Origin of the sequence: Nocardioides fonticola (assembly GCF_039536805.1) — a bacterium.
Classification (GTDB): domain Bacteria; phylum Actinomycetota; class Actinomycetes; order Propionibacteriales; family Nocardioidaceae; genus Nocardioides; species Nocardioides fonticola.
Map to the genome: position 1 here is coordinate 189397 of NZ_BAAAZH010000024.1, position 57405 is coordinate 246801.

A 57405-nucleotide genomic window follows, 5' to 3' on the forward strand; every position below is an offset into this window, starting at 1 on the left:
CACAGCATCCGGCGACCGGGCTCCCGATCAGACCTCCGAGACCTTGACGTCGAATCCATCGAGCAGGAGCTCCAGGTCGGACGTGTCCGCCGTGATCACCACGGACGGGGCGAGCTCGATCGCGGTCGCGGCGACAATGGCGTCCACGGTGAGGTCGCGCTTCTTGCGGCGCACACTCTCGGCACGGGTACGGAGAGCGCCGGCGCGCATGGCCACGCCCTCCGGAACGTCGATCGTCGGGATCTTGGACAGCACGTGCCAGATCGCGGCGTCGGTCGGTGCACCGGTCGCGACCTCGGCGAGTACGACCGCGGGAATCAGCACTCGGTGGTCGGCCTGCTGAGCCGCCGCCAGCCGCTCGGCCATCCCCTTGCGCTTCTCCGCGAGGGCCGAGACCGCCTCGGAGTCCAGGATCAGAACCCGCGCCACCGGCTCAGCGCCACTCCTCGACGTGCCGCGCGACGGCGTCGGGGTCAAGCGGCCCGTTGACCTCGACCAGTTCGGCGATCAGGTCGTCGAGTCCGTCGCGCTCGAGCTGGCGTCGCAGTGCCAGCGTCGTGTACGCCGAGAGCCTCCCTGGCTCCACCCGATCGCGGACCCGATGGAGGACATCGGCCTCGATGGTGAGACTGACCTTCTCGAACGTCTGCTGGCTCGCCACAGGCTGATCCTACCAGCAAGGCGATCGGCCGTCGGGCCTCGCGCGATGACTCCGCGCACAGCATCCACCGCCTCCCAGCCTCACGCCCCGGCCAGCAGATGGCATCTGGCCAGAACGACATCAGCCCCAGGTCCGAAGACCTGGGGCTGATGTGGTGGTGCGCGAGGGGGGAGTTGAACCAGCGGATTCCCGCTCTCCACAGGCCTGAAGACGGCGATCTGAGCGTGGATCCGGGGTTCAGTTGCCTCCCGTTCGGCACCGTTCCAGGCCTTGGCTGCTACACGGAGTAGCAGCAGCGTCGGTTGGTTATCCGTGAGTCTAGCGAGGGCGGAGTTGCTCCGCCCTGCTGTGTCGTAGAACGTCCCTGTCCCGGCGAAGCTGGCGGACGGGTCTAACGGCGACAACATCGCGCGGTTCGCCGAACTTCGCTCGCCGACCAGCGGGTTCCCGCTCAGGGTTTGGCGAGTGGTGACGTCGCTGCTACACCAGGCGGCTCGGGCGCTAGACGTGCACGAGGAGCCTCTGTCCTGCGCTTACCGCCGAGCATGGGTTCCACGCCCGGTCCGATCAGAGCGCGGCGTACACCGCCTCCTCAAAGTCTCCGTAAAGCTTCCAGGCCTCGTGACGCGTGATGAAGGGCAGCGAGTTGGTGTAGATCGAGGCGCAGATACCGGTCGTGCGGTCGATGAAGAAGTGGGTGTTGAAGAGCCCCGCCCACGACCCGGTGCCGGCGCGGCGGCGGCCGGGGATGTCGTGGCTGTTGAGCAGGAGTCCGTAGCCCCACTTGTTGCCGGGTCCGGCATACATCGTGTCGGTGATCGGCGGGTCGGCGGTCGGGATCTCGGCGGGGAAGTCGAGGTCGCCGATCTGGTTGGTGAAGGCGGCGTCAACCGTGGCCTCGTCCAGGATACGCACGCCGTTGAGCTCGCCCCCTCGCAGGAGCGCCTGCTCGAAGCGGATGTAGTCGCGGGGGGTGGAGAAGAGGCCGTGGCCGCCCGCCCACCAGTCGGGTTCGGGATTGAGGATGTTGCCAGCCGACGCCCATGTGCCGTCCTCGCCCTTCACGTGGACGGTGACGGCGTTGTCCATCTGCGTCTGGTCCGGGTGGAACGTGGTGCTGCTCATGCCGAGCGGGCCAGCGATGCCCTCGTCGATGACTGCGTCCAGCTTCTTGCTGGCGACGGCCTCCACGACGCGGCCGAGCCAGTCGGTGTTGATGCCGTACACGTACTTCTCCCCGGGGTGCGCCGTCATGGGCGCACCGAAGGCGGCCATCGACCCGGGTACGACGTTCGGGACGCCAGTCGCCGCTTCGTACTTCACGAGCTGGTCGTTCCAGAACCAGTACCCCAGGCCAGAGGTGTGCGTCACGAGGTGGTGAACCGTGGCCTTCGTGCGCGGCTCGACCAGGATGGGCTCGTCCCCGTCGAAGCCCTCGAGCACCTTGACGTCGGCAAAGTCCGGGACGTATTCCTCCACCGGAGCGTCGAAGTCGAGCTCGCCACGTTCCTTCTGCTGCAGCGCAGCGACGGTGCAGACCATCTTGGTCATCGACATGATGCGGAAGTGGGTGGAGGTGCCGACCGGGTCATCAGACTCTCCCGCTATGCGGATCCCGGCCCCGCCCTCGTAGAGGACGCCGTCGCGGTCGGCGACGATCGCGGCAACGTGCGGCACTGCGCCGTCCGACACGGCGTCGGCGAGCACGCGGTCGATCCCGGATCCGTCGATGTGTGTGGCCATGGCTGCTCCTTGGAGTGCGGGGACGGTTGCTCCGTCCGGCTGCGACCACCGTCTTCCAACCGGTGGCGAGTGGGAACCGACAAGACGTCTGGGTCGCAGGAGTGACGACCGCCACATGGCGGTGGCAGGCTGGCGACCCAGCCGATCTACTGAGGCGCCCGAACTGCGATTCCCTGATTGCACAAGATGCGGAGAGACCTGTGACAGCCGAGGTGCAGCCCGTCGCGCGCCCGCCGTTCGACGCCGAGCTGCGGGCCGGCCTGGCGGTGGTCGGCGGCATGTTCCCGCCGACGATCACCCCCGACCTCATCGACTTCATGCGCGTGTCCTATGCCGCCCCGCCCATCGAGGACCTCCTCTTCGCCAAGGGCATCGTCTGCACCGACGACGTTGTCGTCGCTCCGGACGGGCATGAGGTTGCCGTGTCGGTGCTTCGTCCCAAGGATGCGTCTGGTGAGCGCCCGGGGGTGGTCTATGCGCACTCGGGCGGGCTGATGTTCGGCGACCGCTTCAGTGGGATCGACCTGGTTCTCGACTGGGTGTCCGACTTCGGCGCGGTCCTCGTGACGGTGGAGTACCGCCTGGCACCCGAGCACCGGCACCCGTACCCCTTCGACGACATGTACGCCGCGCTCGAGGCCGCTGCCTCGCGTGCAGGGGATTGGGGCCTGCGGCGTGACCGCCTCGTGGTCGCAGGAGCGAGCGCCGGAGGTGGGCTCGCAGCTGGCCTCGCGCTCGCAGCCCGCGATCGGAACGGACCGACGCTACGGGGTCAGGTACTCGACTACCCGATGCTCGACGACCGCGGCACCACGGCCTCGACCCACCAGTTCGACGGCATCGGCGTGTGGGACCGCATCAGCAACGAGACCGGCTGGACCGCTCTGCTCGGCGACGCCCGTGGCACCGAGGCGGTGTCAGAGTACGCCGCCCCCGCCCGCGCAACGGACCTCTCGGGCCTGCCGCCGGCGTTCATCGACGTGGGTGCCGCCGAGATCTTCCGCGACGAGGCGATCGCCTACGCAGACGGGATCTGGCGTGCGGGCGGTGATGCGGAGCTACACGTGTGGTCGGGGGCCTTCCACGCATGCGACATCTTTGCCGCCCATACCTCCGTCGGCCGCGCCATGATCCGGGCCAGGAACGACTGGGTCGAGCGGATCATCGCCGACTGAAACCCGGACTACGCTCGCTCGCAGAAGGAGGTCGTCGTGCAGGAGCTGCTCGGCCGCATTGCCCGGCTCGACCCGAGCGCGAGCCTCGGGCTGCGCGTCATCGCCTGCTTCGACGAGCTCATGGTCGGCAACGTCAACACGCGCGCGCTGCTTGCCGCTGCCGCATCGCTCGCTGGCTGCGTCGCTGGCTTCCACTCCGAGACGCCGGCCCGGACCGTGCGCATCGATCCCCGCGGCCATCACGCGGACGACGTACGACCGGAGGTGGACCCGGCCTTCCAGCAGGATGTGAGCGACGGACTGACAGTGTGGTTGGAGCGGAACGGGGCGCGGCAGCCCAACGACGCCATCGTGCTGGAGCGACTCGCCCTGGCGGTCCGCATGCGGCACGGCCGCGGGCGTGAGAGCGACCACCGGCGCGACCTGAGCCTGCTGCTCGATCCCGACGTGGACGTTCAGGCCCGATGCGTCTCGGCGATCACCCTCGGACTGCGTCCGAGAACGCGCTACAGAGTGGTCTGTGCGCCGCTCTTCGCCGTGTGGCCCGAGCACCCCCAGGGCCCCGAGGACGTCGTTGCAACGCGTTTCGGTGCAATCCACGCACTGGTCCTACCGGCCAGTGCCCACGAGGTAACCGCTGTACCCAGCGGGGTCGGCGTGGCCACCGAGGTGGAGGACCTCCACCACTCCTTCCGCACAGCTCTCGTCGCGCTGCGGCTGTGCGATCCACCGGCGGTCGGGTCGGTCCTGGCCGATGACTTCGGCGGACTGATCGGGCTGCTCGCCGACGCGCCGGACGGCTCCTTCCAGCCCGACGTCGCGCTGGTCGACGCGGTGATGGCCCATGCGTGGGGCGCGGAGACTTTGGCTTCGGTGGTCCGATCGCACTCGTTGCGGCAGGCAGCTCGCGAAGCCGGCGTGCACCACAGCACGATGCAGTCGCGCCTCGAGACCGTGAACGCGACCCTCGGGTTCGACCCGTTCGAGGGCTACGGGCGCACACGCCTTGGAACGGCGTACCTCGTCTGGCGCCTGCGCCACTCGCGCGTCTTGGACCTGCCCGCGCCCGCCGCCACACCTTGAGCGTTCTGACGGTCGGTTCGGCTAGATCCGCGATCACACCGGTGTCTCAAAGGGCCCCGCTGTTGCGTCTTTCCGCCAGCTGTCGGGGACGCGCTGATCTGCGGACGGGCGGAGATTGCGAAAGGATTCGGTGCTGACATCGCGGTAGCGAACCGGAGGGCCTGGTCATGTCGGATGAGGAGTCGCAACTCTGCTGGGCATCCTGACCAACCCCGCGCCGACGGCGATCGATCCGGCCGATCCCTACGGGCGGGCCGACGACGGCATCGATCGCTGTGACGGGTTCGGCCGTGACGTGAAGGTCCTCGGCCTGCGGGTGGTTGATGGGCTCTACGGCGACGAGCTGGAGGTGTCGTTCGTCCTGCGACTCCCAGCCGGGGATCCCCTATCGGAGAAGGCGAACCTGCACAGGCAGATCCAGATCAGCCCAGGCGCGATCCGCGGTCAGCACTACGGCGGGTGTGCTGCGGAGCGCGAGCGCGAGACAGCAGCGATCGCCCAGGGATAGGTGTTTGCCGCCTTCGAGGGCTCGCATCGCACCAGCGAGCTCAGCGTCCTCCTCAGTGACGGGTTCGATGACGACTCCCGCGGACGTGAGGAGATTGCGGACACGGCTGACGTCCACGTCGGCATCGACGAGCTTGCCGATGACCTCGGCGAGGTTCGCCGCCCCGAGCGAAGCCGACGGCAGAGCCTCTGCAACCACGTCAGCTCCGGGCTCGTCGTGCACCAGGGCCAGCACGGCCGAGGCGTCGAGAACCGTCATTCGCCGGCGGCCGCGGCGACGCGGCGTTCGGCGAGGAGCTCCTCGACCAGTGACCGATCCTGGGGGACTCGCGAAGCGAGGCCTCGAAGCTCAGCAGTGGCGTCCTGCGGCCGCTCGAGCACCACACTGCGGCCGACGAGCCGTAGGTGCAGCTGATCCCCCGGCGCCAGGCCTAGAGCGCTCCGCACCTCAGACGGGATCACCAGCCGCCCCTGCTTGCCGAGAACCAACGTGGCATCCATGCCTCTATCGTGCCACGGACAGTCGTTTCATGCCAGGCGATGCCCAGTGGCGAGCAGCCTGCGCCACCTTCCAGACTCACGTGGCCGGCAATCTGAACAGCCACACACCCTGTGCACCCGCGCTGATCGGAAACGTCCGGACGAACGGACTGTCCAATCGTCAGGGCCTGGAGCGCTTGAAGGGGCATGCAGACCTTGTCGGTTGGCGTCCCGGAGTCCTGCGCCGCGTGCGGAGGGCCGCTCCCTCCACCGGCCCAACTCTGTCGCACCAGGATCTGGTGCTCGGACCGGTGCCGGCGCGACGCCTACACAAGGAGGCAGTCGCCGGCGCAGTCCGCGGCAGAGGTGCGGGTGGTCGAGCGCGTGGTCGTGCAGGAGCACGGCCTCGCCGAGTGCGCCCATCGCGTCGCGCTGTCGCCAGTGGCGTGCATGAACGTCCTGCGCGAGCTGCGTCGGCTCGCAGAGGCGGGGACCCTCCAGTCGAGCCCCAAGTGGCAGCGCCCCCGCCTCGCCGTCGAAGCCCTGGTCGACGTACTTCACCCGACGAGCCGAGGCCGCCGATGGTGACGGTGCCGGGAGCAGCGATCCAGCCGCTACTCACCACCGAGGAGGCGGCCGCCTATCTCAGCGTCCCGGCACGCTGGGTCGCAGACGCAGCACGGACAGGCAAGCTCCGCTGCACCCGGATCGGCAAGCACGTCCGCCTCCGGCTCGAGCACCTCGACGAGCTGATCGACGCCGGCGAGCAGGCGGTGACCTCGGACGTCGTGCCCTTCCAGCGCGACCAGCGCCGCTCACGTCTGTAGCGGTCGGATCGTCCGCCCGGACAGCGCGGTGTCGATGATCCCGGAGATCAGCTCGTCGCCGGCCGGCAGCAGGTGACCGTAGGTGTCGATCGTGGTGGTGATCGACTCGTGGCCCAACCTCGCCTGGATGTGCGGCAGCGGCGCCCCTCCCGCGATCAGCCAGGCGACGTGGGTGTGGCGCAGGTCGTGGAATCGGAGCGGCGCGATCCCTTCGGCGGCCAGCGCCTTCATCAGCTTGCGCCACACGTGGGTGTGGGAGTCGCCGTTGTGAAGAGGCAGCCCGGAGCGGCTCGTGAAGACGAAGTCGTCGGCCGAGCGGCCGGTCAGGCGCGGGCCGAGGACCGCCGCCACCGATGGAGAGATGGACACGGTGCGACGCGACTTCGGCGTCTTCGGGTTCCCGAGGTGGTGGTCGCGCATCTGGTGCTTCGGACCGAGCTGGCGGTCCAGCCAGCCGGGTGTCTCGGTCTCGTCGTCCTCACCGTTGCGCTTCCAGGCCTTGTTCACCCGGACGGTTCGCCGCTCGAGGTCGACGTCGCCGACCCACAGCGCACTCACCTCGCCGAATCGCAGCCCGGTGCCGACGGTGAGTGTGAGCAGGTCGGTGTCAGGCCCAGAGAGCCTTACAACAGTCTCCAGCTCGCGTTCTGTGAGGAACCGCAGCTCCGGCCGCGACTGCCTCACACGGGACTGCTTCGGCGCCGTCCCCACAGCAGGGTTCGCGGCGAGGTAGCCCCGCTTCACGGCGTACGCGAACACCCCGTGGATGAGCCCGTGGTAGTTCGCCTTCGTCTTGAGCGAGCGGTCCCACTCGATGAGCCAGGCCTTGAGGTCGGCCTCTGTGAGGCCCGTGACCGGCTTGGTGAACACCAGCTGGCCACCGACGCGCAGCGAGCGCAGCACCCCGAGGTGCCCGAGGTAGCGCTTGCGCTGTCCCGGCGAGATGTCGACGATCTGGCGGACGTACTCCTCGCCCAGGTCCACGAACCGCGGCGGAGCCTTCAGCGGGTCCGCTCCCGACGGCCTTACGAAGCCCTCGCCGCGGACCCAGCCCTCGGGCCACCGCTGCCCTGCCGCCTCGACCATCTTCTTGAAGCCATCGGCCCGGGCGAGGTTCTGCGCATCGCTCCCAGCCCCACAGGTCTCCGATTGGTAGGGCCCGCCACCCCCGCCCAGCCGCCACACCACCCGCGCCGCCGTACCCCCGTCGGCCCGCTTCTTCTTCTCGATCCATGCCATGCCCAGGCCCTCTCAGGTGGGGCCGGTGCTACTCCGTTGCTACACGGCAAGCGCCGCAGCACCCCGGGAATGGACAAAGCCCCAGGTCGGAGACCTGGGGCTGTCGTGCGCGAGGGGGGAGTTGAACCCCCACGCCCTTTCGGGCACACGGACCTGAACCGTGCGCGTCTGCCTATTCCGCCACTCGCGCGTGAAGCGTGTTGAGGCTATCCCAGCGGCGTGGACATTCCCAAACCCGCGACCGACCCGACCCCGGGGTGACCCGGCGGCAGGACGGCGTCCCGTTACGATCGGTCACAACCCGACGGCCGTCGGGTTCGTCTGTCTGCAAGCGACACGGCACGGCGGACGAGGTCGACGACGACGAGGAGAGGCGAGCGTGAGCGGACTCCAACGCTTCGAGCAGCGCCTCGAGTCGATCATCAACGGCGCCTTCGCCCGCGCCTTCCGCTCCAACGTGCAGCCCGTCGAGATCGCCGCGGCGCTGCAGCGCGAGTGCGACAACAACGCGCAGATCCTCTCCCGCGACCGGCGCCTGGTGCCCAACGCCTTCACCGTCGAGCTCTCCCCCAGCGACCTGGAGCGGCTCGCGCCCTACGACACCGCCCTGGCCGATGAGATGACCCGCCAGGTGCAGGCGCACGCCGACCAGCAGGGCTACTCCTTCCCGGGGCCCATCGAGATCGCCTTCGAGCGGGCCGACGACCTGCCCACGGGCCGCTTCCAGCTGCGCAGCCGGGCCCAGGCGAAGGTCACCGGCACCGCCACCGACACCCAGGTGCGCCGCGCCCGCGCCTTCCTCGTCATCAACGGCGGTCAGCACCCGGTGCACCCGCCGGGCGTGGTGCTCGGCCGCGGCACCGAGGCCGATATCCGCATCAACGACCCCGGCGTGAGCCGCCGGCACGTCGAGATCGCCGTGGAGTACCGCCACGCGGCCGGCGGCCACGAGAGGGTGCACATCGAGGCCATCGACCTCGGCAGCACCAACGGCGTCCTCGTCGACGGGCAGAAGCGCTCGCGCTCGGTGCTCGACGACGGCAGCGAGATCCGCATCGGCAACACCGTCATGACCGTCCGCGTCGTCGAGGAGCAGTTCGGTGTCTGAGCTGACCCTGTTCCTCATCCGCGTCGCGTATCTCGCGATCCTGTGGATCTTCGTGCTCTCGGCGATCTCGGTCATCCGCTCCGACATGTTCGGCGCCCGCGTGCCCGAGACCGCCCGCGGCCAGGCCAGCCGCCGCAGCACCAAGCCGGCCAAGCCGCCCACGCGACGTCGCGGCAGCCCGACCCACGTGATCGTCGTCGACGGCGCGAACCGCGGCGAGCGCGCCGAGCTCGGCGCCACCCCGGTGCTGGTCGGCCGCGGCAACGACGCGGCGATCCGGCTCGACGACGACTACGTCTCCACGCGCCACGCCCGCATCCTCGCTTCGGGCGACCAGTGGTTCGTCGAGGACCTCGGCTCCACCAACGGCACCTACATCGGCAGCGTGCGCATCACCCAGCCGACCACGGTCACCGTCGGCACCCAGGTGCGCATCGGCAAGACGATCCTCGAAGTGCGGAAGTAGGGGTCGGGCTGATGTTCCAGCTCCACTACTCCGCCCTCTCCGACGTCGGTCGGGTGCGCAAGAACAACCAGGACTCCGGGTACGCCGGGCCCTGGCTGCTCGCCGTGTGCGACGGCGTCGGCGGCGCCGCCCGCGGCGACATCGCCAGCGCCACCGCCATCAGCCAGCTGCGCCGCCTCGACACCGCCGTCCCCGGTGCCGACGACGCCGGCCACGGGCACGATCCCGAGGCTCTGCTCGGCGAGGTCGCCGGCGCCCTGCACCGCGCGCAGGACCGCATCGCCGAACTCGTCGACGACGATCCCACCCTCATGGGCACGAGCACCTGCGCGACGATCGCCCGCTTCGACGGCGAGCAGATCGCCATCGGGCACGTCGGCGACTCCCGCGCCTACCTGCTGCGCGACGGCGTCCTGCAGCAGCTCACCCGCGACCACACGTTCGTGCAGAGCCTCATCGACGAGGGCCGCATCACCGAGGACGAGGCCCGGGTGCACCCGCACCGCCACGTCATCCTCCGCGCGCTCGACGGCACCACCGACCTCGAGCCCGACCTCTTCGTCGTCCCGTTGCAGGCGGGCGACCGGCTCTTCCTGTGCAGCGACGGCGCGTGCGGCTTCCTCGACGACCTCGAGCTCACCGCGCTGCTCGCCGACGGCACCCCCGACTACGCGGTCGTCGAGCTCGTGCGCGCGAGCCTGGACGCCGGCTCCACCGACAACGTCACCTGCGTCGTGGCCGACGTGCTCGACGACGCCGCGGTCGTCGAGCACGCCGACGAGCTCGCCGACCTCCAGCCGCTCCTCGTCGGCTCGGCCGCCGAACTGCGACGTCGGCTGCCGCGCGGTCGCAACCGCGCGCGCGGCCACGCCCGTCCGGTCGCCACCCCCGAGACGGGCGCCGACACCGCGGTCGGCGTCGACGAGCTGCCCGAGCACGCGATCGCCGCCGACCCCGTCGACCCCGAGACCGCGCGTTACGCCCCGCGTCCGCCCGAGCGGCTGCACTGGCTGCGCATCGCCATGTACGCCACGATCGCCGTCGGTGTCGTGTGGGTGGCCGGCGCGCTGGCCTGGTCGTGGAGTCAGGACCAGTACTACGTCGGCGAGGACGCCGGCGACGTCGTCATCTTCCGCGGGGTCAACACCGACCTGCCGGGTCTGAGCCTCTCCACCGTCTACGAGTCCTCCGACCTCGCGGTCGCCGACCTCTGCTCCTACGAGGCCTCCCAGGTGGCCGACGGTCTCAACGCCGACAGCCTGGACGACGCCCGCTCGATCGTCGACAACCTGGTGCAGCAGGCCTCCCCGACCGGGTGCCAGGACGGCTGACGTGTCCCAGGCCGCCGCCACCGGCATCACCAACCCGCTCCTCGGCTTCGTCCACCGACGTCGCCGCGGTGCCGAGCTGTTCCTGCTCATCCTCGCCCTCATCGTCGGCATCGGCGCCTACGCCGCGGCCGGGATCGGCGTGCAGGGCGAGGTGCCCACCGACATCGTCGCCTACGGCGGGTGGCTGGCGGCGCTGGTACTGGCTGCCCATATCGTCGTCCGGCTCGTGGCGCCCTACGCCGACCCGGTGCTGCTGCCCATCGTGGCCGCCCTCAACGGTCTGGGTCTGGCGGTCATCCACCGCCTCGACCTCGCCTCCAACACGACCTTCGCCCGCCAGCAGCTCACCTGGATGACCCTCGGCGTCGTCCTGTTCATGGGCACGCTGCTGGTGCTGCGCGACCACCGGGTGCTCACACGCTTCACCTACACCAGCGGCCTGGCGGCCATCGTGCTGCTGCTCCTGCCGCAGGTGCCCGGCATCGGCAAGGAGATCAACGGCGCCCGCATCTGGATCGGCCTGGGCCCCTTCAGCCTCCAGCCCGGCGAGGTCGCCAAGGTGCTGCTGGTCGTCGCGTTCGCCGGCTACTTCGTGCTGCACCGCGACGCGCTGGCCCTGGCCGGACGCCGCGTGCTGTTCATCGACCTGCCGCGCGGCCGCGACTTCGGGCCGATCCTGGCGATGTGGGGCATCAGCCTCGGCATCCTGGTGCTGCAGAGCGACCTCGGCTCGAGCCTGCTGTTCTTCGGCCTCTTCCTGATCATGCTCTACGTCTCGACCGAGCGACCGGGCTGGCTGGTGGTCGGGGCGATCATGTTCGTCATCGGCGCCGTCCTGGCCGCGATCGTCGTCCCGCGTGTGGGCCAGCGCGTCGACCTGTGGCTCGACCCGTTCGCCTACTTCGGCGAGGGCACCAACGACACCGGACGCCAGATCGTGCTCAGCCAGTTCGGCATGGCGTGGGGCGGCCTGCTCGGCCGCGGCTTCGGCGAGGGCAGCCCCTGGCTGGTCTCCTACGCCAACTCCGACTTCATCATGGCCTCGATCGGCGAGGAGCTCGGGCTCACCGGCGTCATGGCGGTGCTCGTGCTCTACGGCCTCATCGTCGAGCGCGCTCTGCGCGTGGCGCTCATCGCCCGTGACGGGTTCGGCAAGCTGCTGGCCACCGGACTCGGGGGCATCTTCGCCCTCCAGGTGTTCGTGGTCGTCGGCGGCGTCACCCGGTTGATCCCGCTCACCGGTCTCACCACGCCCTTCCTCTCCTACGGCGGCTCCTCGCTGGTGGCGAACTGGGTGATCATCGCCCTGCTGCTGCGAGTCTCCGACCTCGCCCGGCGTCCGCTGCCCGACCTCTCCGAGGACGACGACGCCGTCGACGACCAGAGCACGCAGGTGATCCGGCTGTGAACAAACCCATCCGCACCCTCTCCGTCTTCTGCCTCGTGCTGTTCCTGGCGCTCATGCTGAACGCCACCTACCTCCAGTACTGGCGCGCCGACTCCCTCGACCACGACTCGCGCAACAAGCGGGCCGTCGATGCCGCCTTCTCCCAGGAGCGCGGCGCGATCCTCGTCGGTCGCACCCCGGTGGCCCAGAGCGTGCCGTCGAAGGACCGCTACGAGTTCCAGCGCACGTACTCCCGGCCCTACCTCTACGCACCGCTGACGGGCTGGTTCAACTACTACAACGCCCAGTCCGGCTCCTGCACGAGCTGCCAGCAGATGGTGGAGCAGACCGAGAACGACGTGCTCGCCGGCACCGACGACCGGCTCTTCGTCAACCGCCTGGTCGACCTGCTCTCCAACAAGCAGAGCAAGGGCGGCAACGTGCAGCTCACCATCAACGCCGCCGCCCAGCGCGCCGCGTACGAGGGTCTGCTGAAGGTCGTGGGCCCCACCGGTCAGGGTTCGGTGGTCGCGCTCCAGCCGCGCACCGGCAAGGTGCTGGCGATGGTCTCGCTGCCCAGCTACGACCCGAACCTGCTGGCCGACCACGACCTGGAGAAGGTCAACGCCACCGCGAAGAAGCTCCAGGACGACCCCGACCAGCCGCTGGTGAACCGAGCCATCCAGACCCGGCTGCCTCCCGGCTCGACGTTCAAGATCGTCACCGCCGCGGCCGCCATCGAGGACGGCCTCTACACCAAGGACGACCTGGTGCCCGGCGGGGCGACGTACCAGCTGCCGCTCACCTCCGGCTCCACCGGCCTCATCGACAACGAGGGCCGCGACTGCGGCACGACGCGCATCCCCTTCGCGCAGGCGCTGGAGAACTCCTGCAACACCACGTTCGCGCGGCTCGGGGTCGAGCTCGGCGCCGACAAGCTGCGCCAGCAGGCCGAGAAGTTCGGCTTCAACCGCACCTACTTCTCCGACCTCCTGCCCCAGGTCGAGTCGAACTTCCCGAAGGACGCCGACAAGGCGCAGGCGGGACAGTCCGGCATCGGCCAGTACGAGGTGGCGGCGACGCCGCTGCAGATGGCGATGGTGGCCGCCGGTATCGCCAATGACGGCAAGGTGATGAAGCCCTACCTCGTCGACTCGGTGCAGTCCCCGGAGTTCGAGCAGATCGAGAGCACCGAGCCCGAGCTGCTCGACCAGGCGATCAGCTCCAGCACCGCCAGCCAGCTGACCGACCTCATGGTCTCCACCGTCGACGACGGCACCGCCAACCCCGCCGCCATCCCGGGCATCCCGGTGGCCGGCAAGACCGGCACCGCGCAGAGCGGCATCCCCGACGTCCCGCCCTACGCGTGGTTCGTCTCCTTCGCCCCGGCCGACGACCCGCAGGTCGCCGTCGCCGTCATGATCCAGAAGGCACCGGGCGTCGAGCGCGGCGAGATCGCCGGCGGTCTCCTCGGCGGTCCGATCGCCAAGGCCGTCATGGAGGCGGTGATCCGATGAGCGCGCATCCGGTGGTCGAGGTGGGAGGCGCCCCAGCGCCGACCCACGAGACCCCCGCACCCACCCACGACGGTGCCCGCCGCCCGCGAGCCCCTCACCAGGTCTCGCGGCTCCTCGCTGGCGCTCGTCGCACCTCGACCACCGCAGCGGGGGTGACCCGATGAGCGAGCGGTTCGCGGACGACGCCCGCCGGTACCGGCTGGACTCCCCCATCGCCACGGGCGGCATGGGCGAGGTGTGGCGCGCCACCGACACCGCGCTCGATCGCGAGGTGGCGGTCAAGCTGCTGCGGCCCGAGTACGCCGGCGACCCCACCTTCGCGGCCCGCTTCGAGAGCGAGGCGCGGCACACCGCCGCGCTGGCGCACCCGGCGGTCGCGGCCGTCTACGACGTCGGCGAGGGGCGCGACGCCCAGGGCGCCGTGCGGCCCTACCTGGTGATGGAGCTGGTCGACGGCATGCCGCTGTCGAACCTTCTGCGTCCCGACGCCCCCATGGACCCCGAGGTGGCTCGCGACCTGCTCGCCCAGGTCGCCGACGGCCTCGGCGCCGCCCACGCGGCCGGCATCGTCCACCGCGACGTGAAGCCCGCCAACCTGCTGGTCACCCCCGACCGGCGCATCAAGATCACCGACTTCGGCATCGCCCGCGCGGCCACCTCCGCCGGGCTCACCCAGACCGGTCAGGTGCTCGGCACCCCGCAGTACCTCTCGCCGGAGCAGGCGCGCGGCAACCCGGGCACCGCCGCCTCCGACGTCTACAGCCTCGGTGTGGTGGCCTTCGAGTGCCTGGCCGGACGCCGCCCGTTCCAGGCCGACACCCCGGTGGCCACGGCGCTGGCGCACCTCAACCAGCCGGTGCCCGACCTGCCGGCGAGCGTGCCGGCCGACCTGGCGGCGGTGGTGCGCCGAGCCCTGGCCAAGAAGCCCGACGACCGCTTCCCCGACGGCGCCGCGCTCGCCGCGGCCCTGCGTGCGCCCGGGCGGGTCGCCCCCGCGTCGGCCGCCGCTCTCGGCGCGATGCCGCCGACGCCGGCTGCGGCCGATCCGGTCACGCAGGTGCTGCCGGCGACCGCCGCCGTCCCGCCGGTGGTCGCTCCGCCCACCTCGACGACGTCGGCACCACCCGCCGATCCGCAGCGATCGCCCTGGGCCGGTGCGGCCCTGGCGCTGCTGGCGATCGCCGCGATCGCGGCGATCGTCGTGATCGTGCTCCTGGTCACCCGCAACGACGACACCCCGGTCACCGACCAGGCCGACCCGACCGCACCCACCTCGAGCTCGGGCGCGCCGACGCCGTCCGAGGAGCCGACCGACGACACGGTGAGCGTCGACAGCGCCGACTTCGAGGGCCGCGACTACCGCGAGGTGCGCGACCGGCTCACCGACCTCGGGCTGAGCGTCCAGCTGAACGAGATCGACAACGACGGCACGCAGGAGGCCGGCGCCGTCATCTCGGTCAATCCCGACGGCGAACTGGCCGCGGGCAGCAGCGTCACGGTGAGCTACTGGGGGCCTGCACCCGAGCCGTCGCCGACGCCCACCCCGACGCCGAGTCCGACGCCGAGTCCGACCCCCAGCCCCACCCCGACGCCGACGCCCACCCCGACGCCCACCCCGTCGCCCACGCCCCAGGAGGGGAGCAGCTGATGAGTTCGCAGCCGATCATCGTCGGGGGCCGTTACGAGCTCGGGGAACTCCTCGGGCGCGGCGGCATGGCCGAGGTCCGCAAGGGCACCGACACCCGCCTCGGCCGCGTCGTCGCGGTCAAGCGCCTGCGCACCGACCTCGCCAGCGACGCCACGTTCCAGGCCCGCTTCCGCCGCGAGGCCCAGTCCTCGGCCTCGCTCAACCACCCGGCGATCGTCGCGGTCTACGACACCGGCGAGGAGCCCGCGGGCGACGGGTCGGGCGTCCAGCAGCCCTACATCGTCATGGAGTACGTCGCCGGCCGCACGCTGCGCGACATCCTGCGCGAGGGCCGCAAGATCCTGCCCGAGCGGGCCCTGGAGATCACCAGCGGCGTGCTCTCGGCGCTCGACTACAGCCACCGCGCCGGGATCATCCACCGCGACATCAAGCCCGGCAACGTGATGCTGACGCCCAGCGGCGATGTGAAGGTGATGGACTTCGGCATCGCCCGGGCCATCAGCGACGCCGCCTCGAGCATGACCCAGACCGCGGCCGTCGTCGGCACCGCCCAGTACCTCTCGCCGGAGCAGGCGCGCGGCGAGGCCGTCGACTCCCGCTCCGACGTCTACTCGGCCGGCTGCCTGCTCTACGAGCTCCTCACCGGCCGGCCGCCGTTCGTCGGCGACAGCCCTGTCGCGGTGGCCTACCAGCACGTGCGCGAGCAGGCGCTCCCGCCGTCCGACCACGACAGCGACCTGCCCCCGGCCATCGACGCCATTGTGATGAAGGCGCTGGCGAAGCGGGTCGAGGACCGCTACCAGTCCGCCGCGGCGATGCGCAGCGACATCGAGCGCTACCTGGCCGGGCGACCGGTGCAGGCCACCCCGCCGCCCGTCCTGCCGCCGACGCCGCCGGTGGTGCCGCGCCCGACGCCCACCGAGGTGCGCGCGACGCCGTACGTCGAGGACGAGCGCCAGGGTGCCGGTCGCGGCTTCTGGATCACCCTCGCGGTGCTCGGGATCGCCGCGGTCGTCGCCGCGATCCTGCTGTGGGGCAAGCTCTTCCCCTCTTCCCCCGACACCGTGCAGGTGCCCGACGTCGTGCGGATGACCGAGGCGAAGGCGAACGCCGCCATCGGGGACGCCGGCTTCGTCGTCGGCACCCCGAGCTTCGAGCCCTCCGACACGATCCCGTCGGGTCGGGTCATCAGCCAGGATCCCGCGGCGAACTCCTTCGAGGCGCCCGGCACGACCATCACCCTGGTGATCTCCAGCGGGAAGCCGCAGACCGCCGTCCCCGACGTGGTCAACCAGCTGCGGGCCCAGGCCAAGACGGCGCTGGAGGCCGCCAACCTGGTCGCGAGCTTCAAGATGATCGAGTCCGACGAACCCAAGGGCACGGTCGTGCGCACCAGCCCCGAGCCCGGTACCGAGCTCGAGGAGGGCTCGACCGTCACGGTCTACTTCTCCGACGGTCCCGAGGAGGTGCCCGACGTCGTCGGCCAGCTGCAGGACGACGCCGAGAAGGCGATCATCGAGGCGGGCTTCAAGCCCGTGGTCCGCGAGGACCCCACCTCCACCGAACCGGCCGGCACCGTGACCGATCAGACCCCCGACGCGGGCACCACCCTGCCCCAGGGCAGCGAGGTGAACATCTTCGTCTCCAGCTACGTCGAGCCCACCGAGCCGACCGACCCGGCCTCCCCGACCGAGTCGCCCTCGGACTCCCCGTCGGCAGGCGGGGGCCTGCCGCCGCTGGGCGGGTTGGCGGGTGCACCGCTCGTGCTCCCGTCCCTGCTCGGGCTGGGGCGGCTGCGCCGGACGCGTCGGGACGCCGTCAGGAAGCCGGCGTCGCGTAGCTGAGGTCGAGCAGGCCGTCGTAGGGCGGGGCGGTGATGTCGGACTCGACCGCCGTCGACCACCCGATCTGGATGTCGGGCGCCTCGGACTGGGCGATGTAGTTGGTGAGGTACCCGTCGGTGATCACCGACTGGGTCAGCGCGTCGGGGTCACCCACCGCGGAGATCACGTACGGCTGCGGGTACGGCACGCCCTGGATCGTGATGGAGTTGCCCTCGCACTTGATGGCGGTGGTGCTGACGACCCGCTGACCCTGGATGGTGACCGCGGAGGCGCCCCCGCGCCACATCGCGTTGACGACGGCCTGCACGTCCTGCTGGTGCACCAGCAGCAGCTTGAGCGGCACGTCGGTGGTCTGTGCCAGGGAGATCGGCGAGTCCGAGAGAGTCACCGTCAGGCCGGGGCCGCGCACCGTGCCCAGGCCGGCCGGACCCTTGAGCTGGTCGGTCTCCTGCTGCAGGCGCGCGACCTCGGGGTCGTCGACGGCACCGGTCAGCCGGGCGACGTCCGCGTTGAGCCGGGTGACCCGCTGCTGGAGCTGCTGGTAGCTGCGCGACTCGGCCTCCACGAGCGAGGCGACGTCGGTGTAGCGCCCCGGGCGCAGGTCGGTGCCGTCGCTGCTGGCCGCGCTGACGGCGAAGAGGGCACCGCTCAACCCGACGACCAGCGGGGTCGCCACCGCCCAGGGTCCGCGACGGCGCACCGCTCCCACGGGGCCGGCGGACCGCAGGACGTCGCGCCATCGCGCTGCGCGCGCGGGAGTCTCTGACGACTCCTCGTCGGCGGGGGTGGGGCTCGCGTGTGATCCGGACGGCACGACGACTAGGCTACGTCTCCGTTCGCGAATCACCGACCGAGGAGCCCTGGTGGCCAGACTCAAGCGCAAGGCCGACCCCGCCTTCGCCGACCCGACCCGCGAGCCGGTGTTCACGCCCCGGTTCCTGCTCGTGCTGCTGCTGATGCTCGGCGGGCTCGCGTGGATCATCTACTACTACGTGGGCGTTCGGGCCGACGACCTCAGCGCGAAGACCTCCGGCCCGGCCTTCATGGGCGACCTGGAGAACTGGAACTACCTCATCGGGTTCGGCGCGTTCTTCCTCGGCCTGGTCATCTCCGCCCACCCGAAGACCCCGCTCGGCCGCGGCCGCGGTGTCGTGGTCGGCATGCTCGGCTGCTTCCTGGTCGGGCTCGCGTGGATCTGCACGTTCTACGTCTTCTCCAACGATCTCTCCCCCGTGCCGGTGATGAACGACCTGGGACAGAAGAACCTCATCGTCGGCATCGCGCTGATGGCCACGGGCTTCGTCTTCGCGACCCGCTGGGAGTAAGACCCCCGAACCGCCTGCGACGGGCCGGTGTTCCACGTGGAACGCCGGCCCGTCGGGCATTTCCGCCCCGGCGGTGTCCACAGCTGTGGAGGGAGCTGGGGATGAATGACAGCCATGTGATTCATCCCCAGATCTCTCCACACCCTGGGGAGAAGGCCGATGGCCCGCCGGGATTCCGGCGGGCCATCGGGGTGGTACGGCGAGGTGCGGACGGCTACATCAGCACGACGGTGCGGGCCAGGATCGCGATCGCGATGACGACCCCGACCGCGAAGAGTCCCCCGGCCTGGACGGCCGTACGACGCTCCCGCGGGGCGTAGGCCAGGATCGCGCTCACGACCAGACCACCCAGGAAGCCGCCGAGGTGGGCCTGCCAGGAGATGTAGCTCGACCCCACCAGCGTGATGAGGAAGTTCAGGCCGATCCACATCAGGATCTGCTGATAGTCCGCCCCCACCCGACGGGCGATGATCAACAGGGCCGCCATGAGTCCGAAGATCGCGCCCGAGGCGCCCAACGTGGGACGCACCTCCGAACCCAGCCAGTAGACCGCGGCGGAGCCCGCGAAACCCGAGAGCAGGTAGAGCGCCAGGAACCGCCCGCGCCCGAGCACGGCCTCGAGCTGCGGCCCGAGGACGTAGAGCGCGAGCATGTTGAAACCGAGGTGCAGCGGCTGCACGTGGGCGAACTGGCTGGTGAGCAGCTGCCAGTAAGCCCCGTCGGAGACCCCCGGCGTCCAGGTGCCGCCGACACCGCGCTCGCACAGCGCCTGCGACCCGACGTTCGGGAAGTACCCGCCGTTGGCGGCGGTGCACAGGCCGCGGGCGTGCTCGGCCAGCACGTTGATGAGCGAGCTGCCGTCGCCCCCGGTGGCGAAGATCAGCACATAGACCGCGAGGTTGAGCCCGATGAGCGTCAAGGTGACGACCGCCCGGTTGCCCGCGATGCGCCCGCCGTACGGCGTCCGCGCCTCACGTTGGGTACGGCGTCCCTCGGCGACGCACGAGGGGCACTGGAAGCCCACGGCCGCCTCGGTCATGCAGTCGGGGCAGATCGGGCGCCCGCACCGCTGGCAGCTGATGTAGGTCTCCCGATCGGGGTGCCGATAGCAGGTGGGCACCCCGATCTCAGGGACCGGTGGGTTGGTCATCGTCGGGCTCCTGGCGCGGCGCTCAGCGGCCGAGGATCTCCACGGACTCGATGACGACCGGCTCGATCGGACGGTCGCCCGGGCCCGTGGCGGTGGCGGCGATCGCGTCGACGACGTCGCGCGAGGCCTGGTCGGCGGCCTCGCCGAAGATCGTGTGCTTGAAGTTGAGCCACGTGGTCGGGCCGACGGTGATGAAGAACTGCGAGCCGTTGGTGCCCGGGCCGGCGTTGGCCATGGCCAGCAGGTAGGGCTTGTCGAAGACCAGCTCGGGGTGGGGCTCGTCCTTGAAGGTGTAGCCCGGACCGCCGGTGCCGGTGCCCAGCGGGCAGCCGCCCTGGATCATGAAGCCCGCGATGACCCGGTGGAAGCCGAGGCCGTCGTAGAAGGGGCCGGTCTTGCCGTTGCCGGCGTCGTAGGCCTTCTCGCCGGTGGCCAGGCCGACGAAGTTCGCGACGGTCTCCGGCGCGTGGTTCGGGAAGAGGTTGACGGTGATGTCGCCGTGGTTGGTCTTCAACACGGCCTGCAGGTCAGCCATGACTGCCTTTCGCGGTTCGGGGTAGATCTTCGAGGTGACGACACGATTGGTGTCGTGCGGCACGATCCTTGCATGGACCTCCGCATCGACACCGTCGGCGGTCCGACGCCCCGAGTACACGCGATGGAAGGAAGTGACGCGTCATGCGTCTGCGGAGGAAGAAGTCCCTGATCGATCAGGCCGGCGAGCGGGCGGCCAGCGTCGTCGACTCGGTGCGGGAGACCGTCGCGGAGTTCGTGGAGGAGGTGGAGGAGACGCTGCGTCCGCAGCTGGAGTCGGCTGCGCACGCCGCCCGCGAGGAGGCGCGCACCCGGTTGGCCGAGGCGCGCACCAAGGCCGCGCCGCTCGTCGCCCAGGGCACCGCCTACGCCCAGGAGCGAGCCGGTGAGCTGCAGCACCGTGCCGCCGAGCGAGCCGGCGACCTCCAGCAGCGTGCCGCCGAGCGAGCCGCCGACCTCCAGAGCCTGGCTGCCGTCCGGGCCGCCGACCTCCAGGTCAAGGCGCAGTCGGCGCTGCACGAGGCGAGCGGCGGCCGCGTGCCGGCCCCGGCGCGCAAGCGTTCGAAGCTGAAGACCGGTGTCGTGATCCTCGGCGTCGCCGCCGTCGTCGGCGTGGTCGCCAAGAAGCTGCAGGCCGGCTCCACCGACACCTGGCACGCCGCCCCCGTGACCACCGCCCCTGCCGCCTCGACCACCACTGCTGCTCGACCGGCTCCCACGGCGGGTGCCCACGCCGCGCGTCCGGTCGAGGACGACGCCGCGGCCGCCGCTCCCGGTGAGGCGCTGGCCGACGAGGCCGCGCAGCCGCGCGTGCCGACCACGCCCGACGCCCCGGCCGAGGTGGTCGAGCTCGAGGAGCCCCTCGTCGACCCGGCCGCCGCGACCGACGCCGAGGAGAGCGCCGCCGAGGAGAGCAGCACCAAGAAGTCCTGATCGCGGAAGTGCCCCCGGGCTCGGCCACGGCCGGCCCGGGGGCACGACGCGTCAGGCGCTCCCGGCGGTCTGGAGGTCGGGGAACTGGGCCCGGATCTGGCGCGCCACTCGCGCCTCGACCCAGAAGATCAGGCCCGGCACGAGGCCGGCGATCATCATCAGCAGGAACTGCGGCAGGGTCCATCGCGCCCGCTGGGTCAGCACGAACGCGACGATCACGTAGACGATGTAGATCCAGCCGTGGAAGAGCCACACGACGTCGAGGTCCTCGCCGAGGCTCTGCGGGCCGCTGCCCTCGCTGAAGCCGTACTTGAGGATGATGTCGAGCGTCCCGACGAGCAGCAGGACGCCGACGACCAGCGCCAGCACCCGGTAGGTCGTGAAGAGCTTGGTCACGGGTTCGACGGTACCGAACCGTCCGTGAGCGGCTCGGCGGCGGGCTCGGCGGCGGGCTCGGGCCCGGCGCCCGCGGCGGCGTCCTCGATGCCGTCGGGTTCGCGGGTCTCGTCGCGCACGTGCCGCCACCACATGTAGGCCGCGAAGCACGCGAAGACCCACCACTCGAGCGCGTAGAGGATGTTGCGCAGACCGGTGAACTGGTCGACCTGCGGCAACTGCGAGAGCGTCACCTGCTCCAGGCCGGACGTCGGCTCCTTCGTCACGAGGTAGGCGCCGTAGAGGTCGCGATCGACGTGCTGGATCAGGTCGGCCATGCGCACCTGGGGGACGATGTCGTCGTCCCTGTCGGTGTCCATGACGCCGGTGCCCTCGGGCGGCTGGAGCCACCCGTCGAGCACCACGTCGCCGGACGGCGGGGCCGGGGCGTCGTCCGGGCGATCGACCCAGCCGCGCACCACCGGGATCGCCGGCGCGTCGGCGGTACCCACCGAGACCGGGGTGACGACCCAGTAGCCCGTGACGCCGTCACGCTCGCGGTCGGAGACGTAGACCGTGCCCGAGCCGATCCAGGTGCCCACCACCTCGACCGGGCGCCCGACGTCGGCGCCCGGGAAGGGGTCGTCGGAGCCCATGACCGAGGTGAGCGGCACCGGCTCCTCGCGGGTGATGTCGACCGCCGCCGCGTCGCGCCGGGCCTGCCACGCGTCGTACTGCCACACGCCGAGTCCGACGGCGGTGGCGACGGCGGCGAGGCCCGCCAGGTGCGCGGGCCACATCCGCAGGGCGAGCGGGTGGGTCACCCCTCCAGCGTACGGAGGCGACGGCGGACGACGCGTCCAGGGTGGAGCGGGGGCTCCGGCACCCGGCGTGCCGGGGGCGTCAGGGCTTGCAGGAGGCGAAGGGCAGCTGCTGGCGCAGGGCGAGCTGGGCCCCGGCCACCGGGTCGGTCAGCTGGTAGCCGATGCGGCCGGTCGTCGGGTCGGCCACGCCGTCGGCGAAGGCCTCGGTGAAGGCGGTCATGTCCTGCCCCAGCCCGGCCCGCTCGAACAGGTCGTCGCGGCCGGTGCCGAGGCGGGCGGTCGCCAGTCCGCCCTCGAAGGTCACCGAGTAGGCGTCGAGCTCCTCCAGGCGCGGAGTGCCCGGTGCGGGCGGGATGCACCCGCGCTGGAGGTAGACGCTGTTGCCGCTCGGCCCGACGAGGGCGGCCAGCGCCGGGTCGCCGGCCCAGCTCTCCTCGACGTCGGGGAGGTCGCCCACCACGACGACGTCGCCGCCGACCAGCTGACCTCCCGCCAGGGCACCCACCCCGGCGTCCACCGCCTTCGCCACGCCCGCCATCGAGGCGCCGCTGCGGAAGCCCAGGGCGTAGCCGGACTCGGTGCCGTCGGCGGCGAAGAAGTGCGCCTCCCAGGAGACGTCCTCGGCCCCGAACCCGTAGTCGCCGAGCAGCGTGGCCTCGTCGGCCCGGAGCACGCCCGGGCTCAGCGTCGCGGTCTCGGTGGTGGCGCGGCGCCAGAAGTCGGCACGTTCGGCAGGCGGCAGCGACGAGGTCAGCGTGACCCCGAGTTGGAGGGCGATGCGCTCGTAGTCGGTGACGGTGACGACCGAGGTGTCGATCGGCACATAGGGCAATACGGCCGAGGCCGGTGGCTGCTCCGTGGACGCCGACGTCGTCACCGGCGCGGGCACCGGGGTCGGCGCCGCATCCGGCGAGGGGATCGCATCACTGCATCCGCTGACCGCCAGGGCGGCGAGGGCGAGCGGGACGATCAGGGCACGACGCACGCGGAGCAGTGTCTCACCGACCGCCGCGCGCGTCGTGATCCTGGCTCACCACCCACGTCGTCACGGCACGACGACCTTCGAGCGCGCGTAGGCCGGCGGGACCCCCTGGGAGCTGAGCAGGTCGAGCACGCCGCTCGGGTCGAGCGTCAGGTACACGATCGCGCCGCTCGCGAGCGGCTCGGTGGGCGTGTAGATCGCCCGGCGCACCGGTCCGTCGATGCAGGAGACGGCGACGCCGTCGGCGTCCTGGCACGCCGTCCAACTGCCCGGGATCTGCGTGCCGTCGGCCTGCTCGAGACGGCCCGAGGCGTCGGTGACATTGAAGACGCCGCGGTTGAGGTCGACCTGGACCGCGCCGCCCGGAAGGCCGGTGACGCCGTAGAGGACCCGGTTCACCTTGTTGCCGGTGAGGACGACGGACAGGTCGTGGTTGGCCGTGCGGTACTCGCGGCGGAGGGAGGCTGCGTTGTCGGCGAACCACACCCCCGCGCCCTCGTCGACCCGCTCCCGCGGGATGCTGCAGCGGCTCATGAAGCGCGCCTCCCACACACCGTCATGGCGATCTCCGGAGATCAACCGCGGCCGGACGGCGACGCCGGGGAAGACGAAGTCGGTGTACTGGTCGAGGCCGACGTAGGAGACCGGAGCCTGCGGGTCGACGACGCGGGCGCGGGTGACGATGAGCTGCGGCCCGCCGTCGAGGTCGATGCTCATCGGCGAGACCCGCACGTCGCTGATGCGGGGTGCGGTCGTGTCGACGAAGGACCGCACCCGCAGGACGTCGGTGCCGAGCTGACGGCGGATCCAGGCGGTGCCACGCTCGGACTCCGGGGAACGGCCGGACAGGCTGGAGTCGTAGGCGGTGATCGAGGCGATGCGGTAGCCGCTGACGTTCGCCGTCCCCCACCGGGGTGCGCGCCAGGTGCCGCGGAACAGGTCGCCGCGCACGTGCTCGAGCGCGACACGGCTGCTGTATGGGCCGTCGGTGGAGTAGATCTGGACGACCGGGTCCTGCACGTCGGACCGGTCGTCGCTGATACGGGCGGTGAGGACGACCCGGTTGTCGCCGCGACGGGCGTCGAGGTTGCGGCGCGAGGCCGCGAGGCCGGAGATCACCGGAGCCGTGCGGTCGGGGTCGCCGGTGACCTGGAGGGTGTCGACCGGCGTGACCGCGGCGAGACGCTCGCCCGTGAGGTCGGTGCGGTTGCCGGCCACGTCCTTGATGAGGACCTGGTCGAGCCGGGTCTGGGTGGGGCCGCTCTTCTTCCCCGGCAACCGGTTGCGCCCGACGACCACGGTGCCGGTCATCGTCTGGTCGTCGACGACGCGCAGGTCGGCGTACAGGCCGCCGTTCGCGAACGTGACCTGGCCGGAGGCCAACCCGGTCGCCGCGCCGGGTCCACCCGGGTCCGACACCTTCACCGTCACCTGCACCCGCGCGGGGCCCTGGCGCACGTCGACCGACGTCGGACTGAAGGAGACCGAGGTGACCTCCGGCAACCCGCGGTCGGTGGGGACGCAGGGGTTCAGCGCGGGCACCGCGGCTGCGTCGGCCGTGTCGACGGCGTCGGCGGCAGCGCCTGACGGCACGACCGCGAGGAGACCACCGGACAGGGCGACGACGCCGAGGGTGCCGACCAGCGCCGCGCGGCGCGACTGGAGAGAACGGAACACGGGATCCTCCCACCGAGTGAGGAACGAGGGACGGTTCGAACGGGAGGTCCGAAGCCGGACGACGCCGGAGCGGTTCTCCGACGTGCATGAGTCGGCGACCGTACCCACGTTCGGGAGTGATGACACCCCCAAAGGAGCAGGTGGCGCGAAACGATGCGACCCGGACGACCCGGATGGCTCAGGGGATGACCGCGACGGCCGGGTAGTCCACCGGCGGCATCCCGTACGGCGTGCGCGCGTCGAGGACGCCGCTCGGGTTGACGGTGAGGGAGACCCGTGCACCGCTCGCCAGCGGGTCGTCGGCGGTGTAGACGGCAGTGCGCACCGGGCCGTCGAGACAGGAGACCGACGCTCCGACGGCGTCCGCGCACGCCGTCCAGCTGCCGGGGATCACCGTTCCATCGGGGCGGGTGAGCTCGCCGGCGGCGTCGGTGAGGTTGAGGACCGCGGCCCCGAACCTGACCCGGATCGAGGAGGTGTCGACCGCGGATGCCCGGTACCGCGGTTGCACGGCCGACTCGCCGCTCAGCACGACCGACACGTCATGGTTGCGCAGCCGGTAGGTGCGGTGCAGCGAGGCGCCGTCGGCGACGAACCAGACACCGGGCTCGGCGGCGTAGGGAGTGCGGTTGATGCTGCACCGGGTCGGCACCCGCACCTCCCACACGCCGTCATGACGGTCACCGGAGACCAGTCGGCTCCGCTGCGGCAGGGGGGACGCCGCCCAGAAGGCGTACTTGTCGAACGACACCGCCCGCACGGGGCTCTGCCGATCGATCACGCGGATGCGGGCCACCACGGTGCGCGGGCCGTCGGTCAGGTCGATCGCGCTCGGGGAGAGCCGGACGTCGCGGACGCGCGGCGGCGTGGTGTCGACCCGCGACCGCACGCGCACGATGTCGGTGCCGAGCTGGCGCTGGATGAACGGTGCCCTTCGCACGCGGAACCGGGTACCGGCGGTGCTGTCGGACACCGAGATGGAGTCGATCCGGTAGCGCTGGAGGGCGTGGGGCGCCCACCGCGGCACGCGCCACACGCCGCGGAAGCGGTCGCCGCCCAAGGAACGCAGCTCGATCTGGGCGTTGTAGGAGCCGCGGCGGCCGAGCGAGTAGATGCTGACCTGGGGCCGCACGACATCGCCGACCGCGTCGTGGATGCGGGCGGTCAGCACGATCCGGCGGTCACCGCGACGGGCGTCGAGCCGGGTGCGGGTGGCCCGCAGCCGCGAGATGACCGGCGGCTCCCGGTCGGGGACGCCGACGACGTCGATGCCGGTCGAGGCGGCGACGGCGGCCAGGTCGTCGTCGACCAGGTCGGTGGTGTTCCCCGCCTGGTCGACCACGGTGACCTCGTCGAGCAGCAGCCGGGTCACGTCGGTGCGGCCGGGGAACTCGTTGCGACCGATGGTCACCGTGCCCGCCATGGTCGAGCGGTCGACCACGTGGAGCCGAGCAGCCACGCCCCGCGTGAAGGAGACCTCGCCGCGGGCGGGACCCGAGGCTCGCCCGGGTCCGCCGGTGTCGGCCACCTTCACGCGCACGTGCACCGTCGCGGGGCGGCGTCGGATGTCGATCGAGGTGGGCCGGAAGGAGACGCGGGTGATCGCGGGGTCGCCGTGGTCGGGATCGATGCACGGATGGAGCGGGGGCACCGCGGCCCGCGACGGGGACGTCGGACCGGCGTCGAGCCACGCCGGATCCGCCCCTGCGGATGCCACCGAGACCAGGGGCACCATCGGTACCAGGGCGGTCACCAGACCGACGGCGATGGAGCGGACGAGACGTGGCATGGCGGACCTCCCGAGACGACGTCCCTCACCTTAGGTCAGACCGGCGACTCCGCCGCGTCTCGGCGGATGGCCGCTGCGCCCCGGCGCACTTCCGCTGCGGCGCCCGCACTGGGACGATCCCGAGCATGACGCCGGAGGAGCGACTGCGGGAGCTCGCGATCCGGCACGCCGCCTTCGCCTGGCTCGACGCCCGTCGCGCCACCGGCCAGGAGATCTTCACCCAGGACGACACCACCGGGCTGTCCCTCGCTGGCGAGGTGCATCGGTTGATGCCGACCCAGCAGGGCATCTGGCGACCGGCGTCCCTGCGCGCCGCGCTCTCCATCCGGACGGCGTACCGCGCCGAGGGCGTCGCGCGGCCCTACGACGACGCCGTCGGGGAGGACGGCCTCTTGCGCTACAAGATGCGCGGGGACGACGTCGGGCACCACGAGAACCGCGCTCTCCTGGTCGCCCTCCAGGAACGGCTGCCCGTCATCTGGTGGCTCGGCGTCGCCCGCGGCGAGTACACCCCGCTCTACCCGATCCACCTGCTCGGCTTCGAGGCCGACCGGCAGCAGTTCGTGCTCGACATCGACGCCGTCCCCCAGCCCGATCTCGCCTGGCCCTCGACCGAGATCGGCATCGGCGTCGCCTACCGCCAGCAGCTCACCCTGGCCCGACTCCACCAGCGGCCCTTCCGGGCCGCGGTCCTCCGGGCGTACCGGACCTCCTGTGCCGTCTGCTCCTTCCGCCACGGCGAGCTGCTCGACGCCGCCCACATCCAAGAGGACAGCCGCGGCGGCCAGCCGGTCGTGAGCAACGGCCTGAGCCTGTGCAAGATGCACCACGCGGCGTACGACCGGCGCATCCTCGGCATCACGCCCGACTACGAGGTGCGCATCAACGCCGAGGTGCTGGCCGAGGTCGACGGCCCGATGCTGCGCCATGGCATCCAGGAGTTCCACGGCCGGCAGTTGATGGTGCTGCCGCAGCGTGCGACGGAGAAGCCGGACCCAGCGCTGCTCGAGGAGCGCTACGAGGAGTTCCTCGCCGCAGGGTGACGGCCGTGCGGATGGGGGTGCGGACGGCGACGGATACGGCTGTGCCGGATGGTGGAGCCTAGGGGACTCGAACCCCTAACCCCCTGCTTGCAAAGCAGGTGCGCTACCAATTGCGCCAAGGCCCCGTGCGGCAGGTGCCGCGAGGGAGGTGGATCAGGATCGGCGGACCGGGTCGGTCGCCTCGGCCCACAGCGCCTGCTCGGCCTGCGACTCGTCGTACTTCTTCTTCGCGACCACCGCGCCGACGGCGGCGAGGACGACCAGCAGGATCTTCTTCATCGTGACTCCCGACGGTGGAAGGGGCGCCTGGCGCAGGACATGCAGGGTGGGCCTAACAGGACTTGAACCTGTGACCTCTTCCTTATCAGGGAAGCGCTCTAACCGTCTGAGCTATAGGCCCGGGTCCGGTGGCATGCGCTGGCATGACCGGGTGGTCGGCGGGGCCGACCGGAGGGGAACACTACCCCACCGGCTCCGAGGCCGACAAAACGGCCCGGGAGTCGGTCGGAGGGCGGCTCAGGCCTCCTCGGCGAGGGTGACCTCGATGCCGCCGAGGAGCGCAGCCGCCATGTTGTAGAGGAACGCGCCGAGGGTCGCCACCGCGGTGATCAGGACGACGTTGACGGCCGCGACGACGAGCGTGAAGCCGACGACCCGCCCGGTGCCGAGGTAGTCGGTGATGTCGAAGGTAGAGCCGTCCTGGCCGCCGACGATGTCGCGCACCGTCTGGTTGATGGAGTCCCAGACGCCGGCGGCGCCGAGCACCGACCAGACCATGATCACAGCCACGACGGTGACGATGGCGAAGGCGATCGAGAGCAGGAACGCCGTCTTCATCACCGACCAGGGGTCGATGCGGCTCAGGCGCAGCCGCGCCCGACGCGGACCCTTGGGCGCCTTCGGACGGGGCGACTCCCCGCCCAGCGACTCCAGCTTGGCCTGGATGCGCTGGCTCATGCCCGGCCGGGTCGCGGTGTCCTCGGCCCGATCACGCTGGACGGAGTTCTCCGTCATCAGCTCTGGTCCTCTCCGTCGGTGGCGTCGTCGGCGTTCAGGTCAGTGGTCTCGTCGACGCCGTCAGACGCCGCCTCGGTGACGATTGTTGCATCCGGGGTCGACTCCGCCGGGGTCGCGAGACCCTCGGCGCCCTCGATCTCCTCGCCGTCCTCGGCGTCGTCGCCCGCGGTCTCGACCGAACGGGTGACCACCGCGACGGCGTCGCCCTTCTTCGGGCCGACGAACTTCACGCCCTGGGTCGAGCGGCCCGTGGGGCGGAACTCGGCGTTGATGGGGCTGCGCACGACCTGGCCGCTGGTCGTGATCGAGAGGATCTCGTCGCCGTCCTCGACGATGAACGCGCCCACCAGACCACCGCGGTCCTCGTTGGTCAGGGCCATCGCCTTGACGCCCTTGGTGCCGCGGTTGGTCAGGCGGTACTCGCTGATGCGGGTGCGCTTGGCGAAGCCGCCGTCGGTGATGGTGAAGACGTACTGGACGTTCTCGTCCGACTCCTCCGCCGCGGCCTGGGCGGCGCGGATCACCGACATCGAGAGCACGGAGTCGCCTTCGGCGAGGTCCATGCCGCGGACGCCGGAGGTGGCCCGGCCCATCGGACGCAGCTGCTCGTCGGCGGCGCTGAACCGCACGGCCTGGCCCTTGCGGGAGACGAGCAGGATCTCGTCCTCGCCGAACACCAGCTCGGCGCCGATGAGCTCGTCGTCGTCGTCGCGGAAGTTGATGGCGATGACGCCGGCCTGGCGGGGGCTGTTGTAGTCGCCCAGCCGGGTCTTCTTGACCAGGCCCGCGCGCGTGGCGAGCACGAGGTAGGGCGCCTGCTCGTAGTCGCGGATCGCCAGCACCTGCGCGATCGACTCGTCGGGCTGGAAGCTCAGCAGGCCGGCGACGTGGCCGCCCTTCGCATCGCGTGCCGCCTCGGGCAGGTTGTAGGCCTTGGTGCGGTAGACCCGACCGGCCGTGGTGAAGAACAGCAGCCAGTGGTGGCTCGTGGTCGAGATGAAGTGCTCGACGACGTCGTCCCCGCGCAGCGTCGCGCCGCGCACGCCCTTGCCGCCGCGCTTCTGCAGGCGGTACTGCGCGCGCTGGGTGCGCTTGGCGTAGCCGCCGCGGGTGATCGAGACGACGACCTCCTCGTCGGGGATGAGGTCCTCCATCGAGAGGTCGCCGTCGGCCGGGATGATCTGGCTGCGCCGGTCGTTGCCGTACTTCTCGACGATCTCGGCGAGCTCCTCGGAGACGATCTGCCGCTGGCGCGAGACGTTGGCCAGGATGTCGCGCAGATCGGCGATCGTCAGCTCGATCTGGGCCAGGTCGTCGATGATCCTCTGGCGCTGGAGCGCGGCCAGCTGGCGCAGCTGCATGTCGAGGATCGCGGTGGCCTGGATCTCGTCGATGTCGAGCAGCTCGATCAGGCCCGCCCGCGCCTCGGCGACGTCGGGGCTGCGCCGGATGAGCGCGATGACCTCGTCGAGCATGTCGAGGGCCTTGACCAGGCCGCGCAGGATGTGGGCCCGCTCCTCGGCCCGCCGCAGCCGGAACTCGGTGCGCCGGCGGATGACCTCGATCTGGTGCTCGACCCAGTTGGAGATGAACTGGTCTATGCTCAGCGTGCGCGGGACGCCGTCGACCAGCGCCAGCATGTTGGCGCTGAAGTTGGTCTGCAGCTCGGTGTGCTTGAGCAGGTTGTTGAGGACGACGCGCGCCACGGCGTCCCGCTTGAGGACGACGACGAGTCGCTGGCCGGTGCGGTCGGAGGTGTCGTCGCGGACGTCGGAGATGCCCTGCACCCGGCCCGACAGCGCGAGGTCGGCGATCTTCTCGGCGAGGTTGTCGGGGTTGACCATGTAGGGCAGCTCGGTGATCACCAGGCAGGTGCGACCGCGGTTGTCCTCGTCGACCTCGATGACCGCGCGCTGGGTGATCGAGCCGCGACCGGTGCGGTAGGCCTGCTCGATGCCAGCGGTGCCGACGATCAGCGCGCCGTTGGGGAAGTCGGGGCCCTTGATGCGCTCGATGAGCGCGTCCTGCAGCTCCTCGCGGGTGGCGTCGGGGTGCTCGAGCGCCCACCGTGCGCCCTCGGCGACCTCGCGCAGGTTGTGCGGCGGGATGTTGGTGGCCATGCCGACCGCGATACCGGCCGATCCGTTGACCAGCAGGTTCGGGAACCGCGAGGGCAGGACGACGGGCTCCTGGGAGCGGCCGTCGTAGTTGGGCTGGAAGTCGACGGTCTCCTCGTCGATGTCGCGCACCATCTCCATGGCGAGCGGCGCCATGCGGCACTCGGTGTACCGCATGGCCGCGGCGGCGTCGTTGCCCGGCGATCCGAAGTTGCCCTGGCCCTGGATGAGCGGCGCGCGCATGACCCACGGCTGCGCCAGGCGCACGAGGGTGTCGTAGATCGCGGAGTCGCCGTGGGGGTGGTACTGACCCATGACGTCGCCGACGACGCGGCTGCACTTGGAGAAGCCGCGGTCGGGGCGGTAGCCGCCGTCGTACATCGCGTAGAGCACGCGGCGGTGCACCGGCTTGAGGCCGTCGCGGACGTCGGGCAGCGCGCGGCCGACGATGACGGCCATCGCGTAGTCGATGTAGGCGCGCTGCATCGAGGTCTGCAGCTCGATGGGCTCGATACGGCCGCCCGGGCCCTGAGGAGGAGTGCCGCCGTCGGTGGGGGTCTCGGTCACGATCTGTCTCTCTGGTCGCTTCTACGGATATCTAGGGATGGAGCTAGAGACCTAGATATCGAGGAATCGGACGTCCTTGGCGTTGCGCTGGATGAAGGAGCGCCGCTGCTCGACGTCCTCGCCCATGAGGATCGAGAAGATCTCGTCGGCGTGGGCGGCGTCGTCCAGGGTCACCTGGAGCATGAGCCGGTTGTCGGGGTCCATCGTGGTCTCCCACAGCTCCTTGGCGTTCATCTCGCCCAGACCCTTGTAGCGCTGCACCGGGTTCTCCTTGGGCAGCTTCTTGCCGGCCTCGATGCCGGCCCGCATGAGGGCGTCGCGCTCGGCGTCGGAGTAGACGAACTCGTGCTCGTGCGGCTTGTTCCACCGCAGCCGGTAGAGCGGCGGCTGGGCCATGTAGACGTAGCCGTTCTCGATGAGCGGCTTCATGAACCGGAACAGCAGCGTGAGCAGGAGCGTGTTGATGTGGTGGCCGTCGACGTCGGCGTCGGCCATCAGCACGACCTTGTGGTAGCGCAGCTTGGCGAGGTCGAACTCCTCGTGGATGCCGGTACCGAGCGCGGAGATGATCGACTGCACCTCGGTGTTGCCGAGCACCTTGTCGATGCGGGCCTTCTCGACGTTGAGGATCTTGCCGCGGATCGGGAGGATCGCCTGGATGCGCGGGTCGCGGCCCTGGCGGGCCGAGCCGCCGGCGGAGTCGCCCTCGACGATGAAGACCTCGCACTCCTCGGGGTTGGTCGACTGGCAGTCCGAGAGCTTGCCGGGCAGACCGCCGCCGGATCCGAAGCCCTTGCGGGAGCGGGCGAGGTCGCGGGCCTTGCGCGCGGCGATGCGGGCCGTGGCCGCGGCCTGGGCCTTGCGGATGATCTCCTTGCCGTCGCTCGGGTTCTTCTCCAGCCAGTCACCGAGGTGGTCGTTGACGACCGACTGCACGAAGCCCTTGGCCTCGGTGTTGCCGAGCTTGGCCTTGGTCTGACCCTCGAACTGCGGGTTGGAGATCTTGAGGCTGATGATCGCGGTGAGGCCCTCGCGGATGTCGTCGCCGGTGAGGCGGTCCTCCTTCTTCTTGATCAGGCCCCACTCCTCGCCCCACTTGTTCATCAGGGAGGTCAGCGCGGCGCGGAAGCCCTCCTCGTGGGTGCCGCCCTCGGGGGTGTTGATCGTGTTGGCGAAGGTGTGGACCGACTCGTTGTAGGAGGAGTTCTGCCACTGCATCGCGAGCTCGAGGCTCATCGGGTTCGGGACGTCGTCGCCGGTGTGGGCCTCGAAGGCGAGGATCGTCGAGACGACGTTCTTGCGGCGGTTGAGGAAGTCGACGTAGTCGGCCAGGCCGTTCTCGTACTGGAAGACCTGCTCGAGGATCTTGCGGCCCTCGACCTCCGCGGCGTGGATCGCGGCGCCCTCGGCGATGCCCTCGACCGTCTCGTCGACGGTGTCGTCGGCGACGGCCTCGGCGATCTCGGCCGCCTTGGTGCGGGCGTCGCGCAGCTCGATGCGCAGGCCCTTGTTGAGGAAGGCCATCTCGCGGAAGCGCGTCGCGATGGTCTCGAGGTTGTACTCGGTGGTCTCGAAGATGTCGGGCGAGGCCCACCAGGTGATGGTCGTGCCGGTGCCCTCGCCGTCCTCGAGAGGGCGCACCTGGCGCAGGTCGTAGTCGGGGGTGCCGAGGGAGAACTCCTGCTCCCACACATGGCCCCGGTTCTTGATGGTCATGTGCAGCCGGTCGGAGAGCGCGTTGACGACCGAGGAGCCGACACCGTGCAGACCGCCGGAGACCTTGTAGCCGCCACCGCCGAACTTGCCGCCCGCGTGCAGGACGGTGAGGGCGAGCGTCGCGGCCGGCAGTTCCTGACCCGGTGCGGTGTCGGTGGGGATGCCGCGGCCGTTGTCGACGACCGTCACCGAGCCGTCGTCGTTGAGGGTGACCTTGATGGTGTCGCAGTGTCCGGCCAGCGCCTCGTCGACGGCGTTGTCGACGATCTCCCAGATGAGGTGGTGCAGGCCGCGCTCGCCGGTCGAGCCGATGTACATGCCGGGGCGCTTGCGCACGGCCTCGAGGCCTTCGAGGACCTGGATCGCGGAGGCGTCGTACTCGACCTCGTCGAGGGGGACGGCGGACGTCGACGGGGCCGCGGGGGGCTCCGGCGTCGCCAGGTCGTCGGTCGGCGTCTGTTCGGACAAGGTCCACCTCTTCTGACCGGCCCGTGGCGGGGCCATGACATGACGATGGCCGCACCCGGCGACCATCACCATCCTATCCGTGGAACGGCCCTAGGACACGTCATGGCGGCCGTGCGCCGTGGATCAGGGGGTCGATCCGGCGTCCAGAAGGGCTCCGAGGGCCGGGAGAAGGCCCTCCAGAGCGCCGAACAGGGGTCCCGCGAGGTCCCCCTACGGCGGGGAGGGTCGGCAGGGGCCCCTGTGCACGGTTCGCGGCGCGGGCCCGCCCGGTGTCGACCCGGCCGACGACCCGGCGGCGGCTCAGCCGTAGGTGTCGCGGGGTCCGCGACCGTCGCGCACCGACCGGGGGCCCTTCTTCCAGCTCGGCAGATGGGGGCCCTGGACGTCGATGAGGGTGACCGATCCGGAGCCGAGCTCGAGGTTGAGCCGCTCGACGATGCGGGGGGCGAGCAGGCGCAACTGCGTGGCCCAGGCGGTGGAGTCGGTGCGCACCACGAGGCGGCCGTCGGCGAACGATTCGGGTGTGCAGTGGGCGGCGACGTCCTCGCCGACCAGCTCGGCCCAGCGCGCGAAGAGGCCGTGCACCCGCAGGTCGAGCGCCCATCCGTGGTCGGCGACGAGCCGACCCAGGGTGGTGTCCAGCAGCTGCGGATCGCGGTCGTCGGGGTGGGCGCCGCTGAACCCGGAGCGACCGGTGCGGTCGAGGCGCGGACCCTCGCCGCCGGCACGACGGGGCCGCCGGGCGGGCCGCGTCGCGGCACCCGCGGTCGATCGGGTGATGGCCCGTGCGAGGTCGAGACCGTCGTCGCGGTGCACGGGGGCACCCGGCTCCGTCGCGGCGGCGTCCTCCGAGGCGGGGGTCCCCTCACCCTCCGACGGCGTCGTCGCCTGGTCAGTCATCGCGACGCACCTCGCCGTCGGCGACGGTGAAGCGGGCGCCGGCCAGGGCCTCGGGCACGTCCTCGGGGACGGCGGCGGTCACCAGCACTTGCTCGGCGTCGGCGACGAGGTCGGCGAGCTGGCGACGGCGTCCGGTGTCGAGCTCGGCGAAGACGTCGTCGAGCACGAGGATCGGGTCGTCGCCGTCGGCCCGCAGCAGGTCGTAGGAGGCCAGCCGGAGCGCGAGGGCGTAGCTCCACGACTCCCCGTGGGAGGCGTACCCCTTGACCGGCAGCCGCTCGCCGCCGTCGTGACCGATGGTGAGCAGGAGGTCGTCGCGGTGCGGACCGACCAGGGAGATGCCCCGGTCGAGCTCGTCGCCACGCCGTCGCTCGACCTCGGCGAGGAGGGCGTCGGCGAGCGTCGCGGCCGAGGGTCGGGTCTCCTCGGTCGGAACGGAGGAGCGGTACTCGACCTCGGCGTCGTCGCGGCGCGCGCCGCGCGCGACCGCCTCGTACGCCTTCCCGATGTAGGGCCGCAGGTCGTCGACGAGAGACCACCGTTCAGCCAGCAGCTCGCCACCGAGACGGGCCAGATGGTCGTCCCACACCGCGAGCGTGGCCAGGGCACCCTCCTGGGAGGAACCGCGACGCGCACCCCCGGCGGTCTTGAGCAGGGAGTTGCGCTGGCGCAGCACCCGGTCGTAGTCGGCGCGGACGCCGGCCAGGCGCGGCGTGCGCAGCACGAGGAGGTCGTCGAGGAAACGCCGTCGCTCCGACGGATCGCCCTTGACCAATGCGAGGTCGTCGGGTGCGAAGACGACCGTGCGTACGAGTCCGACGAGATCCCGGACGCGCGGTAGCGGTGAGCGGTTGATCCGCGCCCGGTTGGCGCGCCCGGGGTTGATCTCGACCTCGAGGACGGCGGTACGGCCGTCCTTGACCACCGCTGCTCGGACGACCGCCTGCTCCGCACCGCTGCGCACGAGCGGTGCGTCGGTCGCGACCCGGTGGCTGCTGAGCCGCGAGAGGTAGTCGACGGCCTCGACGAGGTTCGTCTTGCCCTGCCCGTTGCGCCCGACGAACGCCGTCACCCCCGGCCCGAGCTCGACCTCCGCCGTCGGGTAGGAGCGGAAGTCGTGAAGCGTGAGGTGGGTGACGTGCACGGTGGTCCTGGGTGGGCGGGGGCGGATCGCTGGGTCGCCGCGCGGCGACTCAGCCGGCGTCGCCGCCGGCGGGCGGACCCGCGTGGACGGCGTGACCACCGAACTGGTTGCGCATGGCGGCGATCGCCTTCATCGCCGGGCTGTCCTCCTGGCGGGAGGTGAAGCGGGCGAAGAGCGAGGAGGCGATGACGTGCATCGGGACGGCGTGCTCGATGGCCGCCTCGACGGTCCAGCGACCTTCGCCGGAGTCGTCGGCGTAGCCGCGCAGCTTCTCCAGGTGGGTGTCCTCCTCCAGGGCGTTGACCAGGAGGTCGAGAAGCCAGGAGCGGATCACGGTACCGGTGCGCCAGGAGTCGAAGACCGCCGGTACGTCCTCGACGAGGTCGACCGCCTCGAGGAGCTCCCAGCCCTCGGCGTAGGCCTGCATCATCGCGTACTCGATGCCGTTGTGGACCATCTTCGCGAAGTGGCCCGCGCCCGGCTTGGAGCCGGCGTGCACGAAGCCGCCGTCAGCGGGCTTGAGGGCGTCGAAGGCAGGCTGCACCTTGGCGACGTCGTCCGGTGAACCGCCGCACATGAGGGCGTAGCCGTTCTGCAGTCCCCACACGCCGCCGGAGACACCGCAGTCGACGAAGCCGATGCCGCGCTCGGCCAGCAGCTCGGCATGGGCCTGGTCGTCGGTGTACTTGGAGTTGCCGCCGTCGACGACGAGGTCACCCTCGCCGAGGAGGTCGGCGAGGGCCTCGACCGTCTTCCGGGTCGGGTCGCCGGCCGGCACCATCACCCACACGACGCGCGGCGCGGGGAGCGCCTCGACCAGCGCTTCGAGGGTCGGCACGTCGGTGACGTCGGGGTTGAAGTCGAATCCGACGACGGTATGACCGGCCTCCCGCAAGCGCGTGCGCATGTTGCCGCCCATCTTGCCCAGCCCGACGAGTCCCAACTCCACGTGCGTGTCTCCCTCTGTGCCGTCGGCGCCGGTCGCACCGAACGCGCCGTCGCGCCGTCCGGGCGGACGGCGTGCTTCTCGCCCCGACGCTACTCCCGCGGCCACGGCGACGGGAGTCGGGCAGGTTACGACAGCAGTCGACGCGGCATCAGCAGGTAGCGGAAGCCGGGGTCGCCCTCGCTGCTGCGTCCGCTGAGGACCACCGGCTTGGAGGACTGGGTGAAGGCCAGCTCGACGACGCTCTCGTCGATGGCGCCCAGCCCGTCGAGCAGGAACTGCGGGTTGAAGCCGGTGGTCAGGTCGTCGCCGTCGATGGTCGTCTCGAGGGACTCCGAGGCCTGTGCCTCGTCGCCGGTGCCCGCGTCGAGGGTCAGGACGCCGTCGTGGAACGCGAGCTGGACGGCGGTGTTGCGCTCGGCGACGAGCGAGACGCGCTTGACCGACTCGACGAGGGAGGCCTTGTCGACGGTCGCCACGGTGAGGTGCTCGGAGGGGAAGAGGCTGCGGACCTTCGGGAACTCGCCGTCGAGGAGGCGGGTCGTCGTACGACGGACGCCGCCGGGTGCCGCACCCTCGAATCCGATGATCCCCTCACCGGCGCCTCCGGCGGAGAGGGCGATGGTCACCTCGCCTGCGCCGGCGAGCGCCTTCGCGGTCGCGTCGAGGACCTTCGCGGGGACGAGGGCGGCGATGGAGACGTCGGGGGTGCGCGGGCTCCACGTGAGCTCGCGGTGCGAGAGGCGGAAGCGGTCGGTCGCGAGCAGCGAGATCGTGTCGCCGTCGATCTCGATCCGCACGCCGGTGAGCACCGGCAGCATGTCGTCGCGGCCGGCTGCGGTGACGGCCTGGCTCACCGCGTGGGCGAAGACGTCGCCGTCGACGACGCCGGTGGCGGTCGGCATGTCGGGCAGGGTCGGGTAGTCGGCCACCGGCATGGTCTGGAGGCTGAAGCGCGCGGAACCGCAGGTGAGCGAGACGCGGGCGCCGTCGAGCACCATCTCGACGGGCTTCGCGGGCAGGCTGCGGCAGATGTCGGCCAGGAGGCGTCCGCTCACGAGTGCGGTGCCCTCGCTGGCGACGTCGGCCGCGAGGGTGGCGCGCGCGGAGGTCTCGTAGTCGAAGGTCGAGAGGACCAGTCCCTCGCTGCTCGCGGAGATCAGGAGGCCGGCGAGCACGGGGGCGCTGGGCCGGACGGGGAGGCTGCGGGCGGCCCAGGCGACGGCGTCGGCCAGCACGTCGCGTTCGACGCGGAACTTCACGGTGTGGTCCTCCGACGGGAGAGGTGCGGGTGGGTTGTGAATCCTGCCATGCCGTCACTGCGCTGCGACAGGTGGTCGCCGACGCCGCCCTGTTGGCGAGGAGGTGGAGGACGGCGTCCGTCGTTCATCCCCAGGGAAGAGGCGTGGAGGACGTTCGCGGGTCGGAGGGATGTCTGGAGGTCTGGTGGAGTCATAGCGTCGGTGGAATCTGTGGACGACGCGGATCTGCGCAGGTCAGGACGGTGGATCGACGTCCACAGGGGGTGTGGATGCGTCGTGGACGAGCAGCGGCTGCATGTGGGAGCGGCGGACGGCGAGGGGATCTCGGGCCAGCGGCATCACAGATCCTCCCCGTGTAGTTCGTCGGTTCTGCGGATGTCTGTCCACAGGTGGACGGCCGACGGTGGAGGGTGCGCGCCGGGGCGTCAGGCCTGCCGGGCCTGCATCTTCACGCGGTTGGTGAGCTCGCTGACCTGGTTGAAGACGGCGCGCCGCTCCTGGAGGAGCTGGTTGATCTTGCGGTCGGCGTACATGACGGTGGTGTGGTCGCGGTTGCCGAACTGGGCGCCGATCTTGGGCAGCGAGAGGTCGGTGAGCTCGCGGCACAGGTACATGGCGATCTGGCGGGCCATCACGAGGTGGCGGCCGCGGCTGGGGCCGGTGAGCTCCTCGATGCTGAGCCCGAAGTAGGCCGCGGTCTGGGCGATGATCAGGCCGGCGGTGATCTCGGGCTCGCCGCCCTCGGGGATGAGGTCCTTGAGCACGATCTCCGCCAGCGTCATGTCGACCTCCTGGCGGTTGAGGTTCGCGAAGGCCGTGACCCGGATGAGGGCGCCCTCGAGCTCGCGGATGTTCGTGTGGATCTTCGAGGCGATGAACTCCAGCACGTCCGGCGGTGCGGTGAGGCGATCCATGGCCGCCTTCTTCCGCAGGATCGCGATGCGGGTCTCGAGGTCGGGCGGCTGGACGTCGGTGATGAGTCCCCACTCGAACCGGTTGCGCAGCCGGTCCTCCAACGCCTCGAGGCGCTTGGGCGCCCGGTCGGAGGTGAGGACGATCTGCTTGTTGGCGTTGTGGAGGGTGTTGAAGGTGTGGAAGAACTCCTCCTGCGTCTGGGTCTTGCCCTCGAGGAACTGGATGTCGTCGATGAGCAGGACGTCGACGTCGCGGTAGCGCCGCTTGAAGCGATCCTGTCGGTCGTCGCGGATCGCGTTGATGAACTCGTTGGTGAACTCCTCGCTGGACACGTACCGCACGGCGGCGCCGGCGTAGAGGCTGCGCACGTAGTGGCCGATCGCGTGGAGGAGGTGGGTCTTGCCGAGACCGGAGTCGCCGTAGACGAGCAGCGGGTTGTAGGCCTTGCCGGGCGCTTCGGCCACCGCCACTGCCGCGGCGTGCGGGAAGCGGTTGGAGGAGCCGATGACGAAGGTCTCGAAGGTGTACTTCGGATTGAGGCGCGTCTCGAGCGCCGACCCGGTCACCGGTGCCGCGGCCCGCTCGGGTTCCGCCAGCTCCGGTCCATATGTCGACATATCGATCTGTGGATGAAGAGGCAGGTCCTGCTCCGCCGGTGCGTGCGTGGTCGCACCGCTCGCGGGTGTCGGATCGGCGGCGACGTTCTCGCCGGCCGGCTCGAGGTCGGTGTCGAGGTCGGGGTTGACGGTGACGGCGATGCGGATCTCCTGGCGGAAGATCTGGCTCAGCGCGTCCTCGAGTTGGGCGCGCAGCCGGCCCTCGAGCTGACTGCGGGTGAAGTCGTTGGGGACGGCGACGATGGCGGTGTTGCCGTGGAGCGTGACCGGCTCGCTCGCGCGCATCCACGCGCGCTGGTGCGGCTGCAGGTCGGCGAGCACGCCGCGCCACGCGGTGGCGAGGTCGACGCTGTCGGTCTCGGCGGGGCTGTGGTCCATGGCCGGACTCCTGCTCGTTCTCGTCGGTCGGCGTGGGCTGGGCCTCGTCCGGCAGGCTCGCCGGCTTCGGTGTCCACAATGTTCTCCACAGGCTGTGTACCGGTGGCTGGAAAGCGTGCGTCGCGGCCCCGAGACGTCCCGAGCGGCACGTCCTTCCACGGAATCTCCGCAGGTCAGGGCCCGTTTTCAGGGTGCGGAGCCGGTGGCGTGAGCCAGGTCACGTCGTGGGGTTCCGACCCGGGGACGGGCCCTGGTGGAAGGCTCGAACCTAACCGGCTGCGACGAGGTGCGGCAACCTGTTGTCCACAGGCTGCCGGGTCCGTCCGGGGAGGGGTGTCCGGAAGGGGTGTCCTCGGTTTGACCCCCCTCCGCGCCACCGCGTACCGTTCATCGGTCACCGGCTTCGACCGGTGCCGTATGTCCATGCCTCATCCGGCGTGGGTGGGCGGTGCCGACCGGCACCCGTGCAGCCGTCCTGCGGCGCAGACACTTCCCGACTGAAAGAGACATCCCGTGAGCAAGCGCACCTACCAGCCGAACAACCGTCGCCGTCACAAGACGCACGGTTTCCGCCTGCGCATGCGTACCCGGGCCGGCCGCGCGATCCTCAACTCGCGTCGTCGCAAGGGTCGCAAGAGCCTCGCCGTCTGATCGGCGCGTCGTGCTGCCCGCAGCACGACGCCTGACCGACGGCGATCTCTTCCGCGACACCACGCGCCAGGGCCGCCGTCACGGGACACCTCGGCTCGTCGTCCACGCCTGGGACGGCGGCACCACGGAGGGGCCCCTGGTCGGCTTCGTGGTCAGCAAGGCCGTCGGCAACGCCGTGGTCCGCAATCGGGTCAAGCGCCGGCTGCGACACCTCACCCGGGAGCGTCTCTCGATGCTCCCGGGTTCTGTCGTTGTCGTGGTGCGTGCGCTTCCGGCGTCCGCCGATGCCGACTGCGCGCAACTCGCGGCTGATCTCGATCGTTGTCTGGAGCGGTGGCGGGAGGCGGTGATGGCATGAGGTGGCTGTTGATCGGCCTGCTGCGGCTCTACCGTGCGGTGATCAGCCCGCTCTACGGGCAGGTCTGCCGGTACCACCCCACGTGCTCGGCCTACGCTCTGGAAGCGGTCACGCGGCACGGTGCGTTGCGTGGTTCCTGGCTGTCAGTCCGCCGTGTCCTCCGTTGCCATCCCTGGGCCGCCGGCGGGTACGACCCGGTCCCTCCGCACCATCCATCCCCTTCCCCTGAAGGAGCCTGACCAGTGGGATTCATCGGCGACATCGGCCACTTCATCGCCACGCCGCTCTACTACGCGATCTCCGCGGTGCTGCTGTTCTGGCACAAGCTGTTCACCCTGCTCGGGCTCGACCGCGACGGTGGTCTGGCCTGGGCGCTGGCGATCGTCGGCCTGACGCTGACGATCCGCGCCGCCCTCATCCCGCTGTTCGTCAAGCAGATCAAGTCCAGCCGCAACATGCAGCTCATCCAGCCGAAGGTGAAGGAGCTGCAGAAGAAGTACGGCCACGACCGCGAGCGCCTCGCGCAGGAGACGATGAACCTGTACCGGGAGTCCGGTACCAACCCGTTCGCGTCGTGCCTGCCGATCCTGTTGCAGATGCCGATCTTCTTCACGCTCTTCCGGCTGCTCGACCAGGCCGCGAAGAAGGGCACCGCGCACGGCTTCCTCGATGAGGACCTCGCCCGCAGCTTCGGCCAGTCCCAGATCTTCGGTTCGCTGCCGATCAAGGAGAGCTTCTGGGGCGCTCGCACCTGGGGCGACGACCCGAACGCGCTCGTCATGGTGGTCGCGCTCGTGTTGGTGCTTGCGATGACGGCGACGACGTTCATCACGCAGCGGCAGTTGATGAGCAAGAACATGCCGGCAGATGCCCTGACGGGTCCCTACGCCCAGCAGCAGAAGATGTTGCTCTACGTGCTGCCGGTGACCTTCGGTCTCGGCGGTGTCGCGTTCCCGATCGGCGTGCTCCTGTACTGGACGACGTCGAACCTGTGGACGATGGGCCAGCAGTTCTACGTGATCCGCAACAACCCCGCTCCCGGTACCCCTGCGTTCGCCGAGAAGGTGGCCCGTGACCGTGCCAAGGCGGCCAAGCACGGCACGCCCCTGGAGGCCGAGGTCACCGCGACGCCCGAGGTCGAGGAGCGACGCCCCGCGCAGCGGCAGCAGCCGAAGCGCACCACCAAGTCCCAGCGCAAGCAGGCCAGCCCGAAGCCGGCCGCGAGCGACAGCCCGAATGATGGAGGCAAGCAGTGAGCCAGGAGACGACCGAATCGACCCGTGTCGCCCAGTTGGAGCGGGAGGGTGACATCGCGGCCGATTACCTCGAGGAGCTCCTCGACATCGCCGATCTCGACGGTGATCTCGACATGGACGTCGACGGTGACCGCGCTGCGGTCTCGATCGTTGGCGGCGACCTCCAGCAGTTGGTCGGCGCCCAGGGCGAGGTCCTCGAGGCGTTGCAGGAGCTGACCCGTCTCGCCGTGTACCGCGAGACCGGCGAGCGCTCTCGGTTGATGCTCGACATCAGCGGCTTCCGCGCGGCTCGTCGCGCGGAGCTCGTCACGATCGCGGAGCGCAGCATCGCGTCGGTCCGCGAGTCGGGCGCGCCGCTGGCTCTCGACCCGATGACCCCCTTCGAGCGCAAGGTGGTCCACGACGTCGTCGCTGCTGCCGGTCTGACCTCGGAGTCCGAGGGCGTCGAGCCTCGTCGTCACGTCGTGGTGCTGCCCGCCTGACGTGGTGAGCGACCTACCTGTTTCACGTGAAACACCCGCCGTGCCTCCCGAGGCACGGCGGGTGTTCGCTGCTGAGCGCCTGCCACTCCTCGAGGTCTATGCCACCAGTCTGGCGACGGCCGGCGTGGAGCGAGGACTGATCGGTCCGCGGGAAGTCCCCCGGCTCTGGGCTCGCCACCTGCTGAACTGCGGTGCTCTCGCCGGCGTCATCGGTGCCGATCTGACGGTGGCCGACGTCGGCTCCGGTGCCGGCCTACCCGGCCTGGTGCTCGCCATCGCCCGTCCCGATCTGCGGGTCACGCTCATCGAGCCGTTGCTGCGGCGTACGACCTACTTGAGCGAGGTCGTCGACGCTCTCGACCTGGCGAACGTCGAGGTCGTGCGAGGACGGGCGGACGAGCTGCATGGTCGACGGACCTTCGACGTCGTCACCTCGCGCGCGGTCGCGCCGCTGGAGCGCCTGCTCCCCTGGTCGATGCCGTTGGTGGCTCGCGAGGGGGAACTGGTCGCGATGAAGGGCTCCTCGGTGGCCGACGAGGTCGAGAGCGTCGCGGATCGGTGGGCGCGGTGGGGCCTGGCCTCGCCGCGGATCGAGCCGATCGGTGCGGATCTCCCCGATGGCGGGACGGTGGTCCTGCGAGTGGCCTGGGCGGGTGCACCGCTTGTATCGTTGCCGGTCGGCCCGCGACCGCGGCGGGCGGCCTCTGGTCGCAGCCGGCGGCCACGACGTCCGCGCTGAGCGTCCGCGGTTATCCACCGGCGGTGCCACGCTCAGATCGCGGTGTTGTCCACAGATCTTCGGCCCTGATCCACAGGGCGTGCGTTTCACGTGAAACATGAAGGAGCAGGCGTGACCCAGGAACCCGGTCGTCCGTCGTACCCCGTACCGACGGCTGCCGACCTCGCGGAGCGGGCGACGAGCTTCCAGGACGACGCCACGCCGCTGGCGAAGGCGACCGAGCACAGCCTGCTCGTCCGTGAGGGCACGCGATTGCGGCCGCCGATGCCACGCCCGCGCGAGACCCGCATCTTCGTGGTCGCCAACCAGAAGGGCGGCGTCGGGAAGACGACGACGACCGTGAATGTCGCCGCAGCCCTGGCGCAGTTGGGCCAGCGCGTGCTCGTCATCGACCTGGATCCACAGGGGAACGCCTCCACGGCGCTGAACGTCGACCATCGCCGAGGGACGCCGTCGACCTACGACGCGATCGTCGACGGACGTCCGCTGGTGGAGATCGCCACCCCGTGCCCGGACGTCGACAACCTCTGGGTCGTCCCCTCGACCATCGACCTCGCCGGGGCGGAGATCGAGTTGGTGAGCGTGGTCGCTCGCGAGAGCCGACTGCGCAAGGCGATCGTGGCGCACCCGCTCGTCGGCGCCGACGCCGGCGAGGAGCGCTTCGACTACGTGCTCATCGACTGCCCGCCCTCCCTCGGGCTCCTCACCCTCAACGCCCTGGTCGCCGGTGAGGAGATGATGATCCCGATCCAGGCCGAGTACTACGCGCTGGAGGGTCTGGGCCAGCTGCTGGAGACCGTCGACATGGTGCGCGCCCACCTGAACCCCGATCTCGCGGTCTCCACCATCCTCATCACGATGTACGACGCTCGTACCCGGCTCTCGGCCGGTGTGGCCGACGAGGTGCGCGACCACTTCGGCGACCAGGTGCTCAAGACCGCGATCCCCCGCAGTGTCCGCGTCTCCGAGGCGCCCTCCTACGCCCAGACCGTCATGACCTACGATCCGGGTTCGCCCGGCGCGCTGAGCTACCTGGAGGCCGCGCGCGAGATCGCCCAGCGAGGAGTCACCGCGTGAACGCCCAGCGTCCCCCCGTCCGCCGTGGTCTGGGCCGCGGCCTCGGCTCGCTGATCCCGACCGCCCCCGAACCGCCTGCCGGTGCGCCGGAGACCGGCTCCTCCGTCGCCCCCGTGACCGACGGTCCCGGCGGCGTCGGTGCCGGGGGCGCGGGAAGCACGGGGAACGCCGGCCCGGAGCTGGCCGCCGTCGACGGCGCCTACTTCGCCGAGCTGCCGATCGCGAGCATCACCCCCAACCACGTGCAGCCGCGCCAGGTCTTCGACGAGGACGCCATGGCCGAGCTCGTGCACTCGATCCGCGAGGTCGGGCTCCTCCAGCCCATCGTCGTGCGCAGCTCCGGGGAGGACCGCTACGAGCTGATCATGGGCGAGCGGCGCTGGCGGGCGAGCCAGGAGGCCGGCCTCACGAGGATCCCCGCCATCGTGCGGCAGACCGACGACGTCGACATGCTGCGCGACGCACTCCTGGAGAACCTGCACCGCTCCCAGCTCAACCCCCTGGAGGAGGCGTCGGCCTACGCCCAGCTCCTCGAGGACTTCGGCTGCACGCACGAGGAACTCGCCCAGCGCATCGGCCGCTCCCGTCCGCAGATCAGCAACACGCTCCGGCTGCTCAAGCTCAGCCCCGCGGTTCAGCGGCGTGTTGCTGCCGGCGTGCTCTCGGCCGGTCACGCGCGATCGCTGCTCGCCGTCGACGATGCGGAGCTCCAGGACCGCCTGGCTCAGCGCGTGGTCGCCGAGGGCATCAGCGTCCGTGGCCTCGAGGAGATCGTCGCTGTCGGCGATCACGGCCGGGCCGCGCCGAGTGCCCGTCGGGCCAAGCCGTCGGCCCCGGGTCTCGCCGACATCGCCGAGCGGCTCTCCGACCGCCTCGAGACCCGCGTCAAGGTCGATCTCGGTCAGCGCAAGGGGCGGATCACCGTCGAGTTCGCCAGCCTCGACGACCTGCGCCGCATCATCGACATCATCGATCCCCGCAACCGTGAGGACCGACCGATCTGAGCGATAAGGCGTTTTGTCGACAAAGTGACTTAACGCCACATCGCTGAATCGTCAGGCGTTGCCCTGCTGCTTCGCCCGCCGACGCTCCGCCCGGGCGCGCTTCTCGGCCTGGTCGAGCGCCAGCGCCTCCTCCGGCGTGGGAGCACCGCCCCCGTGCCGTGCCGGCAGCCACCACGACCCGGGAGGCTGCTCGTCGGCGGGGTAGCGGGCGATGGTGTCGTCGAGCATCGCGCTCATCCGCTCGCGCAGCAGCGCGGTCTCGGCCACGGCGTCCGCGCCCGTCGGATGCAGCGGCTCGCCGACGGTGATGGCGATGGTCTTGCCGCGCGAGAAGTCCCGGGGGTGGTCCTTGGTCATCAGGCGCTGCGTGCCCCAGAGGATCACCGGCACCAGCGGGACGCCGGCCTCGGCCGCGATGCGCACGGCACCGGTCTTGAACTCCTTGAGCTCCATCGACCGCGAGATCGTGGCCTCGGGGAAGATGCCGACCGCCTCGCCCTGACGCAGGTAGTCGACGGCGGTGTGGAACGAGGCCACGCCCTCCCCGCGGTCGACCTCGATGTGGTGGAAGGAGCGCATCGCCGGCCCGCCGATCGGGTGGTCGAAGATCTCCCGCTTGGCCATGAAGCGCACGAGCCGCTTCGAGGGCTGCGTGGCCAGGCCGCCGTAGACGAAGTCGACGTACCCGATGTGGTTGTAGGCGAGCATCACGCCACCGGAACGGGGGACATGCTCGGTGCCGGTCATGATGAACCGCTGGCCGAGCACGCGGAAGAGCGTCTTCGCCGTCCAGATGACCGGCGGATAGGTGATGTCGCGCATCAGCTGAGATCCGATCCCGGGCCGTCGTAGCCCTGATAGGCCTGGAGGGGGCGGTCGGGAGCAGCGGCACCGAAGGTCGCCCGCAGCTCGATCTCCGCCTCCAGGACGCCGGCCAGTCGCCGCACCCCCTCGCGGATGCGCTCGGGAGTCGGATAGCAGAAGCTGAGCCGCATCGCCCGCGACCCGAAGCCGTCGGCGAAGAACGCCGTGCCCGGCACGTAGGCGACCCGGGCGGTGACCGCCCGCGGCAGCATCGCCTTGGCGTCGATGCCCGGCGGCAGGGTGAGCCAGACGTAGAAGCCGCCGTCGGGGACGTTCCACTCGCAGCCGTCGGGCATCAGGTCGTCGAGGGCGCCGATCATGGCGTCGCGGCGCTCCCGGTACATCTCCCGGAACTGCTTGATCTGTCCCTGCCAGTCGTGGTTGGCCAGGTAGGCCGAGACCGCCATCTGCGAGAACTGCGGGGGACACAGGGTCGCGGACTCCTGGGCCAGCACCAGCTTCTCCCGCACGGGGTGCGGCGCGAGCGCCCAGCCGACCCGGAAGCCGGGGGCGAAGGTCTTGGAGAACGACCCCAGGTAGATCACGCCGTCGGCCTCGTCGGCGCGCAGCGCGCGCAGCGGGTCGCGGTCGAAGCCGAGCAGGCCGTAGGGGTTGTCCTCGAGGATCAGCACACCCTCGCTGGTGCAGATGTCGAGGATCTCGGCACGTCGGTGCGCGGCGAGCGTGACGCCGGCCGGGTTGTGGAAGTTCGGGATCGTGTAAAGGAACTTGATGCGCCGTCCCGACGCCTTCACCGACGCGATCGCCTGGCGCAGAGCGGCGGGGACGAGGCCCTCGGCGTCCATCTCCACGTGGACGACGTCGGCCTGGTAGGCCTTGAACACGCCGAGCGCGCCGACGTAGCTGGGCGCCTCGCACAGCACGACGTCGCCCGGGTCGATGAAGATGCGGGTCACCAGGTCGACCGCCTGCTGGGAGCCGACGGTGACGACGACGTCGTCGGGGTGGGCCTCGATGCCCTCCAGGCGCATGACGTCGGTGATCTGCTCGCGCAGTTCCGGAACGCCCTGGCCCGAGCCGTACTGCATGGCGACGGCACCGTGGTGCGCGACGAGGTCGCTGATCGCCCCGCCGACGACGTCGAGGGGCAGACCGGAGATGTTGGGCATGCCGCCGGCCAACGAGACGACCTCGGGACGCGAGGCCACGGCGAAGAGCGCTCGGATCTCCGAGGCGGTCATGCCGGCGGTGCGCGCGGCGTACCGATCGACGTAGTGGTCGAGACGGGTCTGCGAACGGTCCGGCGTGACATCCATGGCGCCTCTAGCATGAACGATGGTGACCGTCATCGCACGTCCCTCCCGCGGGTTGGGCGCGTTGGTTGGCTCACCATCCCGACCGCAGGAGGGTGTCGTGGCTCGCAAGATCGTCCGCCTGACCCTCGACCATCTGGCCGAGGTCGATGCTCCCTGTCGCTCGTGCGCGTTCTGGGAGGTCGACCCCGTGCGCCGGGCCCGCCTCGACCGCGAGGCCGTCGCGGGGGAGAAGGAGGCCTGGATCTCCGAGGTGCTGCGCGAATGGGGCTCGTGCGGGCGCGTAGCGCTGGTGGACGGCGTCGTGCGCGGTTTCGCGATCTACGCGCCGGCCGCCTATGTGCCGGGCGCCGACACCTTCCCGACCAGCCCGGTGTCGGGGGACGCCGTCGTGCTGACGACGGTCTGGATCGATCCGGTCGCCACGGGAGCCGGGTTGGGGCGCATGCTCGTCCAGGGGATGGCGCGCGACCTCATCACCCGGGGCGGCATCCGGGCCGTCGAGGCGTTCGCGAGCACCGGGCGGGCCAGCGGCCACTGCCTGATCCCGGCGGAGTTCCTCGGCAGCGTCGGCTTCCGCACCCACCGGCCGCACCCCGCCACGCCCCGCATGCGCATGGAGCTGCGCTCGGCGCTGACCTGGCGTGACGAGGTGGAGGCCGCGATCGAGCGTCTCGTCGGTGTCGTCCGACCGCAGGGGTCGCCCGAGCCGGCGCACCGCCACGAACGCAGCTGACCCCCGCAGCCCGTGCGGGCTGCGGGGGTCAGGCGCGGTGTCGGGTCAGCCGAGGAAGGGCGCGAGCTCGTTGAGCAGCGCGGCCTTCGGCTTGGCGCCGACGATGGTCTTCACGACCTCGCCGCCCTGGTAGACGTTGAGGGTCGGGATGCCGGTGACGCGGTACGTGGACGGCGTGACGGGGTTCTCGTCGACGTTCATCTTCAGGAACGTGATCTGGTCGCCGTGGGCGCTGGCGATCTCGTCGAGGATCGGCGCGACCTGACGGCACGGACCGCACCACTCGGCCCAGAAGTCCACGAGGACCGGCTTGTCGGACTTGAGCACCTGCGCGTCGAACTCGGCGTCGGTGACTGCGGCGATGTTGCCCACGATTTTTCCCTTCGTTGGTGGCGTACTGGTCTCAACGCCCGCCTCGGGCGGGATCATTCCCGGCACTGCTCGGGGCAGCGACGTCGGTGCGGCGCTCAGGCCGTGGCGGCGGCCGCCGCGAGGTGCTCGCGGTCGGCCAGGAACCGCTCGGCGTCGAGCGCTGCGGCGCAGCCGGTGCCGGCCGCGGTGATCGCCTGGCGGTAGTGGTGGTCGACCAGGTCGCCGCAGGCGAAGACGCCCGGCAGGTTGGTGGCCGTGCTCGGGTGGTCGACCAGGACGTAGCCGTCGTCGTCGAGGTCGACCTGACCGCGCAGCAGCTCCGAGCGGGGGTCGTGACCGATCGCGATGAACAGGCCGGTGGCGGGCAGGATGCGGGTCTCGCCGGTGACGGTGTCCTTGAGCGTGACCGACTCGAGGCGGTCCTCGCCGTTGATCTCCTCGACCACCGAGTTCCACTCGATCTCGAGCTTCGGGTCGTTGAAGGCCCGCTCCTGCATGATCTTCGAGGCACGCAGCTCGTCGCGGCGCACGATGAGGGAGACCTTCGAGCCGAAGCGGGTCAGGAACGTGGCCTCTTCGACGGCCGAGTCGCCGCCGCCGACCACGGCGATGTGCTGCTCGCGGAAGAAGAACCCGTCGCAGGTGGCGCACCACGAGACGCCGCGCCCCGACAGCTCCTCCTCCCGCGGGAGCCCGAGCTTCCGGTACCCCGATCCGGTGGCCAGGATGACGGCGTGGGCCCGGTAGGTGTCGGTGGCGGTGCGCACGACCTTCACCTCACCGGCGAGGTCGACCTCGACGACGTCGTCCGGCACGAGCTCGGCGCCGAAGCGCTCGGCCTGGGCGCGCATCTCGTCCATCAGGGCGGGGCCCATGATGCCGTCGCGGAAGCCCGGGAAGTTCTCGACCTCGGTGGTGTTCATGAGGGCGCCACCGGCGGTGACGGAGCCCTCGAAGACGAGGGGGTGCAGGCTGGCCCGGGCCGCGTAGACCGCTGCGGTGTATCCGGACGGGCCGGAACCGATGATGATGACGTTGCGGATGGCGTCGGGGGCGGCGGCGGACATGGCCCTCCTCAGATCGGCTGGTCCGCGCCCCGAACCGGGCGCGGATGGTGCACGGACACAACGGATCCTAGGTGAGCGGCATTCCGGTGGTGGTGCGCCTCACGGCACGCGGACGGTGGTGGAGCGCAGCACGTCGGCGGTGCCGCACTGCAACAGGTCGACGACCTGCGTGCTGCCGGTCGGCGGGCGGAACACCAGTACGGCGGGCTCGCCGTCGTAAGTGACCACCACGGCGGCGCCCTGGCCCCAGTCGGCGGGCTCGCAGCCGTCGAGCTGCTTGGCCGAGGTGCCGCCGTCGGCGCGGTCGTAGGTGCGGGCACGGGCACCGCTCACCCGGGACTGGAGGGCGGCGACCTGCTCGCTGAATCCCGCGGCGTCGAGCCGGGTGAACCGGGCCGGGACGCCGCCGACCAGTCCGCCGACGGCCGTGCCGGTCGCCATCAGTTCGTCGGAGGAGGCCGAGCCCGCCTGCGGAGCCGCCTCGGGCGTCATCGCGGTCGCGCCGCCGCCGTCGGCGCCCTGCTCCGCGCGGCCGGAATCGCCGCTGGTGTCGGGAGCCTCCGCGCCGGCGACCGCTGCGTCCGCTGCGACCTGGGACGACGCGCTGTCGCCGGCGCCGCCCACGTCGAGGAACTGCGCGGCCGTCGTCCCGACGAGGATGACCGCCGCCGCGGCTCCCAGCAGCTGGACCGCGCGGCGGCGACGTCGGCGTCCGGCCAGATCGACGATCTCGCCGTCGGGTGCCTCGCCCTCGGCGAGTCGCGCGAGGACGTCGTCGAGTCGTGCGGCCACGTCGACGGGGATGGGATCGGTGTGGCGCGCGTCGGCGAGCAGGCGCCGCAGCTCGTCGGGCAGCTCGTCGGCCATGCGGCGCTCCTCTCGTGACGGTGATCGGGTGGGTGCGGGTGGATGCGGATGGGTGGTGGGGTTGCGGGTCAGATCGGCGGAGCCCGTGGACCCGACCGAGGTGGGACGGTACGCCCCGCGGTCGGGTTCCCGGCCGTGAGGGGAGTCTCATCGGCGGGGTCGCCGAGCAGGTGGGCGAGCAGCTCGGCCAACCGGGTGCGACCGCGCGAGCAGCGCGACTTCACCGTGCCGGCGGCGCAGCCGAGGATCTCGGCGGCCTCCGCGACCGAGTAGCCCTCGAGGTCGACCAGCACGATGGCGGCGCGCTGGTCGGGCACGAGGCGGGCCAGGGCGTCGATGACGGCGGCGCGCCGGTCGTGGGCGACCGCCTCCTCGGCCGGATCGGCGACCGGCGCCGGACCGATCTCCGAGCGCACGGCCCGCTGGCCGTACTCCTCGAGGTCGTCGGGCAGGCTGTCGGCGCGCCGTACCTTCGCGGCGCGCAGCCGGTCGAGGCAGGCGTTGACGACGACCCGGTGCAGCCAGGTGGTCACCGCGGCGTCCCCGCGGAAGGAGTCGGCACGCCGGTAGGCGGCGATCATGCCGTCCTGGAGTCCGTCGGCGGCGTCCTCGGGGTTGCCCATCGTGCGCAGCGCGACTGCCCACAGTCGATCGCGGTGCCGCCGGAAGAGGACGCCGAAGGCCTCGGCGTCGCCGGCGACGTGGGCCGCGAGCAGCTCGACGTCGCTGCGCTCGTCAGGAGCCACGGACGACCACCTCGTCGATCTGCCCCCGGAAGCCGTCGCGCACAGCCGGCAGCGACGTCAGCCAGACGATGACGTACCGGCCGGTGACGGCGCCGGTGGGGGATGCGGTGGGGGTGAGGGTCGCCCGCGTGCCCGCATCGGCGGTGGCGACCGGGGTGAGGTCGCCGATACCGCGCGGGTCCTGGTCGGTGAGGTAGAGCGAGACGCCCGTCGGCTGGCCGGTCAGCTGGAGGTCGACCTCCTCGACGGTGCGGCTCGCGCCCAGGTCGATCACCACGCCGACGCCGGTCTTGAGCCCGCCGGGGCCGAACTGCTGGGTGTAGGTGGAGGTGCGCCAGCCCGTGGCCGGGTCGCCGTCGATCACCAGGCCGACGGTCTCGGGGTACTCCGCCGGCGGATCGCCTTGCGGGTCGAAGTCGCGGACGGTGAGGCCGGTCAGCGCGCGGGCCGGACCCGTGTCGGCACCGGTGCTGCTCGACGCGCGATCGGACGGCGTGCTGCCGCCGTCGTCGGCACCCAGCACGGTGCGGCCGCGACTGAGGTTGACCACCACCACGACCAGCACGAGGAGCAGCAGCGCGACGATGAGCCCGCCGGCGATGCGCAGCCAGTTGCGGCCGGGCACCTCCTCGGCCACCGGGGCGCCGATGACGGGAACCCCGGTGCCGGTGCCGGTGTGGTCCCAGGGCCAGAAGTCGCTCGGATCGGCCGCGGCCGCCGCGATCGCGCTCGGGCGGGGTCGACGCACGGGTCCGCCGTCGGCCGGCTCGGGGGCGAAGAGGGGACGCTCGGGCGGATCCTCGAACGGCGGTGGGGGCGGGGCCGGGGCGCCGGGAGCACCCATCCAGGACACCCCGCCGTCGTCGTCGAAGATCGGCAGCCCGGCCTCGGTGGGCACCTCGGGAGCGGGCGCGGGAGCGGAGGGGGCGGGGTCCGGTTCGGCTCCGGTAGCGGCGTCGGTCGCGGGGTCGGTCGCGCGGTCCGCCGGGGGTTCGGGGCGCGCAGCCGGCTCGTCGTCCGCCTCGGCGACGGCAGCTGTGCCCAGGAGCGGCACCGGCACCTCCACCGGCCGCGGCGGCGGGACGGCGTCCTGCTCGCCCGTGGCGTCGCGCACCCCGAACTCCGGCACGGCGGAGAAGGTGACGGTCTCGTCGCCGCGGCTGACCTGGCGGGCCAGCAGGGCCTCCGGCAGACCGGTGGGGTCGCCGACGAAGTCGGCGAGGGTGTCGGCGAGGCCGCGGGCGGTGTCGAGGGCCCGCGGATCGCGCTCACGGGCGGCCGCGTAGGGGTTGAGCAGCTCGTCGCAGATCTGGTCGAGGGTGCGCGGCACGCCGGCGCGCACCTGACGGGGCCGCAGTACGCGCCCGTGCTCCTGCGGCGCGCGGGCGACCGCCGAGGTGCTGCGCCCGCCCCATCGTGCGGTGAGCGCGGTGTAGAGCAGTCCGGCGAGATCGGTGACGTCGGCGGCCGGGCCGCTGGCGGGAGCGCCGTGCAGGGCGGCGTCGACGCAGAGGCCGATGACGCGCACGGCGCCCGCCCGGTCGACCAGCACCGACTCGGGGTTGAGGCGACCGTGGGCGACGCCGGCACCGTGGGCCACCGCGATGGCGGCGGCCACCTGGCCGACCAGGTAGGCCGAGGTGCGCGCGCCGAGCGGCCCGCCTGCGGCCACCATGATGTCGAGGGAGGTGCCCGAGCCCCACTCGTTGACGACGTAGCAGAGCCCGTCGCGGGCATCGGCGTCCAGCACCCGCAGGATGTGCGGGTCGAGCACGAGCGCCGAACGGCGGGCCGCGTCGAGCAGCACCGGCGCCCGGGGGTCGTCCTCGGCGATCACGTGCAGGGCGACGTCGCGTTCGAGGACCAGGTCGTGCGCGCGCCAGAACCGCCCGGCGCCGCTCTCACTCAGCAGGTCGACGAGGCGGTACCGACCGGCGAGGACGTCGCCGGGCCGGTTCGTCATCGGCACGCGGCTCCTCCTCGGGGCGGTGGTCGGTCGTGGGGGTGGGCTGCTGCGGCGTCACGCCGCCGGGGCCATCGTAGGCGTCAGCGCGCCGAGCGGGAGCCCAGACGCCGGGTCACGGTGCGCGCGAGCGTGGTGACCTCGCGGATGTGCATGGCCCGCGCGGCGAGCGCCAGCACGGCGAGCTCGACGGAGCCGACCCAGGCGCCCTCCACGATCGCCCACGGCCAGGCCGAGGAGGAGTGCAGGGCGCGCAGCCCGGTGAGCGCCAGCCAGGCGGTCGCGGTGGCCAGGGCGACCGCGATGCCCCAGCGCACGAGGAAGCGCAGCACCACATGTCCCTGGAGGGTGCCGAGCCGGCGTCGCAGCACGGTGAAGGAGAGGACGCTGCCGACGAGGTAGGCGATCGAGTACGCACCGACCAGGGCCGGGGCGGTGTGCTGATCGTCGGTGAAGCGCACCAGCACGATCGCGGCCGCCACGTTGGCCATCGCCACCCAGCACTGGTTGACGAAGACGGTGCGGGTGTCCTCGAGCGCGTAGAAGCCGCGCAGCATCAGGTAGTGCACGGTGAAGAGGACGACGCCGGGACCGAACACCGCGAGCGTGCGGGCGAACGCCTCGATGCTGGGTTCGCGGCCGGCCGCGCCGTGCAGCAGCAGCCGGGCGATGGGGGTCGCGACCAGCGGCAGCATCGCGGCGACGGGCAGCACGACGACCAGCGCGGTGCGCAGCACCGAGGCGAGGGTCGTGGCCAACCGGTCGAACCGCTCGGCCGCCGCCGCGGCGGACAGCTCGGGCAGGGCCGCTGTGGCCAGCGAGACCGTCACGACGGCGTGCGGCACCATCACCACGAGGAAGGCGTTCGCGTAGACGGTGTAGCCGGTGCCGTCGTCCCCGCCGAGGACGCCGCTCGAGGCCAGGCGCACCAGCACCAGGTAGGCGATCTGGTTGACGATCACGAAGCCGACGGTCCACAGGCCCAGCCGCAGGGTGTGCCCCAACCCCGTGCCGCGCAGATCGAAGCGCGGCCGGAACCGGAAGCCCGCAGAGCGCATGTAGGGCACGAGGATCGCGCACTGCACGGCGATGCCGAGCGTCGAACCGATGCCGAGCAGGGCCTCCTGGTCGGTGGAGTACGCGCCTTGGAGCTCGGCGCCGCTGGCCGCTCCGTAGGTGAGCAGGTAGCCGACGAGGACGGCGACCGAGATGACGTTGTTCGCGATCGGCGCCCACATCATCGGCCCGAAACGCCCGCGGGCGTTGAGCACCTGACCGATGAGCACGAACATGCCGTAGAAGAAGACCTGGGGCAGGCAGTAGCGGGTGAGGTCGACGATCGACTCCCGCTGGGCCGCGAGCTCCGGCGCCCGGTACCCGCTGTCGAGGTAGAGGTCGAGCAGCAGCGGCGCGGCCAGCACGAGGGCGACGGTGACGCCGAGCAGGAAGAGCCCGGCCGCGGTCATGATCCGATCGGTGTAGGCCTGGCCGCCGTCCTCGTCGTGCGTCATCGCGCGCACCAGCTGCGGCACCAGCACGGCGTTGAAGACACCGCCCGCCAGCAGGATGTAGAGCATGTTCGGGATCGTGTTGGCGATCGTGAACAGCTCCGCGTGCAGCGATTGGCCCAACGCCGCCGCGAGGAGGACGGCGCGGACGAAGCCGGAGAGCCGGGAGAAGACGGTGCCGGCCGCCATCACCGCGCTCGCCCCGAGCAACCGGGACGACGTCGTCCCGCCCGCCTGCGGGGTCGCGGTCGTGTCGGGGCCGGTGGTGTCGGGGCCGGTGGTGTCGGGGCCGCTCATGCCGCGGCCCGTCGTCGTGCCGCCCGCAGCCGGCGGACGGTGCGCACCCCGACGGTGCCGAAGAGCAGGCTGACGCCGGTGCCGAGGATCAGCCAGATGACCCGGCTGACCTCCGCCGAGCGCACCGGCAGGGTGACCGAGGAGCCGATCCGCGTGCCCTCGGTGTCGGTGACCTCCAAGGTGAGGTTGTGGACGCCGGACTGCGGTGTGCGCGCGTCGAGCAGCACCGAGGTGCGCGTGAGCGGGGCGAGGACGATCCGCTTCGGCAGCGTCACGCGCATCGGCCGGTCGCTCACGGCGTCGAGCGCCACCTCGACGGTGACGTCGAGGTCGTTCGTGACGGTGGCGGAGAAGCGCCCGTTCGTGCTCGACAGGGTGACTCCGGCGGGAGCGGTGATCGTGATGCCGCGCAGGGTGCCGCGCACCGAGCTCTCGGCGTAGCGGATGCGCTGGGTGCTCGAGGCCGGGGCGCCGCGGTCGAGGTAGGAGACCCCGCTGAGCGCCTGGTCGACGATCTCGTCGACGACGGTGTCGTTGAGCGGCAGCACGGAGTCGAGCAGCCGGCCGGCCGCGATGAGCCGGTCGACCGCATCGAAGGCGGGCGCCTGGAGTTCGTAGTCGGCCTGCGCCTGCGGGTAGGCGACCCTGCTCACCGGCACCGTGCTCGGCGTCGTCGTCCGCTGGATCTGGCCGACGGTGACCAGGTCGGTGAAGCCGGTGCGCAACCCGCTGAGGAACCGGCTGGCCGCCCGGGGTGCCCAGTCGGTGGGCATCTGGACGACGAGGGGCCGCTCGGCGCCCGGTGCGAGGAGCCGCACGACGGCCTCGCCGAGGATGCGCTGGCGCAGGGCGGTGTCGGCCAACGGGTCGTCGGGTCCCGGTCCGCCGCTGGCGGCGCCGGACGACGTCAGCATCAGGCGGGTGCCGTCGACGTCGATCGCCGCGGGCAGCGGTCGGTCGGGGTCGGCGTTCTGCGCCCGCTCGACGAGCTGGTCGGTGGCGAGCACGGTGTCGCTCGGGTCGAGCAGGTCGATCGCAGCCGGGCTGAGGTAGCCCGAGGGCGATCCCACCCCGGGTGACGCGGTGAGGTCGAACGAGCTGAGGCTGGCCTGCGACCGCTTGCGGGCCAGGTCGTAGAGCTCGGGGTCGTGGGCCGCAGCGCCGGAGAGGTCGAGGTCGCCGTAGGGCAGGGCGAGCACCTGGGAGGCTCCCTGGAGCATGGCGACCGCGCGGGAGAGCCAGGCGGAGGCCACCTTGCGGGCCTGGGTGAGCAGCAGGGCGGCCTGGGCGTCGTCGGAGTCGACCGACCCGGTCGTCGCCTCGGGGGTCCCGCTGGGGGCGGGCTCGCCGGCGGAGGCCGACGGACTCGCCGAGGCCGACGACCCGTCCTCGTCCTCCCCGTCGCCGCCGTCGCCGCCGTCGCCGTCGGCACGGTCGACCAGCGCCCGGGGCGGGTTGCCGGCGGCGAGGTCGCGGACGGCGTCCAGCACGGCCGGGTCGACCAGCCAGGTGAGTCCGGGGCCGGCGCGCTCGCCGAGATCGACGAGCCGGTCGAGCTGACCTCCGGGCTGGAGGGCGGCGAGCCAGTCGGCGAGCCCGGCCACGGACCCGTCGGCGGCTCGGACGACGCGGTGCCGCATCGGCACCACGACCGCTACCGGCAGCGGGTCGCGCCGGCGCCGCTCGGCGACGCCGTCGTCGACGACCGGCAGGAAGGTGCGGGCGCGACCGTCGGCGGTGTCGTCGCGACCGTCCTCGCCCTCGCCGAGGGCGTGGACGCCGAACCAGTACACGCCGTCGGCGGAGATCGGCAGCCGGGCGCGGGGCACGGAGAAGGAGTAGAACGCCGACTCGCCCGGGGCGAGCTCCTCGATGGTGGCGTAGGGCCCCGGGTCGGTGATGCGGTCGCCGACCGGGTCGAGGGGGTCGCTGGCCGCCGCGGCCTCCAGCTGCGTCTCGGTGGTCATCGGCGTCGTGGAGACCACGGGGTAGAGGTTGACCCGCGACCAGGTCTCGTCGTCGACGTTGGTGACGGTGCCCGAGACCTCGACCTCGCCGTCCGCGCGGCGCGGCAGGGTGGAGGGGCTGAGCCGGTCGATGGTGACCGCGAGGGCCTCGCCGTCGGCGGCGCTGGCCGCTCGGACCCCGGTGGTGACCCCGGCTGCGGGGCCGGTTGCGAGCGCGGTCGCGACGCTGCCGGTGCCTCCGAGCACGACCGCCAGCCCGAGGGCAGGCAGCAGCGAACGGAGGCGGACCACGCGCCGACTCTAGGCCAGAGCCGTGCGCGGATAGACTCCCCGCCCGTGTCCACCGAGCCCGCTCCTCTCAGCATCGTCGAGGTCCAGCGCTCGGTGTTCGCCGAACTCGACCGCATCGCGCCCGTCATCGACGAGCTCGGCGAGCGGTTCGTCGCGGCCGGCCACGAGCTCGCGCTGGTGGGCGGACCGGT

Annotated in this window: 55 protein-coding genes and 3 tRNA genes (1 of these 58 only partly in view); 23 read left to right on the forward strand and 35 right to left on the reverse strand. The window is 71.4% G+C overall.

The window, feature by feature from the left end; genetic code table 11:
• Positions 1-27: 27 nt before the first annotated feature.
• The 3 genes from ABD671_RS16000 to ABD671_RS16010 all read right to left on the reverse strand — a co-directional run bounded on the left by ABD671_RS16000 (position 28) and on the right by ABD671_RS16010 (position 2368).
• Positions 28-429, reverse strand: a complete 402-nt coding sequence (locus tag ABD671_RS16000) for a type II toxin-antitoxin system VapC family toxin (RefSeq protein WP_344734507.1) — start codon at positions 427-429, stop codon at positions 28-30.
• Positions 430-433: 4 nt separating this feature from the next.
• The gene (locus tag ABD671_RS16005) at positions 434-661 is read right to left on the reverse strand and encodes a hypothetical protein (RefSeq protein WP_344734429.1); all 228 of its coding nucleotides are present in this window, start codon (positions 659-661) and stop codon (positions 434-436) included.
• 567 nt (positions 662-1228) lie between these two features.
• Positions 1229-2368, reverse strand: coding sequence for a serine hydrolase domain-containing protein (locus ABD671_RS16010; RefSeq protein ID WP_344734430.1), 1140 nt, complete (start codon positions 2366-2368; stop codon positions 1229-1231).
• Between the two features lie 236 nt (positions 2369-2604).
• On the opposite strand from ABD671_RS16010, the gene ABD671_RS16015 reads away from it, so the two are divergent.
• Both ABD671_RS16015 and ABD671_RS16020 read left to right on the forward strand, forming a co-directional pair.
• Positions 2605-3579: an alpha/beta hydrolase gene (locus ABD671_RS16015; protein ID WP_344734431.1), complete on the forward strand. Its 975-nt coding sequence runs from the start codon at positions 2605-2607 to the stop codon at positions 3577-3579.
• 36 nt (positions 3580-3615) lie between these two features.
• Positions 3616-4662, forward strand: a complete 1047-nt coding sequence (locus ABD671_RS16020; protein WP_344734432.1) for a helix-turn-helix domain-containing protein — start codon at positions 3616-3618, stop codon at positions 4660-4662.
• Between the two features lie 385 nt (positions 4663-5047).
• On the opposite strand, the gene ABD671_RS16025 is transcribed toward ABD671_RS16020, so the two are convergent.
• On the reverse strand, positions 5048-5428 hold the full coding sequence (locus ABD671_RS16025) for a type II toxin-antitoxin system VapC family toxin (RefSeq protein WP_344734433.1): 381 nt from the start codon (positions 5426-5428) through the stop codon (positions 5048-5050).
• Positions 5425-5670, reverse strand: a complete 246-nt coding sequence (locus ABD671_RS16030) for an AbrB/MazE/SpoVT family DNA-binding domain-containing protein (RefSeq protein WP_344734434.1) — start codon at positions 5668-5670, stop codon at positions 5425-5427. The genes ABD671_RS16025 and ABD671_RS16030 overlap by 4 nt, the downstream gene beginning before the upstream one ends.
• Positions 5671-6239: 569 nt before the next feature.
• Here ABD671_RS16030 and ABD671_RS16035 point away from each other — a divergent pair.
• Positions 6240-6476, forward strand: a complete 237-nt coding sequence (locus ABD671_RS16035) for a helix-turn-helix domain-containing protein (protein ID WP_344734435.1) — start codon at positions 6240-6242, stop codon at positions 6474-6476.
• Here ABD671_RS16035 and ABD671_RS16040 read toward each other — a convergent pair.
• Both ABD671_RS16040 and ABD671_RS16045 read right to left on the reverse strand, forming a co-directional pair.
• Positions 6465-7715, reverse strand: a complete 1251-nt coding sequence (locus ABD671_RS16040; RefSeq protein WP_344734436.1) for a tyrosine-type recombinase/integrase — start codon at positions 7713-7715, stop codon at positions 6465-6467. The genes ABD671_RS16035 and ABD671_RS16040 overlap by 12 nt on opposite strands.
• A gap of 106 nt (positions 7716-7821) precedes the next feature.
• Positions 7822-7905, reverse strand: a tRNA-Leu gene (locus ABD671_RS16045).
• Between the two features lie 189 nt (positions 7906-8094).
• Here ABD671_RS16045 and ABD671_RS16050 point away from each other — a divergent pair.
• From ABD671_RS16050 to pknB, 7 genes are all read left to right on the forward strand, one after another.
• Entirely contained in the window at positions 8095-8823 is a 729-nt protein-coding gene (locus tag ABD671_RS16050; RefSeq protein WP_344734437.1) for an FHA domain-containing protein, read from the forward strand.
• Entirely contained in the window at positions 8816-9289 is a 474-nt protein-coding gene (locus ABD671_RS16055; protein ID WP_344734438.1) for an FHA domain-containing protein FhaB/FipA, read from the forward strand. The genes ABD671_RS16050 and ABD671_RS16055 overlap by 8 nt, the downstream gene beginning before the upstream one ends.
• Positions 9290-9300: 11 nt before the next feature.
• Entirely contained in the window at positions 9301-10620 is a 1320-nt protein-coding gene (locus tag ABD671_RS16060) for a PP2C family protein-serine/threonine phosphatase (protein WP_344734439.1), read from the forward strand.
• 1 nt (position 10621) lies between these two features.
• Entirely contained in the window at positions 10622-12028 is a 1407-nt protein-coding gene (locus ABD671_RS16065) for an FtsW/RodA/SpoVE family cell cycle protein (RefSeq protein WP_344734440.1), read from the forward strand.
• Positions 12025-13524: a peptidoglycan D,D-transpeptidase FtsI family protein gene (locus tag ABD671_RS16070; protein ID WP_344734441.1), complete on the forward strand. Its 1500-nt coding sequence runs from the start codon at positions 12025-12027 to the stop codon at positions 13522-13524. The genes ABD671_RS16065 and ABD671_RS16070 overlap by 4 nt, the downstream gene beginning before the upstream one ends.
• A 160-nt stretch (positions 13525-13684) precedes the next feature.
• Positions 13685-15172, forward strand: a complete 1488-nt coding sequence (locus tag ABD671_RS16075) for a serine/threonine protein kinase (RefSeq protein ID WP_344734442.1) — start codon at positions 13685-13687, stop codon at positions 15170-15172.
• Positions 15172-17016, forward strand: a complete 1845-nt coding sequence (gene pknB / locus ABD671_RS16080; RefSeq protein ID WP_344734443.1) for a Stk1 family PASTA domain-containing Ser/Thr kinase — start codon at positions 15172-15174, stop codon at positions 17014-17016. Before ABD671_RS16075 ends, pknB begins: the two co-directional genes overlap by 1 nt.
• Here pknB and ABD671_RS16085 read toward each other — a convergent pair.
• A complete protein-coding gene (locus tag ABD671_RS16085) occupies positions 16991-17830 on the reverse strand; it encodes a DUF881 domain-containing protein (RefSeq protein WP_344734444.1) in 840 nt (279 codons plus the stop codon). The two genes, pknB and ABD671_RS16085, sit on opposite strands and share 26 nt — an antisense overlap.
• Before the next feature lie 49 nt (positions 17831-17879).
• Between ABD671_RS16085 and ABD671_RS16090 the strand changes: the two genes are divergently transcribed.
• Positions 17880-18341 (forward strand): cell division protein CrgA, encoded by a 462-nt coding sequence (locus ABD671_RS16090; RefSeq protein ID WP_344734445.1) that lies wholly within the window; start codon positions 17880-17882, stop codon positions 18339-18341.
• Positions 18342-18555: 214 nt separating this feature from the next.
• On the opposite strand, the gene ABD671_RS16095 is transcribed toward ABD671_RS16090, so the two are convergent.
• Both ABD671_RS16095 and ABD671_RS16100 read right to left on the reverse strand, forming a co-directional pair.
• Positions 18556-19491 (reverse strand): rhomboid family intramembrane serine protease, encoded by a 936-nt coding sequence (locus ABD671_RS16095; protein WP_344734446.1) that lies wholly within the window; start codon positions 19489-19491, stop codon positions 18556-18558.
• Between the two features lie 22 nt (positions 19492-19513).
• Complete coding sequence (locus ABD671_RS16100; protein ID WP_344734447.1) at positions 19514-20026, reverse strand: peptidylprolyl isomerase; 513 nt, start codon at positions 20024-20026, stop codon at positions 19514-19516.
• A 143-nt stretch (positions 20027-20169) separates the two neighbouring features.
• On the opposite strand from ABD671_RS16100, the gene ABD671_RS16105 reads away from it, so the two are divergent.
• Positions 20170-20958, forward strand: a complete 789-nt coding sequence (locus tag ABD671_RS16105; RefSeq protein ID WP_344734448.1) for a hypothetical protein — start codon at positions 20170-20172, stop codon at positions 20956-20958.
• A 51-nt stretch (positions 20959-21009) separates the two neighbouring features.
• Here the strand turns inward: ABD671_RS16105 and ABD671_RS16110 are convergent, their stop codons facing one another.
• The 5 genes from ABD671_RS16110 to ABD671_RS16130 form a co-directional block, all read right to left on the reverse strand.
• The gene (locus tag ABD671_RS16110) at positions 21010-21354 is read right to left on the reverse strand and encodes a DUF3817 domain-containing protein (RefSeq protein ID WP_344734449.1); all 345 of its coding nucleotides are present in this window, start codon (positions 21352-21354) and stop codon (positions 21010-21012) included.
• Complete coding sequence (locus tag ABD671_RS16115) at positions 21351-22157, reverse strand: SURF1 family protein (protein WP_344734450.1); 807 nt, start codon at positions 22155-22157, stop codon at positions 21351-21353. Before ABD671_RS16115 ends, ABD671_RS16110 begins: the two co-directional genes overlap by 4 nt.
• 79 nt (positions 22158-22236) lie before the next feature.
• Complete coding sequence (locus ABD671_RS16120) at positions 22237-23142, reverse strand: hypothetical protein (protein WP_344734451.1); 906 nt, start codon at positions 23140-23142, stop codon at positions 22237-22239.
• A 60-nt stretch (positions 23143-23202) separates the two neighbouring features.
• Positions 23203-24816 carry a hypothetical protein gene (locus tag ABD671_RS16125; protein WP_344734452.1) on the reverse strand — a complete coding sequence of 538 codons (1614 nt, stop codon included), beginning with the start codon at positions 24814-24816 and terminating at the stop codon, positions 23203-23205.
• Between the two features lie 178 nt (positions 24817-24994).
• Complete coding sequence (locus tag ABD671_RS16130) at positions 24995-26605, reverse strand: hypothetical protein (protein WP_344734453.1); 1611 nt, start codon at positions 26603-26605, stop codon at positions 24995-24997.
• A 125-nt stretch (positions 26606-26730) separates the two neighbouring features.
• Here ABD671_RS16130 and ABD671_RS16135 point away from each other — a divergent pair, with 125 nt between their 5' ends.
• The gene (locus tag ABD671_RS16135; RefSeq protein ID WP_344734454.1) at positions 26731-27648 is read left to right on the forward strand and encodes an HNH endonuclease; all 918 of its coding nucleotides are present in this window, start codon (positions 26731-26733) and stop codon (positions 27646-27648) included.
• Positions 27649-27697: 49 nt separating this feature from the next.
• Here the strand turns inward: ABD671_RS16135 and ABD671_RS16140 are convergent.
• From ABD671_RS16140 to dnaA, 11 genes are all read right to left on the reverse strand, one after another.
• Positions 27698-27773 (reverse strand) — tRNA-Ala (locus ABD671_RS16140).
• A 28-nt stretch (positions 27774-27801) separates the two neighbouring features.
• Positions 27802-27927 carry a DLW-39 family protein gene (locus tag ABD671_RS16145; RefSeq protein ID WP_344734455.1) on the reverse strand — a complete coding sequence of 42 codons (126 nt, stop codon included), beginning with the start codon at positions 27925-27927 and terminating at the stop codon, positions 27802-27804.
• A 47-nt stretch (positions 27928-27974) separates the two neighbouring features.
• Positions 27975-28048, reverse strand: a tRNA-Ile gene (locus ABD671_RS16150).
• A gap of 116 nt (positions 28049-28164) precedes the next feature.
• On the reverse strand, positions 28165-28662 hold the full coding sequence (locus tag ABD671_RS16155; protein ID WP_344734456.1) for a DUF3566 domain-containing protein: 498 nt from the start codon (positions 28660-28662) through the stop codon (positions 28165-28167).
• On the reverse strand, positions 28662-31349 hold the full coding sequence (gyrA, locus tag ABD671_RS16160; RefSeq protein ID WP_344734457.1) for a DNA gyrase subunit A: 2688 nt from the start codon (positions 31347-31349) through the stop codon (positions 28662-28664). The genes ABD671_RS16155 and gyrA overlap by 1 nt, the downstream gene beginning before the upstream one ends.
• A 51-nt stretch (positions 31350-31400) precedes the next feature.
• Positions 31401-33533 (reverse strand): DNA topoisomerase (ATP-hydrolyzing) subunit B, encoded by a 2133-nt coding sequence (gene gyrB, locus ABD671_RS16165; RefSeq protein WP_344734458.1) that lies wholly within the window; start codon positions 33531-33533, stop codon positions 31401-31403.
• A gap of 300 nt (positions 33534-33833) precedes the next feature.
• Positions 33834-34433: a DciA family protein gene (locus ABD671_RS16170; protein WP_344734459.1), complete on the reverse strand. Its 600-nt coding sequence runs from the start codon at positions 34431-34433 to the stop codon at positions 33834-33836.
• On the reverse strand, positions 34426-35577 hold the full coding sequence (recF, locus tag ABD671_RS16175) for a DNA replication/repair protein RecF (protein ID WP_344734460.1): 1152 nt from the start codon (positions 35575-35577) through the stop codon (positions 34426-34428). The genes ABD671_RS16170 and recF overlap by 8 nt, the downstream gene beginning before the upstream one ends.
• Positions 35578-35626: 49 nt before the next feature.
• Positions 35627-36526 carry a phosphogluconate dehydrogenase (NAD(+)-dependent, decarboxylating) gene (gnd, locus tag ABD671_RS16180; RefSeq protein WP_344734461.1) on the reverse strand — a complete coding sequence of 300 codons (900 nt, stop codon included), beginning with the start codon at positions 36524-36526 and terminating at the stop codon, positions 35627-35629.
• A gap of 125 nt (positions 36527-36651) precedes the next feature.
• Positions 36652-37785 (reverse strand): DNA polymerase III subunit beta, encoded by a 1134-nt coding sequence (gene dnaN, locus ABD671_RS16185; protein ID WP_344734462.1) that lies wholly within the window; start codon positions 37783-37785, stop codon positions 36652-36654.
• A 425-nt stretch (positions 37786-38210) separates the two neighbouring features.
• Entirely contained in the window at positions 38211-39695 is a 1485-nt protein-coding gene (gene dnaA / locus ABD671_RS16190; protein ID WP_344734463.1) for a chromosomal replication initiator protein DnaA, read from the reverse strand.
• A gap of 513 nt (positions 39696-40208) precedes the next feature.
• Between dnaA and rpmH the strand changes: the two genes are divergently transcribed.
• From rpmH to ABD671_RS16230, 8 genes are all read left to right on the forward strand, one after another.
• Positions 40209-40346: a 50S ribosomal protein L34 gene (rpmH, locus tag ABD671_RS16195; protein WP_344734464.1), complete on the forward strand. Its 138-nt coding sequence runs from the start codon at positions 40209-40211 to the stop codon at positions 40344-40346.
• 10 nt (positions 40347-40356) lie between these two features.
• On the forward strand, positions 40357-40704 hold the full coding sequence (gene rnpA, locus ABD671_RS16200) for a ribonuclease P protein component (protein ID WP_344734465.1): 348 nt from the start codon (positions 40357-40359) through the stop codon (positions 40702-40704).
• On the forward strand, positions 40701-40943 hold the full coding sequence (gene yidD, locus ABD671_RS16205; protein WP_344734466.1) for a membrane protein insertion efficiency factor YidD: 243 nt from the start codon (positions 40701-40703) through the stop codon (positions 40941-40943). Before rnpA ends, yidD begins: the two co-directional genes overlap by 4 nt.
• A gap of 3 nt (positions 40944-40946) precedes the next feature.
• Positions 40947-41960 carry a membrane protein insertase YidC gene (yidC, locus tag ABD671_RS16210; protein ID WP_344734467.1) on the forward strand — a complete coding sequence of 338 codons (1014 nt, stop codon included), beginning with the start codon at positions 40947-40949 and terminating at the stop codon, positions 41958-41960.
• Positions 41957-42442, forward strand: coding sequence for a Jag family protein (locus ABD671_RS16215; RefSeq protein WP_344734468.1), 486 nt, complete (start codon positions 41957-41959; stop codon positions 42440-42442). Before yidC ends, ABD671_RS16215 begins: the two co-directional genes overlap by 4 nt.
• A gap of 61 nt (positions 42443-42503) precedes the next feature.
• A complete protein-coding gene (gene rsmG / locus ABD671_RS16220) occupies positions 42504-43181 on the forward strand; it encodes a 16S rRNA (guanine(527)-N(7))-methyltransferase RsmG (RefSeq protein ID WP_344734469.1) in 678 nt (225 codons plus the stop codon).
• A 111-nt stretch (positions 43182-43292) separates the two neighbouring features.
• Positions 43293-44258 (forward strand): ParA family protein, encoded by a 966-nt coding sequence (locus ABD671_RS16225; RefSeq protein ID WP_344734470.1) that lies wholly within the window; start codon positions 43293-43295, stop codon positions 44256-44258.
• Positions 44255-45262, forward strand: a complete 1008-nt coding sequence (locus ABD671_RS16230; protein WP_344734471.1) for a ParB/RepB/Spo0J family partition protein — start codon at positions 44255-44257, stop codon at positions 45260-45262. The genes ABD671_RS16225 and ABD671_RS16230 overlap by 4 nt, the downstream gene beginning before the upstream one ends.
• Positions 45263-45313: 51 nt before the next feature.
• On the opposite strand, the gene ABD671_RS16235 is transcribed toward ABD671_RS16230, so the two are convergent.
• Together ABD671_RS16235 and ABD671_RS16240 are read right to left on the reverse strand one after the other, a co-directional pair.
• Positions 45314-46084, reverse strand: coding sequence for a lysophospholipid acyltransferase family protein (locus ABD671_RS16235; protein ID WP_344734472.1), 771 nt, complete (start codon positions 46082-46084; stop codon positions 45314-45316).
• Positions 46084-47403, reverse strand: coding sequence for an aminotransferase-like domain-containing protein (locus ABD671_RS16240; protein ID WP_344734473.1), 1320 nt, complete (start codon positions 47401-47403; stop codon positions 46084-46086). Before ABD671_RS16240 ends, ABD671_RS16235 begins: the two co-directional genes overlap by 1 nt.
• A gap of 97 nt (positions 47404-47500) precedes the next feature.
• Between ABD671_RS16240 and ABD671_RS16245 the strand changes: the two genes are divergently transcribed.
• Entirely contained in the window at positions 47501-48136 is a 636-nt protein-coding gene (locus ABD671_RS16245; RefSeq protein ID WP_344734474.1) for a GNAT family N-acetyltransferase, read from the forward strand.
• A gap of 45 nt (positions 48137-48181) precedes the next feature.
• Here ABD671_RS16245 and trxA read toward each other — a convergent pair whose 3' ends face one another.
• The 7 genes from trxA to ABD671_RS16280 all read right to left on the reverse strand — a co-directional run bounded on the left by trxA (position 48182) and on the right by ABD671_RS16280 (position 57214).
• Positions 48182-48508, reverse strand: coding sequence for a thioredoxin (gene trxA, locus ABD671_RS16250; RefSeq protein WP_344734475.1), 327 nt, complete (start codon positions 48506-48508; stop codon positions 48182-48184).
• 95 nt (positions 48509-48603) lie between these two features.
• Positions 48604-49575, reverse strand: a complete 972-nt coding sequence (gene trxB / locus ABD671_RS16255) for a thioredoxin-disulfide reductase (RefSeq protein ID WP_344734476.1) — start codon at positions 49573-49575, stop codon at positions 48604-48606.
• 99 nt (positions 49576-49674) lie between these two features.
• Positions 49675-50442, reverse strand: coding sequence for a hypothetical protein (locus ABD671_RS16260; protein ID WP_344734477.1), 768 nt, complete (start codon positions 50440-50442; stop codon positions 49675-49677).
• A 68-nt stretch (positions 50443-50510) separates the two neighbouring features.
• The gene (gene sigM / locus ABD671_RS16265) at positions 50511-51188 is read right to left on the reverse strand and encodes an RNA polymerase sigma factor SigM (RefSeq protein ID WP_344734478.1); all 678 of its coding nucleotides are present in this window, start codon (positions 51186-51188) and stop codon (positions 50511-50513) included.
• Entirely contained in the window at positions 51178-53157 is a 1980-nt protein-coding gene (locus ABD671_RS16270) for a protein kinase family protein (protein WP_344734479.1), read from the reverse strand. Before ABD671_RS16270 ends, sigM begins: the two co-directional genes overlap by 11 nt.
• 77 nt (positions 53158-53234) lie before the next feature.
• Entirely contained in the window at positions 53235-54956 is a 1722-nt protein-coding gene (murJ, locus tag ABD671_RS16275; protein WP_344734480.1) for a murein biosynthesis integral membrane protein MurJ, read from the reverse strand.
• Positions 54953-57214, reverse strand: coding sequence for a DUF6049 family protein (locus ABD671_RS16280; RefSeq protein ID WP_344734481.1), 2262 nt, complete (start codon positions 57212-57214; stop codon positions 54953-54955). Before ABD671_RS16280 ends, murJ begins: the two co-directional genes overlap by 4 nt.
• A 45-nt stretch (positions 57215-57259) precedes the next feature.
• Between ABD671_RS16280 and ABD671_RS16285 the strand changes: the two genes are divergently transcribed.
• Positions 57260-57405: the 5' portion of a CCA tRNA nucleotidyltransferase gene (locus ABD671_RS16285; RefSeq protein WP_344734482.1), read on the forward strand. 1306 nt of this gene lie beyond the right edge of the window; 146 of the gene's 1452 nt are visible here — the first part of the coding sequence; the start codon lies at positions 57260-57262; its stop codon lies beyond the right edge, outside the window.

Coding starts and splice junctions, on each gene's coding strand:
- ABD671_RS16025 (WP_344734433.1), bottom strand. CDS start 5,428: ATGACGGTTCTCGACGCCTCGGCCGTGCTGGCCCTGGTGCACGACGAG.
- ABD671_RS16030 (WP_344734434.1), bottom strand. CDS start 5,670: ATGGATGCCACGTTGGTTCTCGGCAAGCAGGGGCGGCTGGTGATCCCG.
- ABD671_RS16040 (WP_344734436.1), bottom strand. CDS start 7,715: ATGGCATGGATCGAGAAGAAGAAGCGGGCCGACGGGGGTACGGCGGCG.
- ABD671_RS16060 (WP_344734439.1), top strand. CDS start 9,301: ATGTTCCAGCTCCACTACTCCGCCCTCTCCGACGTCGGTCGGGTGCGC.
- ABD671_RS16075 (WP_344734442.1), top strand. CDS start 13,685: ATGAGCGAGCGGTTCGCGGACGACGCCCGCCGGTACCGGCTGGACTCC.
- pknB (WP_344734443.1), top strand. CDS start 15,172: ATGAGTTCGCAGCCGATCATCGTCGGGGGCCGTTACGAGCTCGGGGAA.
- ABD671_RS16095 (WP_344734446.1), bottom strand. CDS start 19,491: ATGACCAACCCACCGGTCCCTGAGATCGGGGTGCCCACCTGCTATCGG.
- ABD671_RS16100 (WP_344734447.1), bottom strand. CDS start 20,026: ATGGCTGACCTGCAGGCCGTGTTGAAGACCAACCACGGCGACATCACC.
- ABD671_RS16105 (WP_344734448.1), top strand. CDS start 20,170: ATGCGTCTGCGGAGGAAGAAGTCCCTGATCGATCAGGCCGGCGAGCGG.
- ABD671_RS16130 (WP_344734453.1), bottom strand. CDS start 26,605: ATGCCACGTCTCGTCCGCTCCATCGCCGTCGGTCTGGTGACCGCCCTG.
- ABD671_RS16135 (WP_344734454.1), top strand. CDS start 26,731: ATGACGCCGGAGGAGCGACTGCGGGAGCTCGCGATCCGGCACGCCGCC.
- ABD671_RS16145 (WP_344734455.1), bottom strand. CDS start 27,927: ATGAAGAAGATCCTGCTGGTCGTCCTCGCCGCCGTCGGCGCGGTGGTC.
- ABD671_RS16155 (WP_344734456.1), bottom strand. CDS start 28,662: ATGACGGAGAACTCCGTCCAGCGTGATCGGGCCGAGGACACCGCGACC.
- ABD671_RS16170 (WP_344734459.1), bottom strand. CDS start 34,433: ATGACTGACCAGGCGACGACGCCGTCGGAGGGTGAGGGGACCCCCGCC.
- dnaA (WP_344734463.1), bottom strand. CDS start 39,695: ATGGACCACAGCCCCGCCGAGACCGACAGCGTCGACCTCGCCACCGCG.
- yidD (WP_344734466.1), top strand. CDS start 40,701: ATGAGGTGGCTGTTGATCGGCCTGCTGCGGCTCTACCGTGCGGTGATC.
- ABD671_RS16235 (WP_344734472.1), bottom strand. CDS start 46,084: ATGCGCGACATCACCTATCCGCCGGTCATCTGGACGGCGAAGACGCTC.
- ABD671_RS16240 (WP_344734473.1), bottom strand. CDS start 47,403: ATGGATGTCACGCCGGACCGTTCGCAGACCCGTCTCGACCACTACGTC.
- trxB (WP_344734476.1), bottom strand. CDS start 49,575: ATGTCCGCCGCCGCCCCCGACGCCATCCGCAACGTCATCATCATCGGT.
- ABD671_RS16260 (WP_344734477.1), bottom strand. CDS start 50,442: ATGGCCGACGAGCTGCCCGACGAGCTGCGGCGCCTGCTCGCCGACGCG.
- murJ (WP_344734480.1), bottom strand. CDS start 54,956: ATGAGCGGCCCCGACACCACCGGCCCCGACACCACCGGCCCCGACACG.